Genomic DNA, 57671 nt, shown 5'->3' with positions numbered 1-57671 from the left:
ACGTTGCTACTGCCGAAGGGATCATTTGCGCAGAGAAAATTGCAGGGCACAAAACAGAGGCACTTGACTACGGTAATATCCCGGGATGTACGTATTGCCAGCCAGAAATCGCTTCCGTAGGTTTTACCGAAAAGAAAGCGCGTGAAGCCGGTTACGATATCAAAGTTGGTAAGTTTCCATTCAAAGCTTCCGGAAAAGCAACCGCTGCCGGAGCAACTGATGGTTTTGTAAAAGTCATTTTCGACGCGAAATACGGCGAATTCCTGGGCGCTCACATGATCGGGACCAATGTAACTGAAATGATCGCCGAGGTAGTAGTTGCCCGTCAGCTGGAAACTACTTCCCACGAAATACTGAAATCGGTTCACCCGCACCCAACTATGTCGGAGGCAGTTAAAGGTGCGACTGAGGCGGCTTACGGCGAAGCGATAGACTTGTAACGGAAAGTATTTTCTGATAAAAATCATAGGGTATTCATTTAGTTGAGTGCCCTATTTTTTTTAATGATTTACGTAAATTTGAAATGTAGTCAGGCAGGAGCTTTTACTGTCATATGTACCCAACGTTTAAAAATTTGATTCTTGAATAGTGCTAATTACACAGTTGATTTCAACAACTTGTGGAAAGGGGAAAGAGAAATAAAGTCAAGATATGGTAATCTGACATTTTGTTTCGCTTACCTGCTTGGTTATCCGGCAACAGCGCTTCTCTATTTTCTGAGAAATGATCCTGCGGCGCCGGTTGTCCTGAAAGCGGAGCTCCTTTTCAGTGCGATCAGCCTGGTATTTCTTTTCCTGCATTATCGTGGATATATCACCTCTCAGCGGGCATCTTTTCTCGTTTACTTTGCCTTGATTCCGGTTCACGCCTACATTTTGGCGACTGTGCCGCATACTTCATATGATCGGGCGACGATCAATATGACACTCGGCCTTATCTTTTCGTTCATCGTGCTGAGGTGGCCTGGCGGGGAAGCATTACTCGCAACAGTGTTGGTGTTCCTGCTTTTTCCGGCTGCTCTGTACATTGGACATCCTGAATATTTCTATCAGTTTATGGCCCAGGGAGGGTTATTTTTCTTTTTAGGCCAATTGCTGTTTCCCTTCGTCATGTACTTTACCGAAAAGAGGAATAAACGTGAATTTTATTACCGCTATACCTTAGTCGAGCAAAACGAAAAACTGGAAAGGCAGAAGGAAATAGCGGAGAACGCGACGCTCGCCAAGTCGGAATTCCTGTCGACGATGAGCCACGAGATACGAACGCCCCTGAACGGGATTGTGGGAATTGTGCATTTATTGCAGGAAAATAAGTCGAGTAGCGAAGAAGAAAAGGAGTTGATCGAAACACTGAAGTTTTCGTCAACGCATTTGATGGCAGTGGTGAATGATATTCTCGACTTCAACAAAATTAATTCCAATCATGTGAAATTGAATCCCATCAATTTCGATCTGGTAGAGCTGTTCAAAAATGTATATAACAGCTTTTTGCCGAGGGCTAGGGAGAAGAATCTGGAACTGCTTTTTGAACATTCCAGCCCGCTTCCGCTGGTGTGTACAGACCAGGTAAGGCTTAATCAGATCATCACAAATCTGGTGCACAATGCCGTTAAATTTACGGATGAGGGTTTTGTGAAATTTACTGTCGCCGAATTGGGCAGAACTGACGAATTAATCCGTCTAGAATTTGCTGTTTCCGACAGTGGGATAGGCATTTCGGAGGAACAGCAGAAACGTGTTTTTGAAATATTTACCCAGGTAAGAAGCCATGTCAAACGACAGGACGGAGGTACCGGGTTAGGGCTGGCCATATCCAGGGAACTGGTGCGGCTGTTTGGAGGCGAGCTGAAACTGACCAGCGAAATAGGGAAAGGATCTGTTTTCTCTTTTCAAATTGAGCTGCCCTACTCACTAATCGCAGCTTCACCGCAAAAACCGGCCGAAAAGAATACGGTACCCACATTTTCGTCTAATGCAAGGATATTGCTGGTTGACGACAACGCAACCAACCTGATGCTCGCTACCCGGCTGCTTGAGAGAAAAGGTATACCTTTCGATATTGCTTCAAACGGCGAAGAGGCTGTTGAAATGTATCTCGCCACGACTTACAACCTGATCTTTATGGACCTGAGAATGCCGGTAATGGGCGGCTTTGAGGCGACCAGACTGATCCGCGAGCGCAACGCAAATATTCCGATTGTGGCGCTCACAGCCTCCGCATTTGAAGATGAGCGCGAACGTGCGCTGGCAAATGGTTTTAGCGATTACCTGGTAAAACCGTTTCTTCCGGAAGATTTCTACAAAATAGTTTATGCGGAAATAGAGATTGCCAGTTAAAAAATGGCCAATCTCTATTTCACTTTCTGCCGACGCTGCATAGCCTCCCGCCAGGTAGTGAGGATAATCCCTTCTTTTTCAATATACTTTTTCAGGTCGGGATCGATCATGGCAAGGAAGTCACCTTCTCTGGTCGGCCAGGAATCCGATATCTTGGGGAATACTTCAGTGTGAATGGTACAATGCATAATTACCATCGTTAGTCCCGGCTTTAATTTGCCAAAAGCCTCGATGTACTTAGCTGTTTTATATTGCTGCATGGCTTTATCAGATTTATCGCCGTTTGCCGGCCCTTTCCAACCATAGCTGCTGTTTTCAAGGTCATCGAGCACTGGTAAGCCTGCATTCCAGAGTTGCTTTCCAATTTTCTGTGTCATTTCAAATTGATCGGCGATCATTTTCTCCTCGGCTTTAATGGCGGTATTATGGCCGCCTGGAAACATAACCGGTATCTTTTCCTGCATTCCCACTTTCAGATACCTTTCCATAAACTCCGGCGTAGCGAACAAGGTACCCATATGTGAATCCAAATGCGTAGGTTCAAAACCCATTGCGCGCGCGCGATCGAGCTGGGCGCGGATTTCCTGCTCTACTTCATCGGGAGAGGCATTTTTCACGACATCGGCAACGCTGGGCCACAATGCGCCCTGGGAGTCTGTCAAACCCTTCACCTGTTGTTTTCCGGCCAAAGGTCCCCAGCGATAGTCTTTCCATTCAGAAGTGAGTGTCAGGTGCAGCCCCGCGTCGAGGTCCTTATTTTCTTTCCAATAATTAACAAAACCAGGTACCCAGCCGCAAGGCATCATCACGCTCAGTGAATTGGCAACCCCCTCCCGGATGGCACGAATAGCGCCCTGATTGGATTCGTACGACATTCCCACATCATCCACGTGAATGATCAATACCTTTTTCCCTTTGGGATAACCCAGTTTCTCCGCAAAAGTCTGCCCGCTTTCCTGCGAATAGGCCACGGTAGATATACAGATCATTAGCAAAAGCAGTGTCACGTTCATCATGTATTTTGGTTATGTTAGGACTAACAACCTTACATGTCATGAAGAATTATGTACTATCGATTCTACTGATTTTTTGTTACCTGCGTGAGCTGCTACTTATAAAGTAATACCGCCTCGCCATAATAAGAGTCACCGCCTCGGTTGATGTTTGAGAAAACGATGGCTATATCCTCGGAACTAGTTTTATAGGTTATCATAAGTGAGTTTTGCGGAATTTGATCGGAATAGATTCCATACTCGGATTTGAGCTTGCGGATCATACTAGCTAAATCGAGTGTAGTGACCTTTTTTTCATCTTTATAAATATCGATGAAACGTCCGTGACCCGAGGTCTTCAGAGCGTAGGGGGCCGCATTCACCTGAGTGGTTAGATTAATCTGGATAAATTTCATATGATTGAAATTCTGAACTGGTACAGACGAACTGTCTTTTATGATTGCCCGGGACGAATAATTGACGTAATTGTTATTTATCCCTAATTCTGAAGGTTTATTGATAATGTGATCGCCCAATATTTGCTCCATCTGATTGTAATGGGCAAATGTATCCTGTTTCCTGGCTGGAAGCCCGGCAAAGTATGGTTCGAGGCCTGTCATCTTTCGCGATCGAAAAAACTGAATGATTGATTCCAGCTGCCTGTAATCCTGGGAGCGAACCGACACCTTTCCTGAAATTTGTCCCTTTGCATCGAGCAGCTTGTTCCCGGTCAGGATTTGTTCGAAAGTACGGATCTGGCTATTTCTGGCGACCACAAAAATGTTCCACGGGCCAATTGCCAGCAACAAAGCAATCGCAGAAAGTGACACAGGAATCCACCTGATATCTGCCAGCTTGCTGGTTAGAAAATAAAGGGTAGTAACCGCAAGCCAGACCGCCAGCACTGCGATTATATATCTGTTTTCGGTAATGCCATAGTCATTTATCCTCCTGAAAATACCTATGAAAAGCAGCGCGATAAGCGGCAGTAATGCGAGGTAGAACCTTTTGCTGAACAGCCGGACCCATTTTTCTTTGGCATATTCCCTCAAAGGATGTAACAATAGCAATGCGAGAATGCCCGCAATAGAAAATGCCATGACGAGGTATGCTACACCACCGTCGGGCAGTTTCCATTGGAAAATGATCTTGAAGGTATAAGCATACAAAATCACCATGTACACCACTTCCAGCGGGAGTAGTACGTATTGCGTAAAGATTTTAAGACCCGCAGGATAGCTCGTTTCTTCGTCCAGCTCAACGAGCTTTGGCGGAATTTTGCTGAGAAAGAAAAGCGTATGAAATACTACCGCAATCAACACAAACAGATCGCCCTCGATTTTGATGAGGTATGTGATATTAAACAGATATTCAACCGTCTTTACCGCAATAAGGAGCCCGATATACAGCGTAACGGCATAGAGGGTTGCATTCAGGGATTGGAGAAAAAGTGTTTTATTGAACTGCCAGAAACCATTTATTTTACCCGAACCTAAAAATGGAGCAAATGCAACAAAAAGGTGCGACGCGACCATGAATAACATAAATCTGTAAAAATCACCCGAAGCAGGCTCGGTAGGGAGTGTGAAAAAGTAGAAGGTAAGGATCGCAAAAGCAAGCAGGTTTGTGCCAATTATAAAAGGCGCCCTCCATTGTTTTCGTTCTGAAATCAGCTGAATGGCCATCATGAGCGGCGTGGCAAGGAAAAGCGGGTAAGCGAGCCTGGTCATCAAATTCACTTCCTCCTCATTGCCCGCAGATTCAATATGTCTCCAAAGGACGGCGGCTTTACAAATGGCCACTGTCACTACCCACGGAAATCGTTTTACAGTGTGAGTAAGCTGGTCTGTTATGTGGTGAAGGGAAGGCAATTTCATCATGGCTTTTGCTGATATGTCGGTAGGTGAGACGCATTAGAAACCAGGACAAATTAGCCTGCTACAAGCTAAAACACAATACCCCATTTCACTTTCACGTTATCTGCCAGATTACCGCACCCCCTGATTTTTCCCTATGCTAAATCCCCGGAACCTTCTGGCCTGTATTTTATTCCTGATAATAAATGCTGCCAATGCGCAACATTTTGCCTTAAGCCGGCTATTTTATCCTAATCTTACTCTGAAGGCTGACTACAATGTGCCTTCCAGCCTGGACGGAACGCGGGATTACGGCTATTCACGTACTGGCTTTCTTGGAATCATTCCCCTCCAAAGCGAGGTGCAGCTCGGATTCAGCTTGCGTAAAAAGTTTGATTTAAGGGCCGTACACACCGTCGCGATTGCACAATACACGCAGATCCAGCCTAAAATTGACGGTGTAAATGATCCCGGAAATGGGTACAAAACGTTGTCGCTCGGCATAATCCGTTTGCAGGCGAGCATTAAGGACCGCCTTTGGGCTTATGGCGGCGGATTGGGGATGACCGAAACAAATGAAACGTTTTTCAGCCCGCAACCTTTTTTCTGGGGAGGCGCGGCGCGCATGCATATTCTGGGATTACGAACCCAGATCGCCTACGGTTCTGTAATTGCTTATAACCAAAAACTGCGTTTTGTGCCGGTTTTTGGGATAAATAAAGGTTTGGGTAAACACTGGCGCGCATCGGCGCTGCTGCCATTTGTTGCGAATGTAAACTATAAGGCCACCAAATGGTTCAATGTGGATATGTTCGCCGGGTTAAACGGTTACAGTGGTGGATTTCAGTTCCAGACGCCGGAAGAAAAGACTTTAAGAAGAGAGAATTACAGGCAAATCAAAATTGGTGTGTCGGCCAATGCCCACCTTTTTACTGCGATCAATATTTCCCTGGAAGCAGGCGTGACCACATTTCGCCAGCTCAGGACATTTAACAGTGCAAGGGAAAACCTGACATCCTATACGCCGGCCACCACTCCATATATTGGCGCAAGTGTACGCTACATTACGAGCCGGTCGAGCCTGTCCTCTAAGTTTATCAAGAAGATGGGGCTTGGGCAGGCTGGTATTAACTGGTAATTATTTAGTTAGCTATTTAGAGATGTAATTTTACAGCCTCGTTTTTCAGCAGGTTTTTGTCGATTGGTACAACTCCTACCATTTCACAAACCAGTCCGCCTCCCAGATTAGAAACGGCCGCGATCGTTTTGGCAGGCAAATTCAATGCAACACAACAAGCCGCAATGCTGATCACCGTGTCACCCGCGCCCGAAACATCTGCAATCTGCCGAATGTGTGCTGGCAAATGGTGGGTTTCTTCATTCAGATCAATAAAAACACCGCGTTCCGAAAGTGTAATCAAGGCACCTTTAACTTGAAGCGCTTCTTTCAATTGTTCCACTGCCGCGCGCAGTTCTTCAGGTTTGTCCACATTAAATTCAACTTTCAACCCTTCTCTGAGCTCCTTGAGGTTTGGTTTAAAAAGTGTGGTGTGCTGATACGAAAGGAAGTTCCGCTTTTTGGGGTCAACTACTGTTGGAATTTGATGAGAATTCGCAAATGCAGTGATCTCTGAGATCGATTCAGGGGTTAATACACCTTTATCATAATCTTCAAAAATCACAACCTGGCAGGACGGAACAAGCTCCTTTGCTTTCTCAACCAGCATTTTGGTTTCGTCTTTGGAAATAGGCTTATCCGTCTCAGTATCAATGCGGACAACCTGCTGAGAGCCGGCGATGATCCTTTCCTTGATCGTCGTGATCCGAGCCTCGCTGCGGATCAAACCTTCGCAATTCAGACCTTTTTCCTTTAAACTGTTTTCAAGCAAATCACCTGAACTGTCCGAACCGATCACAGAGCAAATAATAGCTTCTGCGCCTAGTGATTGTACATTAAGCAATACATTGCCAGCGCCGCCGAGGCGATATTCTCTTTTTTGAACCGTAACGACCGGGACCGGGGCTTCCGGGGATATTCTGTCTACTTTTCCCCAGACGTATGAGTCCAGCATAACATCGCCGATCACCAATACACGCAGGGAATCGAATGCTTCAAATATCTGATTAATGTTCATTGGTTAAATATTGTCCGCAGTTAATTGTCGGGATTGCTTTGCTTCAAAAATCAAACCTTGGCTACGAAATGAAGGCTGGTTACCTGAAATCTTTTATTGAGATAAAGCCTGTGCGCATCTGTTCTGGCTTCGTTGACGCCCGAGTCGAGATGTACCTGGTCGAATTTTTCTCTGACCGCCAAAGCTAAGATCCAGTCCAGCAAAATACCTGCATACCCTTTTCCGCGGTGTGCAGATAACGTCGACAGGTCATCAATGTAAATATACTTTCCTCTGAAGAGATTGTATCCGGTTTCGAAGACGGCAACAGCGGCCGCTTCATTCTCGGCTTCAATGAAGATCAGCTGACGATTATCCTGTAAGGTCAGCCTCATTGCTTCCGGGTAAAGCTCGTCCGTCAGCGAGGGGCGGAGCGCCTGGATGGCGCTCCTGCATAAGAGAATATCTTCTTCTGTTTCAGCAATCCTGACTATCATGCTTCGTCAACGGGCATTGTGAGGTTACTTAAATTATGCCCCATTTTATCTCTTTTGGTAAGCAGATATTTCTCATTGTAAGGATTGGAAGGTATTTCTACTGCTACTGAATCCACAATTTCAAGACCATAACCAATGAGGCCTGCGCGTTTTTTAGGGTTGTTCGTGATCAGACGGATCTTGGATACTTCTAAATCGCGCAGGATTTGTGCACCAACGCCGTAATCACGGTCGTCCATAGGAAAGCCCAGTTCGAGGTTTGCTTCCACCGTATCGCGGCCCATTTCCTGCAATTTGTAGGCCCTCAGTTTATTTAACAAGCCAATACCTCGACCTTCCTGGTTCATATATACGATAACACCCTTTCCGGCTTTATCGACCATATCCATTGCGGCGTGTAGTTGCGGGCCACAGTCGCAGCGGCACGAACCGAAAATATCACCGGTGACACAGGAGGAATGCACGCGTACCAAAACCGGCTCGTCTTTTTCCCAGGTACCTTTCACCAATGCCAGATGCAAATCGCCGGTATTGATCTGACGGAATGCAATCAGATCGAAATGTCCCCAATTCGTAGGCATATCAACACCGATTTCGCGTTTGATAAGTGACTCTTCGCGCAAACGGTATTCAATCAGATCTTTAATACTGACCAATTTCAGATTGAAGCGGTTTGCGATTTCCCGCAGCTGGGGAAGTCGCGCCATCGAACCATCTTCGTTCAATATCTCTACTAAAACTCCGGCTGGCGATAAGCCTGCCAAACGTGGAAAGTCGATCGCTGCCTCGGTATGCCCTGTTCTGCGCAGTACCCCGCCTTTTTTTGCTTTCAACGGAAAAATGTGGCCGGGGCGACCCAGGTCTTCCGGTTTGGTGTTGGGGTCAACAAGTGCCTGGATTGTTTTAGCGCGGTCACTTGCCGAGATTCCGGTCGTGCATCCATTGCCCAAAAGGTCGACTGAAACAGTGAATGCGGTTTCGTGAAGGGCGGTATTAGTGCCAACCATCATTTCCAGCTCAAGCTCGCCGCATCTTTCTTCTGTGATGGGCACGCAAATCAATCCGCGGCCTTCGCGGGCCATGAAATTGACGATTTCCGGGGTTACCAGCTCGGCAGCACATATAAAATCGCCCTCATTTTCACGGTCCTCATCATCCACTACAATGATCAGTTCTCCTCTTTTTATAGCCTCGATGGCATCTTCAATGGAATCCAGTTTAATCGGATTATTATTGCTATTCATTAATCGCGTTGCTGAAAAATAGTTTTTAACCAAAACTCGTTTTTACCTTGCAAAGGTATATTGTTAATATCGAAAGTTCTATTTTTGAACTTCTCCGAATGTTGAACAACGGATTTACCTTTACCGTTTCATAGAAATTAAATTGGAGAGGGGCTTATTCCGGGACATTTATACTCACTTATGAATTTCAGGCAATTGATCGTATTTGTGTTGGGCGCGGTATTACTTACCTCTCTGCATGTAACCGGTCAAAGCTTTTGCGGGAATACCGGTGGGTTTTTACTTACTCCAACTGCCGGTTGTGCACCGTTATCGGTAACTGTCAAGAATACGGTTCCGAAATCAGAAAATCTGACCTACGCCTACAATTTCGATCGCTCGCGGACTACCGTTCCCGATCCGTCGGAAACTACCCAGGATTCCAGCCATACTTACAATCTTCCGGGCACTTACACGATTTTACAATTCGGCAGTGCGAATGGGACCGGTTTTAGCCAATGCACCGACATTATCGTAAAAGAGACCCGCGCGCCCAATGCAGAATTGGTTGTTTGTCCGAGTGGAAAAGTCAGATTGACATTAATAAGTGATAGTATTTCAACGGCTTATGATGGCGTGATAATCAATTGGGGCGACGGATCGAATCAGAGCATCAATCCAAAAGGCAGCGCGCTGGTTGTAGACCACACCTATGCCGCTGGTACGAAGCCGGTAGTGAGCATCCGCGGCAGCTACCGGAATCTGGATTGTCAGCAGAAAACGATAGCTAAAACTTTGACGGGAACCAATGCACAGTCGCTGGCCGGTGTTGTTATCAAAAGCGTGGAAATGCTGCCGGCAGGCGAGGCGAAGGTGCTGTATGAGGGAATGGAAGGCATTGTCACTGAGTTGTTAATGGATAAGGGCGACGGTCAGTTCGTTTCAACTGGTAAGTCGGGACAGACGGGCGGCACACAATCGGTTACGGTCGCGGGACTGGATGCGAAGCAAAAATACCGTTTCAAATTATCGTCGCGGAATATTTGCGATAACCTGATCGAAAGCCCGGCGGTGGCCAGCATGCATGTCATGGAAGGGACCTATGCGCTGGATGAAATCATTTCGCTTTCGTGGGAGCATTTTCCAAATACCGATAATCTGATACAATATCAGTTGAAGAGGGACGGATCGGTCATTTTTTCTTCGGCCAATGCATTGTCTTACCTGGACACCGATGTGAAATGCGGCAATAGCTATAAGTATGAAATTGTCGCGATCATTGAAAACGATGTACGTTCTTACTCTGCGCCTGTTATTCTCGAACCAAAAACCTCAGCACCAGGGCTCATCACTCAGGCGAGTGTGACAGTCCAGGCCGAAAATACGGTCAGTACGCAGGTCCAGTTGTCGGGTGAAGGCTTGACCAGTAGTTATGATCTGATTATCGAGCGGGCAGTCGCCGGGAGTTCTGATTATCAGAAAGTATCTCCGACCGACAATCAGAGCTTACAGTTTTTGGATAACGCAGTCAGTTCAAATGAAAACTCGTATTGCTATCGGTTTCAATATGAAAACGCCTGTAACCTGAAATCGCCAGGGTATAGCCAGCCCGTGTGTACCATTTTACTGACGAGCCGGACGCCGGAACTAGTCTGGACAACCGAATCGCCCTTTACGGAACCTGTTGGTAACTATGATTTGCACCAGCTTGATGATCAGGGGAATACGGAACTGACTATTCCTAAACAATTGCAAATCGCACATGCACTGGATCTCGCGGCCCAATCTTCCTACTCTTTCCGCATAGAAGCAAAATCGGCGGATGGCGCGTTGGTAAGTTCTTCTAATGTACTTAATTTCAGAAGCGAGCCGATTGTACTGGTGCCGGACGCATTCACACCCAACGGGGATACATATAATGAGCGGTTTGAGGTAAAAGCTTATTTTATTTCAGAGTTTCAGATGTCGGTTTTTGATCGCTGGGGAGAAGTGGTTTATCACTCAAAAAACCTGGCGGATACCTGGGACGGAAAAGTCGCCAGTGAGAACGCGGCGGGCGGCTACTATATATATCAGATCGAAGCAGTAGATACTTCCGGTCGCAAATTTTCCAAAAAAGGGAGTTTTTTGTTGATTAGATAGGACTTTTTGAATGCCTTCTAAATCCGGATAATAGTTTCCGGACTACGCCGTTAAATATTTGCGTAGCTTGCAGCTTTTTGGCATCCCGCTGCGTATAAATACCTGTAACTTAGAGCTTAGTGTTAATGATCGCTTTTTAGAAAAAGTCAAAGTTTAATATTGCACACTTATGAGATTACCGTTACTTCCCCCTTCACTTTTATTTGTTTTCTGTTGCTTAGTCACGATATCCGTCAATGGCCAGGGCTTGTGTGACCGTGGTGGAGGCGGATTTACACTTGATAAGACGCAAGGTTGTGCTCCACTCACAGTTACCGTGGCCAATACTGTTCCGAATCCGATTTTAGTGGCCTATGATGCCGCCTATGACGGGAAATCTCCAAAAACACAGAGCGGCCCGAATTTCACATATTCTCTTCCTGGTTTGTACACGATATTACAGCAGGGGGCAGTGTCTTCCGGGCAGTTTTATGCTTGCAAGACCGTTGAGGTGTTTGAAACCCGGGTAATCACGCCGCAGTATTCTTCATGTGGCGGTGGAAAGATTTTTTTGAGTCTTACTGATGATGCGATCCTGAAAGCATATGACGAGGTAAAAATAGAATGGGGAGACGGAAAGACTGACGTCTGGAAGAAAGGAAGCCTATTGGTGATAGAGCACAATTATACAGATGTGAGTAGTAATCCAACTGTTTTGGTAACGGGGCTATATGTGGGAAAGGGATGCAATGCGGGTCGCCCAACTTCTCTGCCCATTTCTTTTCAGCAGCCTCAGTTAAACGCGATTGCGATCAAATCTATCGAAATGAGGGGTGATGGTACGCTTAGGATCAACTACCTGGGCATAAGCGGGGTGTACACCGATATACGATACAGTACGAATAATTCGAATTATACGACAGCAGGAAGAAGATCATCGGGGGGGCTGCAACCCTTCGATGTGAAGAGTATGGTTACTAGCCAGGTGTATCAGTTAAAGCTTTCTTCGGAGGATCTTTGTTCAGGTAAAAATGACAGCAAGGTTTACAGTAGCATGACCCTTTCCGGTAAGTCCGAAGACGGGAAAAATATTCTTACATGGAGCAAGTATCCTGATGCGGCTGAGTTTACATCTTATGATCTTTTGCGCGATGGAACAGTTATTAAAAGTTTTACTTCCATAAACGATATTACTTACACGGATGAGGATGTGCAATGCGGCAGTTATTCGGAATATCAGGTTATTGCCAAACTTAAGGATGTAACTTCAACTTCGGCCCCGGTTGGTGTGAAAGCAGAAATCGCTTCTCCAAAGCCTATTGAAGGTGCAGCGGTTACCGTTGATGGTAATCATCTGGTGACAATTAAAGCGAATGTTCCTGGTGCTGGACCTAATAGCACTTATGACCTTACCATTGAGAAAGCTGAGGCAGGCGCAACATTGTTCAAGAAAATTATTACCCTTTTTAATGAAAGCGAATATTCGGATCCGGATGTCAAAACCAATGAACTTTCGTATTGCTACCGGATAAGTTACACCAATTCCTGCGGCCAGAAGGTTCCGGCTTCACAACCGATCTGTACCATTTTACTGACGAAAAATTTAACCACACTCAATTGGACTACGGAATTGCCGATCCTGGGAGGAATTTCGGGGTATGATGTCATACAAGCTGGTTCCAGCACAGCAGAAGAAGTGATTCCTGTTGCGATGAATTCAAAGTACACAGTCCAGCTCAATGCCCAAAGCGACCTGGAATATAATTTCCATATCCGCGCTACTTCCCCCGATGGAGATTTTGAAAGCCTTTCCAATATTATCAACTACCGCAGAGGCGCGGGCGTTTTTGTGCCTGATGCATTCAGCCCTAATGGCGATGGCTACAATGATATTCTCGAAGCAAAATCCACCCAGCTGCAAGCTTTTACTTTTTCCGTGATTAACCGCTGGGGACAGGTAGTTTTTCATTCGGAGGACATCAATAATGGCTGGGATGGTACTATTAAGGGTGAAAACGCACCGGTAGGATCCTACGTTTACAAAATGACTTTCGTTGACGATATCAACCAAACAGTTGAAAAAAGTGGTACTTTTATGCTTTTAAGGTAGAAGTCTTTAAAGAAATTTTTAGACGCTGGCACTTAACAGTATAAGATATGTTTGGAAATATGGCAGACATGATGGGTCTGATGGGGAAAATGAAAGATCTCCAGTCCCGCATGAAAGAAGCGCAGGATCAGTTGGGTACTATCACAGAAACTGCGGAGTCGGGTGGTGGATTGGTTAAAGCCACTGTAAATGGTCAGAAAGCTTTGGTCAGCCTCGATATTGACCAAGACCTTATCAAACCAGAGGATAAGGAAATGCTACAGGATTTGATCGTAGCAGCCGTGAACAGGGCATTTGATAATATTGAACCTAAAATCAAGGCGCATTTACAAAAAGCAACAGATGGCGTGCTACCCAATATCCCAGGGTTGGATTTGAGCGGATTTATGAAATAATAATTCCTCAATGGCCTCTTCGGTTGCGATCGTAATCCTGAATTACAACGGTAAACACTATCTCGAAAGATTCCTTCCTAATATATTAAAGTATTCAGAAGGCTATGACATTTGGATAGCGGACAATGCCTCAACCGATCATTCTCTTGATTGGGTAAAAGTGAATTTTCCTACCCTCAAGACATTGTCCATCGATGAGAACAGGGGTTACGCAGGGGGCTACAACGAGGCACTCAAGCATATCGAGGCGGATTATTACATTCTTTTGAATTCCGACATAGAGGTAACTCCGGACTGGATTGACCCTGTCATCGCATTCATGGATTCGGATCCCAATATTGCCGCCTGCCAGCCCAAAATCCGCGCTTTTGACCTTCCCACGCATTTTGAATATGCCGGAGCAGCCGGTGGATTTATGGACTATCTTGGTTACCCGTTTTGCAGGGGACGGATTTTCGATACCCGGGATGAAGATCTTGGCCAGTTTGATGATCAAGGCGACGTATTTTGGGCAACCGGCGCTTGTATGTTTTTGAGGGCTGATGCATTTCACAAAGCCAATGGGTTCGACGAGCGTTTTTTCGCCCATATGGAAGAGATTGACCTGTGCTGGCGGTTGCTGAATATGCAGTACCGGATTACTTACTGCGGAAAGTCAACAGTTTATCACGTTGGCGGTGGTACACTCCACAAGTCTAACCCGCGGAAAACTTTTCTCAATTACCGTAATAATCTGATCATGCTCTTCAAGAATCTCCCGAAGGGAAGACGCTGGAAAACAGTATTGATCCGCCTAATGCTGGACGGCGTGTCGAGCGTGCGATTTATGGCAACCGGTGCCTGGCCTGACGTACTTGCTATTGTGCGGGCGCATTTTGCATTTTACCGGATGATCCCTACGCTGATGAAACATACGCCGAGGAATACCAACCGTGCTCCTCTATATTACAAAAGTATTGTATGGGAATATTTCGTGCTCGGAAAACACCGGTTTGATCAGCTTTCGGGAATAAATCCGAAGAAAACCAGTGCTACAACTCCCAGATAGTAGGGCTATTGTGCTTTCTCCAGTGCTGACGGATCTCCATCCAAAATGCAAGAACCAGGTACAGAATAATCGGGGAGCCGAAGGTCATGAAAGTAGCATATATGAAGTATTTCCTGATGCTGCTCGCCGGAAAATTCAGCCGTTCTCCCAGTTTCGCACAAACTCCAAATATTTGATTTTCAACGTAGTATCGAAGCTTGTTCATGCCTTTTTAAGATTGATACTTCATAGTTACCAATTTTGACGGGTATAAACAATCATACAGATTATTTTTTATCAAATGGGCCGCTGAGAGCAAAATACCGCTAACTCGTAAATTTTCAAATTCTTTAAGCAAATAAATTGTTTTACAAACAATTTTTGTTTCTTTGTGGTTAAAGATTTTGTAAGTTGTTCATTATAATCAAGATGTCTTAACAAGAATTGCCAAAATTTCTTTTGCTAATGGGTTGAGCCTCCCTCAATTATTTGGTAGAGCCACTTCGAGTATTTATTGAAACGCTTACAATTCTCTTGTGTTTTCACCTTATTTCAATTTTTTTATTTCAACATTATGCCAACAGGTACTGTAAAATTTTTCAATGAAGCTAAGGGATACGGCTTCATCGTTGAAGACGACACAAACAGAGACATCTTTGTCCATGTGACAGGATTGGGAGGACTTACTATCCGTGAAAATGACCAAGTAGAATACGAAGTCGTTGAAGGGAAAAAAGGACTGAATGCTGTACAGGTAAAAAAAATATAACTGTATTTTTTTTGCGGGAAATTAAAAATGCCGTTCGTAAGAGCGGCATTTTTAGTTTTAGATCTATTCAACCCAGGACTTTACATCATCGAGCTGAGGCATTTTTTCGTCAATTTTCAACTTCTTGCGCATTCCTCCCAAATCATTGAAGATTTTATTCGCATTAGCTGCTTTCAGTTGCTCAATTGTCAGAATATTCATTTTTTGCAAAGCAGGCACCCACACTGCGGGCACTCCAGCATTGATATAATCGGATTCCTTCGCAATTTCCACTTTTTTCTCAGGACGCATCTGCGGGAAGAAAATCACTTCCTGAATGCTCGAATTGTCGGTCAGCAACATGGTCAGCCGGTCGATTCCGATACCAATGCCTGATGTTGGCGGCATCCCGTATTCCAGTGACCTGATGAAGTCATCATCCATTTCCATTGCCTCATCATCCCCACGCTCTTTCAATTTTAGCTGATCCTCAAAGCGCTCCTTTTGTTCGATCGGATCGTTCAGCTCTGAATATGCATTTGCAATTTCCCTTCCGTTTACAAAAAGTTCAAAACGCTCTACCATACCCTGTTTGGTCCGGTGCTTTTTAGTAAGCGGTGACATCTCAACAGGGTGATCAGTAATGAAAGTGGGCTGGATAATATGTTCTTCGACCTTTTCTCCAAAAATTTCGTCGATCAGTTTGCCTTTGCCCATGCTGTCGCTCACTTCCATTCCCCAGGTCCGGCACTGCTCGCGGATCGCAACTTCATCGAGTTCTTCTACATTCAAACCCGTATATTGACGGATCGCATCCGTGATGCTCAGCCTCGGGTAAGGTCCGGCGAAATCCAGCTCTACACCGCCGAATACAGCTTTGGTAGTTCCATTGACCGCAATTGCCACTTTTTCCAGCAGCTCTTCGGTCATTTTCATCATCCAGATATAATCTTTATAGGCTACGTAAAGTTCTACCGTTGTAAATTCCGGATTATGGGTACGGTCCATTCCTTCATTCCTGAATAGCTTGCCAAACTCATAAACCCCTTCAAAACCGCCGACGATCAACCTTTTGAGGTGTAGTTCTGTGGCAATGCGTAGATATAATCCCAAGTCCAGCGCATTATGGTGGGTGGTAAACGGGCGCGCTGCTGCACCACCGTGGATTGATTGCAATACGGGCGTTTCAACTTCCAGCCAATTATTTGAATCAAAAAACGAACGCATGGTAGTAATGATCCTGGCGCGTTTGATAAAAATGTCGCGGATATCAGGATTAACGATCAGATCGACGTAGCGCTGGCGGTACCTGAGTTCGGGATCCGTAAATCCGTCATAGATATTTCCTTCTTCATCCCGCTTCACAACCGGCAGCGGGCGCAGGGATTTGTTCAAAATTTTGAATTCCTGGACGTGAATTGAAATTTCGCCCGTCTGAGTAGTAAAAACAAAACCGGTAATTCCGATAATGTCACCGATATCCAGTAACTTTTTAAATACCGTATTATAAAGCGTTTTATCCTCTCCCGGGCAGAGATCGTCTCTGCGGAAATAAAGCTGAATGCGCCCTGAGCTATCCTGGAATTCGGCGAATGCGGCGCTTCCCATAATCCGGAAGCCCATCAACCTGCCCGCCATCGATACATGCTTGTAGTCAATCTTATTGTTCTCATAATTCTTAAGAATATCAGAGACATAAGTGTTGACTACGAATTCTTCAACCGGGTAGGGTTCAATACCCATTCGGATTAATTCCTCTCGCTTTTGGCGGCGCAATATTTCCTGTTCGCTAAGTAGCATTTTGCAGCAATGTAATTTGTCAGTGTATTTCCATCTCCAAAGAGTCCGCAAAACTACAATTTTTTGCCTTGAATAGCGAAGGTGAACCTTTAACATGCCCGGTTTGGTTTGACGGGATATAGCCTGGCACATTATTAATAAATGTATATTGAGGAACCAGCCTGTGAAGCTTCCTTATTGAAAAAGTTGCGTTAAAACCCCTCGTTCATGTTTGCAAGAGTTTTAAAAATCTTTGGAATTGTTGCCCTCTGCGCTGTTTTCATTTTTGCGGCTGTCGAAATCTGGGTTTACAGAAATCGCGAAAAAATATTCAGAAGTGTTCAGGAAATAGTCAATGAAAACCTTAATGGAAACCTTGAAATAGGCGATTTTAAATTTCGGCCATTTTACGGCGGGTTGGGATTGAACTTCACGCTTTCCAAAGTCAGGCTGACGGATAGTTTGTATTCGAGTCACAATAAACCGTTTCTGGAAGCCGAACTGGTACATGTCGCTCTGGATCTCAAAGGATTTTATAAGGGTAATGTCAAGGTGAAAAACCTGGTGTTACAGGATGGCTCACTGAACATGTTTACCATGCGCAACGGGTACTCCAACCTCACTATCTTTCAGTCCGGAGGGAAGAAAAAGAAAGATAAAAAGGCGGGAAGTAGCAACATTATTGAAAAGTTCGGAAACCTGCGGTTTGTAAATTTCGAGGTGGCGTTCGCAGATTCAGTGAAGAAAAAATACTATGGCGCGCTTTTCCATGATGCAACGAACATTGTAACGCCTACCGACACAACTACAAACGCCAGTTTCGCCGGATCAGTATTGTTCAAAGGGCTTACATTCAAACCGGAAAAAGGGGGCTTTTTAATCAATCAGGAAACTAATCTGGCACTGGCGCTCGCATTTGACGCGGATGCTAAGAAATTGAGAATATATCCTTCCGTACTGGAAAGCGCGACGCACGACAAAATCGGTATTACAGGCGATTTTGATTTCGCCGACACGGTTAGAAATTTCAGGATGAATTTTACTGCCGATAAAATTGAAGTAAAAAATGCATTGCCGCTGCTGACAGAAAGGCTGAGAAAACAGATCGATTCGCTGGGAATCAAGGCGAAGGTCGATACTGAAGTGAAAGTAATCGGTCAGCTGATGTCAAAGAACAAGGCAAGGGTAGATGTGAAATTTGAAACGGATACCTTTAATTATGAACTGCCCGTCGGCTTTTTACGACAAATGAAAGCGTTTGGAACATTTACAAACCAGGCCGACACATCGCATCTGCCTGACATCTGGAACTCGGCACTCGTCGCCCCTAAAGTCACTGGTCTTTTCGAAAAAATCCCGTTTACATTTAAATTTTCAGTGAAGGATTTCCGTAACCCCAGAGCCATACTGGATGGAAGAGTCGACGCCGATTCGACAAACCTGGGCGCGCTGCTCGATGAAAGCCGCTACAAATTCAAACGCGGTACTGCTAAAATCGATTTTCACTTTAACGGAAGTTTAAAAAATTTTTACAATTCGGAGCGTGACAGATTTGACGGGAAGATATTTGGGAAAGCCTCGATCAAGAATATCGAACTCGACTACTTACCGAGAAAGGTGCGATTGTCGAGGATAACGGGAGATTTCAACTTCAATGAAAAGGCAGTGGTTTTTCAGGATCTGCACTTTTACGACGGGCAGAATATGCTTTATATGCGCGGCCAGATACTCGATCTTATCCCTTATTTATTCGGATCGCCAAAGCCATTGCGTGCAAAAGTGAATGTCAATATTCCAAAGTGGAAGCTGAACTGGCTGGAAGGACTTTTTGCTGCCAGGCAGAACGAAAGTCAGCAAAGAAGAAAAAAACGCAAACTATCGGAATTGCTGGACAATGCTATTGATAAAATGGAAGTGACGGCCAAGCTGGACGCGAAAGAACTTCAGTACCGGCAATTTACGGCACGTGATGTAAAAGGCGAGTTCACCATTAAGGACAATGCAGTTGCCATAGAATATTTTATCATGAAGGCCTTTGGAAAGGGTAATTTCCGGGTTTCGGGCGTGATGGAAAACTCAGGAAAAGGGCAGCCGCGGGTGGCAGTTACCGGAAAAGTGTCGAACGCAGACGTCCATTCCGTATTTCGTTCTTTCGATAATTTTGGACAAAAAACGATTACCAGTGATAATCTGAAAGGTATTCTCAATACCGATTTCAAATTTGAAGCGAACCTGAACAACAATGTCAGGTTGATGCCGGCAACCATGAAAGGTGAGCTGAATTTTGATCTGACGAGAGGTTATATCATTAATTTTGAGCCGTTTATGAAAATAAAAAAGCTCATCTTTAAAAAACGTAACTTCGAAGAGGTGAGATTTGCTCCGATCCGGAATAACATCAGGTTAAGAGGGCAGGAGATTGAGATCGCGCCTATGGAAATCGAATCCAACGTGCTTACGTTGTATCTGGACGGCGTGTACAGTTTTGGTAATAAGACAGATATAAACATTCAAATCCCGCTCAGCAATCTCAAAAAGAGAGATTCTACCTACGTGCTGGACCCCAATAATGAAGAGAAAAAAGGCGGCTCAAAAATTTTCCTCCGGGCTATTGACGAAAACGGGGAGGTGAATATCAAGCTCGCTTTTCGTCGTAAGCGCGAGAAGAATAAGGAAAAAAACGAAGAGGTAAAGGTTGATCCGGCGGCTATTGAAAAATGATCAGCTGAGTTCGTTGCTAAACATATAACCTACGCCTTTCAGAGTTTTAATATATCTGTCGCCCAGTTTTTCGCGTAACTTTCTGATATGTACGTCGACAGTTCTTTCGAGCACATAAATATCTGCACCCCAGATTTTCTGCAGCAATTCGTCGCGACTGAAAACCTTATTGGGCGTTTGCGCCAGAAAGAACAGCAATTCAAACTCCTTTTTCGGGAGTACCGTCGCCTTCTCACCGGCCTGGGTCACAGTGTAATTTTTCCTGTTAATAGACAGGTCGAGAATATCGATCGTATCACCAGACTCCGCTTTTTGAGCTTCCCGGCGAAACAATGCATTGATCCGGCTCATTAAGGCCCTTGGCTTAATCGGCTTTGTGATGTAATCGTCGGCGCCCACATCAAATGCAGCTACTTCCGAGTATTCTTCGGAACGTGCAGTCAGAAACAGGATATAGGTGTTTTTAATATCGGGATTCTGGCGAAGAATTCGCCCGGTTTCGATACCGTCAAGCTGCGGCATCATAATGTCCAGAAGGATCAAGTCTGGTATAAATGTTTTGGCAGTTTCAATGGCTTTTTTTCCGTTTGAAGCTGTAAGTACCGAGTAGCCTTCCTTGGTTAAGTTATATTCTAGGAGTTCAACAATATCGGAATCATCATCCACTACTAGTACTTTCGGTGCTGAAACAGCGGATTTCGTGGTGCTCATTGTTTTTATGATTAAAACGCGATTCGAAATTAGAGGATGTGATGTTCACATTACATGTTTCCCGCAATTATTAACACAAACTTAATATCAGCGATAAGTAATCCGGTACATATCTCTTTGCTCATTTGTAACCAGCATATCGGTATTGTTCAAAAAAAGGATCGCTTCGTTTTGCTTTTTGACTAACCGGAAACAGCCCAGCGGCTTACTAAAATTAATGCCCTCACCGGATACTTCAAAAATAAGTACTTTCCCATACGTCAGCAGTGCAAACCTTTTACCGTCGGGACTGATATCTGCAGAAGTTACCTGTGTATTAATTGGAAGGCTATCGACTGCATTTACCACATAGTCACCAGCCTTGTCCGAAAGCTGGTACATTCTCACCACTGGATCATTCTTCCAATTTTTTGAAAATAGGTAAAGGTTTCCCTGATAATGAAAAAGAGCCTCGGAATCGAAAATGCGGTTCCTCCCGTTTTGCTGTTCCGCGTATTTAAATTTAATGAGCTGGGTAGTGGAGTCGAGGGTATTATGCTTATAAATTTCAAATGTTGAGCGACTGTTGGAGTTATTTCCAAAGTCCCCGATATAGATATTGCCGGCCTTGTCTTCTGCGAGGTCTTCCCAATCCACATTTCTTGCCTGTGAAATTGCTTTTATTGAGACAAGTTTGCCGGTCAGATCAAAACCATAGAGTTCCGCTTTTCCACCGCTATCGTTATGTGACCAGAATATGTTTTCATTGTGTGACCTGGCAAGCCCTGAACTTTCTGAAATAGAGCTGGGGAGCTTGCCTATTTTGCTAATTTTGTAATGAGACCGTACTTTCTCGAAATCGTTAATTTTATAATCCGACTGGCAGGTAGAAAACAGTGTCTTGACCGCAAACCATACGTACATTAATTTATCCATGAATTCAACATTACGCCCCCTGCCTGACAAAGATAGAGAAACCCCTATTTACTTAAAGCTGGCAAGCACACTTGTTGCCCTTATCGCGACAGTTTACATTCTTTATACACTGAGGGAAACAATTATACCACTCGCATTTTCTATCCTCCTCGCTATCCTGCTTTACCCGGTTTGTGCGTGGCTGGAACGGCACAAAGTACCCCGGATCGGCGCTATTTTACTGAGTATCCTGACCTTATTTGTTGTCATCGTTATTCTGGTCTACGTTGTCTCGATCCAGATCGGAAGCTTTGCCGAGGAGTTGCCGCGTATTACCGAAAAGGCTGAAATCATCATGGACCAAACTTTGGCGATGGGTGAGCGGTACTTAAATATCAGTCGTACGCAGCAAGTCAGCGAGGGGAAAAAATACCTTGTTAACGCGTTGACCGAAGGCCGCGCATTCCTGCTTAACACGCTTGTAACTACGACCGGCGCCATTTCGACCTTTGTATTAATCCCGCTGTATATTTTCTTTTTCATGCTTTACCGCGATTTTTTCAGAATGTTCGTGCACAAAGCTATCCGAAAAGTACCGAACGAGGATTTAAACCTTTTGTTAAGAAAAATATATGAAGTGATCCAGAGCTATCTCTCAGGATTATTTTTAGTGATTTTAATTGTGGGTGTTTTAAATAGTATCGGGCTTCTATTACTGGGAATCCCGCATGCTATATTCTTCGGTTTTCTGGCTGGTTTCCTGATTTTGATTCCTTACATCGGAATACTGATTGGCTCGGTTTTGCCTGCATTGCTGAGTATTGTCACGATGGATTCTCCCTGGTATGCTGTCGGTGTGATCGGCATTATGAGTTTCGTACAGTTCCTGGAAGGAAATTTCATTACGCCCAATATCGTTGGTTCCAAAGTGAGTGTGAACCCGCTGGCAGCGATTATCGCATTGTTTCTGGGCGGTCAGCTTTGGGGGCTTTCGGGCTTAATCCTTGCATTACCGGTTACGGCTATTCTGAAAGTGATTTTTGATACAGTCCCAAGTTTGGAACCTTACGGATTTTTGCTGGGTGAACCTGTGCACGAAGTCGCAGCTGAACAGGCGGAGATCCAGCGGGAGCAGACAGTCAACGAATTCAAGAAAAAGTCTTACAGAAGGTACCGAAACAAGCCAAGAAAAAAACCGGAGGGTTCTTCTTCTACGCTTCCAGGGAATGCTCCGAATGTATAGTCCTATTTGTTAACCTGTACTTTTTCGACGCTAATACCAACGCTCATCACAAAAGGAAGCGGATTTTGTCGCATGGATTGTGAAAGCGTGATGGTGTAAATACCGGATTTGGAGAAGCGATAGTTTTTCAGGAAAGGTATTTTATGGTCAAAAAGATCACCCAGTCCGTGACCATACGGCTTGCCGGTCATTTCATTGGACAAGTACACTTCTTCCAGCGTGTTTGAGATCAGTTGCTTGTCCGGGCCGGTGAAGTTGCGGGTGAGGTAAAGATTATAGTAAGGATATTGAAGTGTATTTCTCAACAAATAATAGAGGTTGTAAACCTGCGTGGTGTCGGTGATCTCTATTTTGAATGCCGGCTTATTTTTGATATACCAAAGTCCGTCGTCAATATCTTCATGCGCTTTATAAACAATACTATCATCACAGGAGACGAGGGACAGGCAAAGCAATAAAGCGGCAAAAATTCCGGAAAACTTCATGTGAGATTAGCTATTGGACTTCCAAAACTATCCATTTTTACTACAAATTGGTCTGCTGTGTGAAATAACGGTTCAGCCAGGAATTGGAAGCGGGAATTTTCCAACGGTTCATCCATTGCGCTTTAGTCGCTACCTGATTATCGAAAACAGTAGTCGAAGGAACAATGATTTCTTCCTGCACCGATGCTTTTATTTTGGCAACAGGTATTGTTTGAACTTCTCCATTATCATCAAAATAAGCGAGCGATCTGTCGAAAAAGTCAATCTGCATGCGATTCCCGATTTCCTGCAACCAATGCACAGACTTATCGATCGAACAGCCACTTGGCAGCTCGTCCCTTTCATCAACCGCAATCACAACAAAACGATGTTCGAACACCTTTCCGGATGCCGTTAAAGGTTTTCCGTGCGCCTCCCACGAGTCCAGCGACGCTTTTAAAGTTTCGGTAATAATGCCGGTCTCGGAATCACTCAGTTTGCGGTTCGCCTGATATACCCAGACTCTGGACTGAAAATCGATATCACTAAACGGGATGTACATATTTTAAAAAGTTAAGCTTTTATCACGGTATTTTGTATGCTGAATTTTCAACAACGGTGGGCGCGACTAAGTTCTTAAGGATTCTTTTGAATTAAAGTCCATTAGCCTTTGCTACGAGTTCAGCAATATCATAAATCCTGACCGAATCCTCCTTTTCTTTGTTTTTGAGCCCGTCGGTCATCATAATCATACAAAACGGACAGGCTACTGCAATAGTATCGGCGCCGGTTGCCAGCGCCTCTTCAATGCGTTCGATATTGATATCCTTGTTGCCCTTTTCAGGTTCTTTAAACATCTGGCCGCCACCCGCACCGCAGCAAAGTCCTTTCACTTTCGATCTTTTCATTTCAAAAAGATCTGCATCCAGGGCTTCCAGTACGTGTCTTGGCGCTTCATAAATATCGTTGGCGCGACCGAGATAGCACGAATCGTGGAAAGTTACCTTCTTACCTTTGAACGTTTCGCCATTCTCCGGTCTTACCCTTCCTTCGTCGATAAGCTGCTGTAAATACTCGGAGTGGTGGAGCACTTCATAGTTGCCGCCCAGCTCGGGATATTCATTTTTCAGGGTATTAAAACAATGCGGGCAAGCGGTCACGATTTTCTTAACTCCATACATATCGAGCACCTGAATGTTGGACATTGCGAGCATTTGGAAAGTGAATTCATTTCCTGCCCGCCGCGCTGGATCTCCCGTGCAGCTTTCTTCGGTACCCAGCACAGCGAATTTTACCTTTGCTTTATTTAATATTTTGACGAAAGCCACTGTCACTTTCTTGTAGCGGTCATCGAAAGAACCGGCGCAACCTACCCAGAACAAAACCTCGGGAGTTTCATTTTCCGCGGCCATTTCTGCCATTGTAGGGACCTTATATGAGTTTTCCTCCATTTTTCAGGAATAATTAATTCTTATTAATATGTTACTTAATTGCGTCAGCCCAATTAAAGCGGTCCCCAGGTGAAAATTTCCATGGCGCCTGATTGGTATCCAGGTTTTGAAACATCATATTCCAGGAGCCAGGTGCCTTCGCTTCATCCATTATTTTATAACGGCGCAACTGTAAAATGATATCGAGTGGATTGATTAGCACCGGGCATTCCTGCACACAGGCATTGCAGGAGGTACATGCTAATATTTCCTCTTCAAGAATGTAGTCGCCGATCAGGTTTTTATCGTCAGGAACAAAAATTCCGCCATTTGCCTGCATATTGCGACCCACATCTTCCAGTCGGTCGCGGGTATCCATCATGATTTTTCGCGGCGACAGTTTTTTCCCGGTAATATTGGCCGGACAAGCCTCCGTACACCTGCCGCATTCCGTGCAGGAATAAGCATCCATAAGATTCTTCCAGCTCAGGTCGCCGACATCTTTGGCACCAAAACGCTCGGGTACAACCGAATCTGCATTTTGATTTTCAAGCCCGATCATCACCTTCACCTCGCTGGTAATCTCTGGCATATTATTCATTTTACCTTTTGGGGACAGCCTCGCGAAATAAGTATTCGGAAATGCCAGCACAATATGCAGGTGTTTGGAATAAGTAAGATAAATGGCAAAGACGAAAATGCCTATAATGTGCAACCACCATGCAAAACGCTCGTAAATCACAAGCGCATCGGGTTCCCAACCTGTAAATAGCGGTTTCAGAAACTGGCTGAACAGAAAACTGCCTGTCTGCGTATAATGCGGATCGCCCATTTCCTGCAATACACTATCTGCGGCATTCATGGACAGAATGGCCAGCATTAGAACGATTTCGAAAATGAGGATCAATTTACCGTCAAGCTGCGGCCACCCGCTCATTTCCCGATGCTTTTCAGGCTGAAATCTGTCCACATGCACAATGCTTCTACGGATTAAAAAGATGACACAAGCCAGCAAAACGCCAAACGCCAATATTTCAAAAAAGCCGATCAGGTATACATAAAAGCTTCCCAGAGCAGGCGCGAAAATCCTGTGTGTTCCCAGAACACCGTCCAGGACGATTTCCAGAATTTCGATATTGATCAATATGAAACCAATGTAGACAGCAAAGTGAAGAACACCGATCAACGGGCGATCAAACATCTTTTTTTGTCCAAACGCAACACGCAGCATGGTCGATAGCCGTTTCCCGGGTTGGTCTGTCCTGTCCTCGCTTTTCCCGAGCAATATCGTACTCCGGATCAGGCTCGCGCGCCTGTAAACCAGCCAGAAAATGGTAGCCAGAAGCGCGATAAAGAAAACCTGTTGTAACACTGCCATATAAAAAATGTTCAATCTGCGCCATGAATTAGTATGCAAGCATACCATAGCAAATATGGCAAAAATGTGTTTTGAAGCAAATGGTTTTTGAATAAATAAAGGCGATATTATGTAACACGAAGATTTTCAGGGCTGTACTGGCGTTAGTGATAATATCGAAGAAATATTTTTGGAAATAATTTGTAAAGCAAAACCAAACTTCTAGTTTTGCAGTCCCAAAGGGAACCAATTGAGCCTGGTGATGTAGCTCAGTCGGTAGAGCAAAGGACTGAAAATCCTTGTGTCGGCGGTTCGATTCCGTCCATCACCACAGAATGCAAAGCTAACCGCTTGATAATCTTTGAATTATCGAGCGGTTTTTTGTTTGGTTTACATTCTGGTTTACAGTTGCGCCGAAATCGCATATCTGCGGCGGACAATCTCTTTAATCTTAGCAGCGCAAAATCTTCATTTGCCGCTCGACCTGGGAGCGAAATTTCTACTTCGCGACCAGCATCAATCCCAAAAACTGTCCAATCACTTTACGATTCTCTTAATTCCGAGCTGGAATTATCGCTTTCGCTACTTTATCGCGAGATAAGGCAAAATGTGCCTAAACAACTTCTGGATGCATTTAACACCAGTTGAAGCAAAGTTCATACTTTTTCATACTTGATTTTTCGCCTCCCTTCCCCCAACCTTTGACCAACATCAACCGAAAACAAACGTGTCATGTCAAAACTGGTTTTAATCGAATTCGACGAGTTCAAGAGCTTCACCCGAGAGGTGATTCAAGAGGAGTTTAGAAATGTGTTCAGCCCGAATCAAGGTCTGAAAGGCTCGAAGGAAGAGCCGCTGCTTTCGCGGGCTGAAATGGCGCGTGAGCTGAACGTTTCGCTGGTCACGCTGCACCAATGGCAAAGATCGGGCTTGCCCTATCGGAGGCTACATCGGAGGATTTACTTCATCAAGTCCGAGGTGCTGGATTACATGTACACAAATCAGAAAACAAAGAAAAAGGGATAATGCCTAGCCCGCATTACCCCTTAAAAACTTAAAAGTCTTAGTATGACAAATTTAGCAGCCCTGAATGGTTTCTCCAACCATTCGGAAGGAAAGATTTTACATAAATCTTCACTAAACAAGATGGAAAACCTCGCGGTCAAAGGTAGAACGCTGGCTCCGCTGCGGCGTTTACTCGGAAATTATGTCCTGGAAAACTCCGCGGTGATCTTCGCGGCGGAGCGTGGGACCGGCAAAACGCTCTTAGGCCTCCAAGCCTGTATTGCCATTTCTGCGGAATGGCCGTCAATCTGGAATGAGCCTATTGAATACCACGGGAACACCTTATTCATCAATTGTGAGCTCAGTGAAGATACGATCAGTCGACGGCTGGCCAAGCTGTTTGACGCACCACCTGAGGAAATCAGATTTTCGGAGTATCACAGCTATGTCTATACAACCAAGAAGGGCTTAGACGAAGAAGCGCAAGCGATCATTGAAATGTCGAAGCTGCACAAGCCAGTCTTGATCGTTCTGGACAATTTCAGGGTTGCCTTCCTGAATTCCGATACAAACAATGGGAAGGAAGTCGCCAAGGCAATGCACCTAATCTTAACGTTGCGTGATTTACTGGATACAACAATCATCATCACTGACCATACGCGGAAGCATACCCGGAATCTGCTGACCGATAGTGACCTTCAAAGCGGCTCCGGCGTGAAATCTGATTTGACGGATAGCGACATGTTTCTTCGGAAGAGCAAGCAGGACATTCAGTATCGGATTTTCAAACGCTCCAAATCAAGGCATTGCGAAGAGACCGACGGTGCCAAGCTCATCCGCCTGAATCCGGATTCGCTATGGTTTGAATTTGTCCAGGACAACATCGACGAAGCGCAGCACATTGGTGCCGAAGTGATGCCTGTCAAGGAGGAGCAGAAGGATTTAGCACGCGAGCTTCGTGATCAGGGAAAGACTATTGAACAGATCGCGAAGATTTTGAATAGGGGCAAAGGCACTATTCATCGCTGGCTAAACGAGTAATGAGCTCGAATGGGCCCACATTTTTCTCACAACCCCTCCTAATTTTTGAGAGGGGATTGCGAGAAAAATGTTCGAAGAAAATGGCAACATCTAGCATTGAACTTGGCTAGTCTGGCCATGTTCCATTTGTTCCAGAAGTTCCATTTGTTCCAAAATTCCATTTCGTTCCATCCGTTCCGCTGGTTCCATTTTGGTCTGGGACGTTCCATCTCGTTCCACTTGTTCCAAAAATTCCATTTGTTCCAAAGTTCCGTTTCGTTCCATTCGTTCCACTAATTCCAATTGGCGTCGGGTATTCCATCTTGTTCCATTTGTTCCACTCGTTCCATTCCGTTCCAGTTGTTCCAAAAGTTCCAAAATTCCATTTGTTCCACTTTTTTCGCTCAAAAAATCGACTAAAAATGGAACGTTTTGATATTCAATTAGATAGCGAGTTTTTTGAGCAAAATGGAACAAGTGGAACGCGTGGAAAATGGAACGGAACGGAACACCGGCGGGTGAAAAAAGAAAAGCTATGAATGCAAAACAGATCAATCAATCGTACGAAATCGTGGCCTTTTTGGCCCAGAATGGCTTCCGGCCAGCGTCCGTAAAGGGTAGTAACTATTGGTATATCAGCATGATACGAGAGCCGGAGAGCCGGGCATCATTCAAAGTTGATACTCGAAAAAATCTCTGGTATGATCATGCACTTGGTGTGGGAGGCAACCTGATCGACCTGGCTTGCCGGTTGTTCCAAAATTCAGATGTGAAGGAGGTCATGAGGCTGATCACTGACGGTCTTTCTTCTTTTCACCCGCAAAAACCAGAAGTGAGGTTGCGGCAGGATGTGAGCTCCGGGCTGCGTATAACGTCCGAAGGTATCCTTGGACATGGCTATCTGCTGCGGTATTTGAGCAGTCGAGGTATATCAGATGAAGTAGTAAGAAGGTATTGCATTCAGGTCAACTATGAGAACGGCGGGCGCGAGTACAATGCTATTGGTTTCAGGAATAGGGCGGGAGGTATTGAGATCCGGAGCGTGAGTTTCAAATCATGCATTGCTCCGAAGGATGTTTCCTATATCGATAATTCCGGCAATAAGCTGCTGATCTTCGAAGGGTTTATGGATTTTCTCTCGTACTGGATGCTTCCCGAGTTCCAAATATCCGATGCGAATTTCCTGATCCTGAATTCCACCTCGCAGTTAAAACGAGCCCACGAATTTCTCGCAGCACCTGGTCCGAAGTACCTGTTTCTCGATAACGATAAAGCCGGATTCGAAACAGCGGCTTATATCAAGCACAATTATCCGAAGGTGATCGACATGGCAGTAATGTATGCTGGCTGCAAGGACTTGAATGATTTTCTCACTCAAAACCAATACCTCAATGACCAAAGACCTGCTGTTGCGCCTGTACGCAAGAAAAGACCGGAAGCGCCGGAAAATGCTTTTCGCACTTTTTAGGGACAAGATAAAGCTCAATGTCTCGATCGATGCGGTAGTCGAAATGATCAATCAGGAATTGGGAAAGCAGGGGATTATCAATGCGGCAGATATCAAATACTGTCGCCACTATTTTGGGAAACGGCACACCGAGAACGAGAGACAAAAACTGATCGCAGACATGTACCCTGGGAATAACTCGAATTCGCTAATCATGAGCAAGGAGGTCAAAACCATCCAACCTGATCTTGAAGAAGTTGATTGGACGGACGTGGATGAAATAAGTGTGGCAATGGAAGGTATTAAATCAAAATTCACAAAAAGATGAAACAGCTAAATTTTATCCTTCAAGCGAAGGGAGGAGTGGGTAAAAGCCTGCTATCATATCTGCTCGCGGTTGCTGAGCAAAATTCTGAAAAGTCTCTGTTCGTCGATCTGGACAGCTCGACCGGTACCTCGACTCGCCAGCTTAAATTTTTGGGCGATTTGCGGACGGAGGCAGTTTCGCTTCTCAATGAGAAACAAGTACTGGTAAGGGACAGCCTTATCTCGTATCTCGAAAGTCTCGCCGAGACGCCTTTTGACCGTATCTATTTTGATTTCGGTGCGCCCGAATCGGAGCAGCTTCCTGCATTGATTGAACGGGATATCCCATTTAAGGATTTCGTCGACGAACTGGGTTGCAAGGCAAACTTTCACATTGTTATTGGCGGTGGCGGTATGTATAAATCGAGCGTCGATTATTTGCACAAGCTTCTCAGGGCTTTGCAAAATGAGTTTGAAGTGACCGTCTGGCAAAGCATTACGACGTTCAACAATTTTGCGCAGCTCGGCGAAGAGTTGGAAAGGAATTGCAAAGCATTGGGACTACGATTCCGGAAGTTCGCCGATTTTGATCCCGGTTCCAATTTGGGCAGCCATATACTCGACGGCATAAGGAAAGGTTATAGCATCGGCGAGTATCAGACCGGTGCAAAGCTGAGATTGAAGAAAGAACTTAACGACCATTTCAAAGATGAACTCAACAATCAGTAAAGACGCAATCACAAGAATGAGGGGCGCGTATCAGGCCAAGTATGGTTTTGAAATGGACGAGTGGACTGCGGTAATGTTGACCGAGCTGCATGAGCACTTTCAGGATTTCGGCAAAAACGTTGCTCAGTCAAATAGCGAAATTGGAAAGGCAGCCCAATTAATCAAAGGGCAAATCAACCTGGTTCATTTCAAAAGCGACCGACAAGCATTTTGGTTTGGTATCTCTCGGCTTTTGCCTCCGTCGTTGGTCACGTTGGTGGGAATATTATTGATCGCCTATTTCGTGAACCAGGGGAACAAGTATCAGGAGATAGCCAGATTCGAGGACAGTTATCCAAACTTCGAGCACTTCCGTCAGCTGATCCGTAATGGAGCACTCCACGAGGAGAAAAATACTACTTACCTGGTACTTCGTCCGGCGTCCAACATCTCTTCAATGAAGATAGGCGAGGAATACCAGTACCTCAAAAAGCAAAATGTAGTCCTGGTTCCATTAGTCACTGATAGTCAGTGATAAACTCCTTGGTTTCGACTTTTTTCGACCAAATTCGACCGTGTTCGGCCGGTTTCTAACTTATTAATTGGCTTTCGTTAAGCAAGCCATGTGTTTGTAACTACAATTTCTGCGCTTCGCTCCGAATTGCAGTTACAAACACACCGGTCGTTCCTCCCTTGTCTTGTCGGGGTGCCACCCCGAACCCCAAAATCCATCAACTTATCGACAACTATGAAAGAGCATTTCGACAATGCGGCTGATCGGCCGCGTCAACCCAAAAAGACAAATAAAGACCGAACAATCCCTCTGCGCGTAACGCAGCAACAATACTCGACGATCAAATCGAAAGCAATGCTTGCGGGGTATTCTGTGTCCGAATATTTACGAAGGCTGGGCATCGGCCATCCCGTCGAAGCCAGGTTCGACAAAGACGAGAAACGGAACTTAGTGGGTATCGGCAGAAACCTAAACCAGCTGGCCGCAAAAGCCAACAATGGTTTCTTCTATCATAAGCCGATTATGGAAGTGTTGGAGCAGCTTAAACGGATCTTGGTGAAATGATAGCGAAAACGACGATAGGGGCGGACTTCCTGGGAGCGATCTGCTACGGCGCTGGCTTGCGTGTAAATGGTAAAGAGATAGAAGGAAAGTCGGAGCTGCTTTTGACTCATAACCTGGTTTCGGGTGATCCGAAGGGAATGGCGCTGGAGATGCAGCGGGAGGCGGAGTTTAGTCGATGCAAGAAACCGGTTTGGCATACTTCGCTTAGCTGGAAGCCGGGGGAGAATCCGAGTAAGGAGCAAATGATTGAGGCGGCTAATCGGTATTGTGAGAAGATGGGTGCAAATCCGGAGGATCATCAGATAGTGGTGTTTCAGCATCACGACCGGCCGTATAGGCATATTCATGTGTATTTTAACCGTGCGCCTGTTGGAGGGGGGAAGGCTCTTGAGACGTCACACAATTATGCTCGGAATGTTCGGGTATGCAAGGGGATTTCTCAGGAGCTCGGTTTTGCGACGTTAAATAAGCGCGAAATAGGGAATTTGAGACATGTTGCAGATCACAGACGAGAAGCTCAGAGAGTTATAAATCTAGCTGTTAAAGATGCCTTGAAGCATAAATGTGTCACCCCATTTGATGTTGAGCGATTGTTGGAGGAAAAAGGCATCCAGTGTAAATTCACGGTGTACGATGGAGAATTAAAATATTCCAGTTACATCTTTCAGGGAGTGCCACTAAGCGGCCAAGACGTCGGATTCACGGCGAAACAGCTGCAGAAACAGTTAGATCGAAACGCGTTGGTGCTGATGGCACCAAATGCGTCGAATCATTCTAAGGCCATGAAGATTCGAAACTCGAGAGGTCACGGATTGGAGTAAAAAAAGGGTAGTTTTGTGTTAAGTTTTGTAGTCGTCATGTCAATGCCAGCTGCGTTGGAAGTGACATTCGCCTGCATAATCATTTAGGTGCCGGAAGTGGTCAACGGTCAAAATGACCGTTTAATAATTTGCCCGTACTAAATTGGTTGATCGACGAAAATTTTAACTATTTACTGACACAAAACAGCAAAAGGACAGTGATGCGTACGGCAGCTGCTGCTTTGGAATAGTGAAGTGAAATATAACTCGCTTAATAACAATTGTTTAGTGTAAATTTTTATTCAAGTAATTATGCCCGACTTTATTAGTGAAAACATTGAGAAGTACAAGGAAATAACAGAGGTGTACAAAGCGACAGTGACCGATACACTGGAAGCTCCGTTAACCAAACTTAAATCTGTTTTTGCCCAGCTACTCAATGAGAAGGCGCAGGACTATTCATTACAGAAGGTAAACTCGGTTTACAAGTCTAAATATTATTCGATAAAAGGTCGGATAAAGGAAGAAACGAGCTTTTATGAAAAACTTATTAGAAAGAATATTGGGTTAAGTATCGTTGCAGGCCATAACCTGATCAATGAAGATGTTAACACTAAAAAGGCTGGAATAATCTCAGATATCCAAAAACTTGATGACATAATCGGTGTTAGGATAGTTACTGAGTTAAAAAAGGACTGTATTCAAGTATATAAGCTTTTAGAAAACAGCAAGGACTTTTTTATAAGAAACGAAATTTCCTTTCAAGATCTGGAGGATCAACCACAACGAATGAAAAATGGCCTTGATATTTATCGGATTAAAGGCATTTTCCAAGGGTTATACGGATTCGAGTTGCAAATCAAGAGTAAAATAGATGAGGCTTGGGGTGATTTAGATCATACACTGTTTTATAAAGATTACAGTGTAACGCCGATTAAGGATACGGTTCAGGTCACAATGAACAACGTAGGTGAACTTCTAGATAGAATAGAGCACCTATTATATGATCTTCGTGAATCCGGTGCGAACTATGTGGAAAATTCCGAACACATAAAATTTCAGGAAAAAATTGAAAATGAGTTATCAGTTTTATTGAAGGAGAAATTTGATGCCCCATACCAATTAAAGGAGATTTCTCACTTCCTGAAACACTTTCATGAACTGATATCGCCTGAAGTTTTAATAACTCTGGATTACGATCATTTACGGTGGCCGGTTCAGACACCTCTTGTGGATTCATATCTGAAGATACGAGATTCGAACTTTCATTTGATAGTTATAGAGACAATTTACATAAATTGGTGGAATAGCAGAGATGGTGTCGATAAGATTATTGAAGACAATTACGACAATCAAATTCAGCAGTATCTCTTCGATTTTTCAAGATATTATGCAGAAATTTTAAGCGAAGATTCTGATGATTTTTTCGAAGGGATAAAAAATTTGATGAATCATAGTAGTTCTTCAGAAATTCTTTTATCAGCTGCAAGGCATAAGGAATTTCAAGAAATATCAGCAAGAATAATGTCGATGGCTGCGGAAGACGAGGATATTGATAATAATCATCGTGAGATAATTAAGATGATTCAAATACTTATATTTAACGGAGATGTTACTCCCTTTTTGGACCAGGCGCTTGATGCTAATGTTGGTGATGGATTAATAAAAATTAAAGACATTGTAAAAAACAAAAAGAATAACCTCGATAAAAAAATATTTTTATTAGCTACTGAATTGCTAGAATCCCTAAGAAATATATGAACAAAACTAATTCATTTCCGATTATTCGCTATAAGCAGCAAAATCAAGAATACATTAGCTTAATAATTCCGTTTCAAATTTTGTACAAAATTAGCAAAGTCCTGATTTATGGAATCGACGATGACGGATATCAAAGAAAGCCAAATAAAGTCCATTTAAATAGAATTAAAAACGATGCGCTAAAAAGTAATAATTTTCGACTTCCAACTTCTATTATTTTGGGGGTGGATGAAGATGTAGTTGAGGAGATGCTTAAAAATAGTGCCGATCCTAGTAGACTTATAGATATTGATGTAACGAAACAAGTTTTTAGAATAGTTGATGGTCAACATAGGATATATGGTTTATGGGAGGCTTCCAAGGAAAAGTCTGAATTGCTTGACTTCCCATTAAACGTGATAATAATTATATCTCAGGAAAAAAAGAGATCGGTCGAGTTAGAAGTTTTTACAGATATTAATTCTAAAAGTAAAAGAATAAATACAGATTTAGCGGAGTTGGCGAAGCATGATTACCAAATTAAGGAAGAAGTAATTGAGAATAATGAAGTGTCACGCCATATTGCAATAAAAACTGCCTTTTTTCTAAAAAGTGAGGGCGAGGAAAATATTTGGAGGAATGCAATAAAATTTGATATCCACTCGGAAATTTCATTGGGAATTATTGGTGTTACCATTTTTAGCGAATCAATTAAGTCGATTATCGATAAATATATTCTAGATGTTCCGTATTCCAATAATGGGAAAGATTTGGAAGGTCAGCCTTTAATTGAATATTGTAATAATTCCGCGAAAGTTATCGGCGCCTTTTTGTCAAAAGTTTGGAATGATGTTGTCAAAATAAAATGGGGTAAGGCATTTAGAGAGGATATAGTTAAAAATGATGAAGGCGAAATAGTAAAGATATTTTACAGTAAAGATTTCTATATTCAAAAGGGCCTCGGTGCCAAAGCCATCAATTTCATAATTGGGGAGAGCGTTAAGGAACATGGCTTAAATGAAAAAGCCGAAGAAAGTATTCAAAAAATAATATTTGATAGTAAAGTAAAAATTGATGACTGGCGTAATGGTGGTCCATTTTCTGGTTATAATTCTGAGTCAGGGTTTAGAAAGATTCGTGAAGTTATTAAAAATATGCAGCCGGTACCATAAGTAAAAATTTGTGTTTCATAATACTATTGAATGAAATATTGGTTTCTAATTTAGCAGCTGTGATAATAAATGAAACGCGTGCGTTGTAAGTGTTTTTAGGTTTATTTTATAAGATCAATAATGGCATTTAATAAACAATACCTAATTAAGGAAATTCAAGAGCAGTTCTTGGAAGATGATGGACGGCGACCATGGATTGTTGCTTTTAGTGGTGGTAAAGATTCGACTACGTTGTTAATGTTGGTTTGGGAGGCAATATCTGGCCTCAATGAGATTGAAAGAAAGGTCCGCCCAATATATGTGATTTGCAATAACACTTTAGTTGAGAATCCCCAGGTCCTCAAATTTGTTAACGCGCAACTTAGAATCATTCAGCAAAGGGCAACGGAGCAAGGTTTCCCAATTGTTGTTGAGCACACTACTCCCCGTTTGGATGATAGCTTTTGGGTGAATCTGATTGGCCGCGGATACCCTGCTCCAAACAATATTTTTCGGTGGTGTACGGAAAGGTTAAAAATCTCGCCCACCACTCAATATATCAAGGAGAAAGTTGCGCAGTATGGAGAAGCAATCATTTTGATTGGAACCCGCACCGATGAAAGCTCATCTCGGTCAGCCTCGATACGGAAACACTCCATTAAGGGTGAGAGGTTAAGTAAACATCCATTGCCGAACGCTATGGCTTATGCTCCGATCAAAGATATGACAACCAAGGAGGTGTGGTCATTTTTGGAGTTTACCAAGAATCCATGGACAGGAGATAAAAATAACGAACTCAGAACCCTCTATCTAAATGGTAGTGGCGGCGACTGTCCTATTGTAATGGACGTTCAAACCCCTTCATGCGGAAATTCGCGGTTCGGTTGTTGGGTTTGTACAGTGGTTAAACGGGATAGATCGATGGAGGCGCTGATAGATAATGGAGAGGACTGGATGGTTACTTTGATGCAGGTAAGAGATTTTCTTTACGAAACAATAGATCGTTCAAACGAAGGGTATGATGCAGATAAGTATAGAATGCCCATCAGGAGAAATAAGGCAGAAGGAGTGGGTCCTTATTGGCCAAAATATCGTTACGAGATCCTGGTTATGGTTCTGAAAGCCCAGAAGGCGGCGACGATTCAAGACCCAACTAACCAGCTCATCTCTCTTCAGGAGCTGTCGGCTATCCAAATCGTTTGGAACCGCGATCACATTTATGAGTATAGTGTTGGTGATGCATACAGGGCTGTGTTTGGAGATACCGTGGAATTTGAAGACCGATCTCTTGAAGTAGATAATGAGAGGAAGTTACTGAGGGACATTTGTAACGATAATCCCAATGATGAGTTATTGATACAAAGGTTGCTTAGTGCGCAAAAAAATAAGGGTTTGCTACTTAGAAAGCATGGTCTTCAAAACGATATTGAGAACATTTTGCAAGAGCACGTAAGGCCGACTTTTACAAAATTTGAGAATTATTAAGATGCTGATTAAAAAGATAAAGCTCTACAACTTCCGGATTTATAAGGGTGTTAATGAAGTGTGTTTCGATGCGGATGATGAGAAGAATATCCATATTATTAGCGGCTATAATGGATACGGCAAAACCACTTTTCTGACATCTTTGGTTTGGTGCCTCTATGGTGGACAGATGCAGGATGTTGAAGATAGTTTCAGGCGGCGAATTAGAGAAGTGGGAGGGTACTCAAAGTTTTTAGAAGGGTGCTTGAATCGTGCCGCCGCGTCGGAACTAGACGATACATATTCTGTTTCAATTCTATTTTCTAGCTTGCGGATATCGGGTTTAATTGCTAATGAGGTAGAAGTTAAGAGATCTTTTACAGTTGGTGATAAATCAGATCAATTGGAAATATACATTGACGGGCAAAAAAATGAGCTAGTGCAGGATATTGGCAATGACATTTTTGTCCAAGACTTTATCTTACCCAAGGAAATAGCAAAATTTTTCTTTTTCGATGCGGAAAAGATTACTTCTTTAGCTGACAATCAGTCTGCTGATGAGAGACGCCAGCTCGGTAAGGCATATGCTGAGGTATTGGGGATAAAGAAGTACGTAGATTTGCGAAACAACTTGGCAGAGTTGCGGCTGAAATATAAAAAGGAATCGGCGTCTTCTATAGATACTGAAAGATACATTCAATTAGAGAAGTTAGTATCGGTTATTGAGCAGGATTTAGATTTGTGCGAGAAAAGTAGAAGTGAGAAGAAATTGAGACTGACGGAAATTGAAGATCAAATTGTGGTTTTGCAAACAAGGCTGTGGCGACTTGGAACAAGCTTGGATTATGATGATATGATCAAGCTAAAAAGCAAAAAGGAAGATCTGCAGAAGGTATCGGAGGTGCTCAAAGAGACTTTTAAAATGCTACTCGAATTTGCCCCTTTCGCAATGGCAGGGCGGCTTTTCTTTGAGACCTTGAAGAGTTCAGGGAGTAAGTTAGAAGGCAGTGAGCTGCACGAGCTTACTTCTGCAACTTTAAATGATCTACGAAATGATTTTGCAAAATTTATTGAAAGTCTACCTCAAACCATTGAAAAATCAATCGTCAACCCAGAATTTGTAGCCTTCTTAGATAGGCTAGATACTCTTCGTGCTGTAGATCTCGTGAGAAACGGGCGACGTAACCTTAGCGAAAGCGCTTACAGCGAAATGGCGGCCATTGGAAGACAACTGAGATTTACCTATCGAGACGAGTTTAAAAGGCTAAATACGGAGCTCAAGAGGAATCGGTACGAATTAAACGAGGTGAGTAAGAAGCTTTCTCAGGCGGAGTCGAAGGAGAATGACAGTTCAGTTAAGCATCTTCAGCTGAAACTCGGCAGCGTGCAGAATTTGAAAAAGTTACTGCAACATGAAATCGATGAAGAGACAGTTAAGATTGTTAACTTAACTAATGACCTGAATGTGCAAAGAAAAGTTTTGTCGGAGTTTCAGAGGAAAATTTCGGTCAAGGATGACCTGAGGGATAAAGATGATACTGCCGTTAGATTAATTCGTAGATTGGATAAATTCATAGTTAGTATCCAAAACGAGAAACAACATTTGCTTGAAAAGACTATTGCTGACTGTCTAAATAGACTTATGCACAAGCAACGGTTTGTCAAGCTCGTTTCAATAAGAATTGAAGGTGAAATTATTGATATCGATTTGTTGAGTGAAAGGGGAGATAAGATTAATAAAGAAGAATTATCAATGGGCGAGAAACAACTTTATGCTACTGCTATTTTTCAAGCTTTGGTTAAAGAATCTAAGATTGAATTTCCTGTATTTATAGATAGCCCAATGCAGAAATTAGATATGTCACATGCGCAAAATATTTTGCGAGAATTTTACCCTCGTGTATCAAAGCAGGTAGTGATTTTGCCATTGTTAAATAAGGAATTTTCCAAATCTGAATTTGAAATAATAGAAGATAATGTGAAGAGCTGTCACCTCATTATTCATGACAGAAGTGAAGAATCTTCTACTATCCGAAGAACTTCGAACGAGAATCTATTTTCCATTATGTCTCCAAGTAAAATGATTAAGTCAGATGTTTAATTCCATAACAACATCAGAAGCCAATAGGGAAAGGATTGCTAGCCTAACAAACAAATTAGCGTTAGGGCCAGAAAATATTATTGCTCGCCTAGCATTCGCTTATTCGCTTTCCCGAGCTGTCAGATTGGATTTGAAAGATATTAAGGATTCGAAAGGAAAGATATACTCGGCGAAGGTACTCTTTGGCAATTATGTCGAAATTTATCTGGCGATGATTTGCCATTTTTATGACATAGAGGACAATGATAAGGATATTCCGAAATATGTAAAACTCCATATTGATCATGGATTGCAAGAAATGGAGCCTTATGCAAATAGTGACGGTATAGATTTTCTAGCACGCTGCATCGAAGAAGGACTTCTCGAGTTAGTTTTTTAGCGAAAGTTCGCGATTTCTGTCAAGGCCAACTCAAATGCCTTTGCAACGGTATCGTCTGCTGCATGTGGGGTGAAGCGCCCGATACTTAGCCGAAGAGAACAATATGCCGTGTCTTCGCTGTGGTGCATCGCCATGATAACATGCGAAGGTTCTACTTTATGCGAGGTGCATGCAGAACCATTTGAGATGGCAATATTGTCCCTAAGATGAATTATTAAGGCTTCAGCGTCGATACCATCGAAATGAAAATTAACGATGTGAGGGGCCCGAGGAGCATTTATTCCGTTTATATGGCAGTCTGGGAGGGATAATAACTTAGCTTCGATAGAGTTTCGAAGTGCAAATAAATGCGCCAATTCCGAGTGATAGCTTTCTTTGCACAGGGCAGCAGCCTCACCGAAGCCGACAATTCCAGGAGTGTTTAAAGTTCCTGATCTTAGGCCAAATTCATGTCCCCCACCATGTATTTGAGTCGTAATCTTAATGCGTGGGTAGGTGCTCTTTACATAAAGCGCTCCGATACCGTTAGGGCCATATATTTTGTGGGCGGAAAAGGTAAGCAGATCAATGTTTTCTTTGTGGACATTTAACGGGATTCTACCCACGGCTTGAGTTGCGTCAGTCATGAACAAAATATCTCGCTGCCTGGCTATAGCTGAGATTTCCGAGATCGGCTGTATCACACCCGTCTCGTTATTGACATATTGTACCGAGATCAGGACTGTTTCTGGCGTGATTGCGGATTCTAGTTCCTCCAAATTTATTAGGCCACTCTGATTAACCCCTAGCAAGGTTACTCTGGCACCTTGCGTTTCCAAATACAAACAAGTGTCTAGAACTGCTTTGTGTTCAACTATGGTAGTGATGATATGATTACCCTTGTGCCGGTAATTTTCATATACCCCCTTTACTGCCAAATTTATTGCCTCCGTGGCACCTGATGTAAATATGATCTCTTCATCCTTTTTAGCCCCAATTAGATCGGCTAATTGAGCTCTTGCTCGTTGTACTGCATTTTTGCTCTCAACTCCGAAGTCATGTGTTCTACTTGCAGGATTTCCAAATTTTTGACCGAAATAGGGCAGCATTGCATCTAGCACCCTGGGATCTGTTGGGGTCGTGGACGCATAGTCAAGATACAGGCAATTTTCATTCATAGTCAAAAGCATTTAGACTTTCAGGAAGAACCCTATTGTCCGTTTCAAAGTGCCCAAATGCAGAATTTTTGTTTAGATGGATCTCACTCTATATCCTAGGGGTACAATTACATGTTGTCATAGACAATATTTATGCATTTCTGGCATGCCTTCGGTTTGAACTGACAAGTATTCCTTGACAATTGCAAGCATACTGGTCCGAAGCGCCTTAGATAGATTCTATTACAACTCTTAGACAATGATAATTTTATTTGAATGCTTTTTGTCTAAGAGTAATGTCTAGTAAATGAGACAGTTAAGCCTATTTTCAGTACAAAAATCCGAGTAATTCCGAGTGATAGCTAAGAGTTTGCTACTTTTTGTCGAAGACTTGATGCCAATTTCGTCGGACAATAAATTGACGTGCATACCATCAACTATCGTTATTGTAAAATTTCTGGCACAAGCGACTCTCTCTTTCTCTTGCTACGAGCACTATTTTAAACTTGGTCCTCATGAAATCAATGGGTAATGTGCAAAATTTGCACATTACTGGTGAAGATCTGACTACGATTTATTTGTCAAGAATTTTTTCAGTTCAATAATCAGAGATTCAGGTAGATGGTCAGCTGCATTATTCTCAGTTACCTTCTTCGCAATGTAACTACGTTTCATTTTTTTGAAAGGCGTAAAGTTTCTAAGAAGGGCAACAAGATCATCTTGTGTCGCCTCGAAAGGTTTGTCCCCATTGGTACTGTAGAAAATCGTCTTGAATAACGCGATAACCTTTCCCTGAGGCAAGTAGGTGTAAATGTCTACTTCTTCCTCGCACTTCGGAATGACTGTGTTTTCCTCCAGCTGTCGATTGACTTCCGCCAGCAGGCCTTCTAAAATGGTTTTTTCTTGTGCAGAGTAAGGCTGTGTTAGTCGAATGGGAATTTCATTTACGAAGAAATCCAGAAACTCGACCTTGTCCGGGTAAGCTTCATAATGATACCGGAAGCATCGGAGAGATTGGCTGAAAGTAGCGAGCCTTACCAGTTTCGAGAAGATTGTGTTTTCATACAAGGTTGTACTTGGTTCCGACGGGAAAACCAGATGAAATTCATTAAGCTGGTCAACGACATCGTACTTAAAATATGAAACAAGGGGTATGTCGTCTCCTTTGATTCCCAAAAACGTTTCTCCTAGTCTCTTTACTGTCGAATATTTCCCGACTGGTTTCTTACTGTCCTCCATAATCACTCATCTTTAAAACGCTCCTTCCAGATTTCTGAAAGCTGTCGCGCGTACTGTTTTTTGGTTACCTTGATGTATGTCAAAAATGCCTTTTCGGTCCGGTGACCGGTGATTGCCATGATGGCGTAGGAGGGTGTGCCGGCAAGATACTCATTGGTTGCAAATGATCGCCTGGCTGTGTGAGACGTAATTAACGAAAACTTACTTACCTTTTTCTGCGTCCGGACTTTTCCTTTCTTTTCGAATAAAGCCACATCATCGCTTAAATTGGCCTTCTCGCCGATCTCTTTGAGATATTCATTCATCTTCTGATTTGATATCACGGGCGGTAAGTGGTTCGGCGTCTTACCCTTATACTTCTCCATTACTTTCCTGACGATCGGGTGGATCGGAATTTCCAGAAATTCATCTGTCTTGATCGTCTTAGTTTTCAGGTATTTGAAGTCCGGCGATATGTTTTCGGCTTGTATGGCCGTGAGATCAGAGAAGCGTAGGCCGGTGAAACAGCCAACAATGAAGAGATCCCGTACTTTTTCCAGCCTGGGTTCAGCTGATAGGTCCAGCTTCATCAGGAGCTTGATTTCGTCTTCATTTAGATAGATCGAATCTACTTCTTTACGGGGCGTCGAGAACCGCCGACTCTTAAACTCTATGTTGTCATTCTCCTTTCGCTCTGTCGCCTCGTTCAAGAAGAATTTTAAAAGGCCGGTGTGCTTATTCTGTGTGTTTTCATTGTATTTCTTGATCTCGACCATAAACCGTTTAAAATCGTGGTAGAAATCCAGTGTGATGTCGTTGAAGGCAATGGTTTTCTTCTTCGTATCGGTCTGATACGCTGTCAACATCTTCAAATGCGAGCGGTAGGTCTTGATCGTGTTGGCATTCTTGAATCCCTCGACGGACTTGATGTATTTGTTGACGAACTCGATCAGGCCGGGCTTACCTTTCTCAGGAGCCGCTTCATATTTATCAGTCCTTATCTCGCGCTCAAATAGCGGTTTCAGATCGGCGGGAGTGATCGACAGTTTCTGGTAAAGTCGCTGCTGATATATCTTCTGAACCTCATTTCGCCACCGATCCAGGTTGGCGTTGAGCTCCAAATAAGCCTCGTGGCTGGCTTTTGCCTTCTGGTTTTTTGCGTCCCAGGACTTGGGCTTTATGAACTGATTTGTAGAAACCACAACCTGCTCCGTTCCATAGCGGAAATACAAGGATATCAGGCAATTGCCATTTGGTTTTGGCTTTTTGAGATAGTATTTTGTAGTAGCCATGCAGCCGACGACTTGATTTCCACAAATCTATCTTAACTGATCTGGTTTACAAAATGGTTTACGAGAAAATTACTTTTTAAGGTTGCATGTTACTTGGTTCAATTTTATATATTTGCCATTAGTAGCTCAGAATCAGAATATTTTAACGAAAAGCTCATGAAAGTAGAAATCAAAGGTTCGATTCCGTCCATCACCACAACTTAAAGCCGCTACGAGCAATCGCAGCGGCTTTTTTGTTTGAAATTTTAACTAAAATTTCCCGCCGATTATACGATCGTTAAGCGCGGCGAATTTGCCTTTAATTTTTGGTAAATGCTTCGGCCGCTCACTGGTACCTGAGGTGTCCGTGAGTGTGTGTATGAACGAAATTAGGTCCTTTTTTTCTGTGACGTTGAGGTTTAATGAATCCGGCAGAATGGTTATGAAGAGGCCTCGAAATCCAAATTTATTGCCTGCTCCATGATTGTAAAAGTCAACCACCTGATCCAGCGTCTGGTAAATACCATTATGCATATACGGTGCGGTGAGGGCCGCATTCCTGACAGTCGGGACTTTAAATGAAGACTTGAACAAAGGATTCCGAGTAGAATGTTGCAAACCAACGTCCGCATCAAGCTCGTATTTGCTCATCGTATCTTTAACTGGCACGCCTAAACTACGATGGTCGGAAATTGCAAAGTATGGCGGCACTGTGCCATTAAACAGAGGCGCATAATGACAGCTTCCGCAACGACCTTTTCCCATAAAGACATTAAATCCATTTATTTCCTGGGAGGTCAAAGCTGATTTATCCCCTCTCATATATTTGTCAAAACGAGAATTTAGACCAACTAATGTCCTTTCGTAAGTCGCAATAGCACTTTTAATGTGCTTTCTGGCTATTCCATGTTTGATCGTTTCAGGGAATGCTTTGTTGAAAAGCTTGATATAGTCTTCGCTGGCAGTAATACGCTCTGTCACGATCTCAAAGGATGTTCCGTGCATTTCATTGGGATTCATGATCACAGAATCCGCCTGATCTTCGAGCGAATTAACACGGGAATCCCAAAACTGTGACGGCTGGAAAACCGAATTGATAACCGTAGGTGCATTCCGGAGCAGCTGATCGAGCGTGAAGCTCATACTTTTTCCCAAACCATCGGTAAATGCCATTTCAGGTTTGTGACACGACGCACAGGAGCGCTCGTTATTGTCGGAGAGAATCGGGTCGAAAAACAGGACTTTGCCTAATTCCGCGCGCTCCTTGAAAAGCGTAACGCTACTGTCGGGCGTGAAGAAAGACAGGTTGAAAATATCGGCTTCAAACAGTCCACTAGTCTCGGGGTTAAGGGCTGCAAAGCGGTGTTCGGCGTGGATATTCAGCATTTTTCTGACTGTAACCAAATGTTTGGAGAGTGGATTCAGATAGCTGGTCAACAATTCCATTCTATCAAATGTGTCAAAATCAGTATTTAACACTAGGTATTTTTCAGTCTCGTTGAGCAAATGTTCAATCTGGGTTTTGAGGTTTTTGGAAGAGCTGGGAAGCTGCGCCAGATATAATCTCAGGACCTTACTCCAAACCTCTATTTCAGCCTGAACGCACGGCAAATTGACCGGATTGAGTTGAAAATCGCCATTGCCGAGCCCGACGCTGGTGATATTGAACATTTGCAGTTTCATGGCTTCCATGACCTGTGCATCTGTCATCAGTGGAATGTTTTTCTCGTATTGTAATCCCGCCAACGTCGCCCGGAAGTTATTGGCAGCACGCGTAATGAACATTTTTTCAAAATCGCGATTCGCCTTACTTGATTTGGCGACGACTGAATCCGCATCGATACCGAAAGGCCCGGCTATCAAGAAATTGTCTGGTAATGCTGGCCCGACCGGCTGCTTTGTAGCCTGGATCGGCTGCCACATCGTTGTGTATGCTTTTTCAGGATAAAAATAGAGGAAGAAAAGCTCCACACGCTTGAACTGCCGCGCGAGATCGGTGTAAACTCGAACCCTTGCGGCATAGTTGCTATCCAAAAAATAGGTAGGGTACGCAACGAGCATAGAGTCCAGCCGCTTCATTTCATTCAGATAGATTTCCCTTGCCTTTTGGGCGGCGCTGGTCTTCGTCCCACTATTATTGCGGAAAATAGCGGCGCAAAACAAAATAACTACGGCAAGGCACAGCGCCGAAAAAAGTCTGTTTTTCATCTTGAAGAAGCAAAAAGATTCCGTAACGAGACGTAGTGGGCAGGCTATCGAATGTACTCGAAAAACCAAATGAAGACAAATCGTTTGAGTTAGCGGTAAATAGGGACCCGATGACGATATGGATATGCGATATAGCTCGCTCCACCCGCCATTGTTTTTCAATTAATATCAGAAAAGCTTTTGGTGTTCACCTTGCGCTATTTCTACATAAGCCGCGATGGATGTTTGTCGGAATTGATCGTATTTATTAACCTTTTTCTTCTAAATATAGCTTTTTGAGGGAAGATGAGGATTGGGTAAAATTTTTCTTGACTTCTGCATTTTTCATTGTGTAACTTCCTGTAAACAGGTTACTCAATCACTTCTCTATCAAAATGTTATGAAAATTTTTTCTACATTGACCTACAATGTGTCATCGCTAAAATTTTATCGATACGCGCTAATTAGTTCTATCACTTTGCTTTGGCTTGGGCAACAGTCAGTTGCGCAGGGTTCCAGGACGAGACTGACCATTCCCGATGAATTTTTGTCGGCTAACTTTATTGGGAATGGTAATTTTAACGCCATCATTTTCGGGGATTTTCAAACCAATTCAGGTGACGTGGAAGGTAGGCTGGCCGTTGCCGGGAATATGAATATCAATACCGGAGGTTACAGCGTTGGAACCGGGGGAGTGGGAGTTAATGCGCCGGATTTCACGGATAATCTGGTTGTTAATGGTCAGTTTAATAATGCTGGCGGCGGTAACTGGGGACTTCGGGGAAATCTGATTTACAACACCGCTCCGACAGGCAACGTGCTTCCGAGCTTGCTGGCGCCCGGCTCCACAATAACAGGCGGAGTATTGGATCACATCAAATTTTCAGATAATAAGCTGCTTGGTTATTACCGGACACTCAGTGGGCTATTGAACACACTTGAAAATACCGGGACGGTCACCTTCGATGGTTACCACCAATATGTGCTGAAAGGTACGAGCGATGGTTTGAATGTCTTTAACATCACGTTACCAGACAATATGAGTAGCGACGAAATCAGGGTGGAAATACCGACTGGCGCGTCGGCGATCATCAATATCCTAAACCAGACGCTTTCCATCAATGGCGGCAGCATGAAAATGAATGGTGCGGACGAAGCGAATGTCAGGGTGCTGTTCAACTTCCCTAATGCAACTGCAATTTCCCTCGCACATTATAAATTTTTGGGAAGCTTCCTGGCGCCGAAGGCTGGTTTGAGTGGTAATGGTGGCTCTATTAACGGACAGTCGATTATCGGTGGACATTTTAATCAACTAAATGGATTTGAGTTTCATAATTTCTACTTTTCCGAAAATACCATTACGTTGCCGGTCAGTCTGGCGAAATTTACGGCTTCAAAGGAAGGTCAATCAGTAAATCTTAATTGGACAACCACTTCTGAAACCAACAGCAGCCATTTTGATATCGAGCACAGCGTTAACGGGAAATCCTGGAACCGGATTGGAACGGTGTCGTCGCATCAGGAAAGCAGTCAGTCGAGACATTATTCGTTTACTGATCAATCTCCTGTCGACGGTGAAAATTTGTACCGTCTTAAAATGGTAGACCTCGACGAAACATTTGCTTACAGCAATATCGAAAGTATAAAGATTAAAACAGGATCAGCTATTACGCTATTTCCAAATCCGACAGCCGACCGGATATTAGTTAGTAATAGCGCTGACATTAAGCAAGTTACGATTGTCGATTTTTTTGGGCGTAATGTATACAAAGCCGTGAAAATCACATCAGAAGGTATAGATTGCAAAAATCTGGCATCAGGAATGTACGTTGTGACAACCACGCATTTTGATGGTGCCATGAATTCTCAAAAGGTTTTGATTCGTAAGTAGGTATTGTATCGGAGCCCTGATTATATCAGGGCTCCGAAATGTGATGGCACAGTCAATCGGGGAGTCCCTTGACATAACCGGTATACTTTCCGTATTTATCCACTTGTAAAGAATTCAGTCCGTAGCAAAAGGAGACTTCCGGGACACTGTACCCCTTAGGATATGCATAAGCTCGTTTGACAAAAATGGTCATACAGTCTCGTTCCCATATAAAACACGGATTTCCATATTCTTCAACGTATCGGTAGTTGCCTGGATACAGCTTCTGGATCTCTTCGACGATCTCCTGACTGGTTTTACAACTATCGTCATGAAGTTCAAATGCAACTCCGTAGACTAGTTTTTCTTTAAAAGTTTCAGTGATTGGATCTTGCTTGCTCCATTGGGAATCCCATTCAAAGAACCATTTTCCGCTAATATTTTTGCCGCCGATAGAGTCAGTCTGTAACCACGTATAATGCCTTGAAAAGTCACCCATTGGAGCCCGCAGCGCGCCGCGTACTTTGATCGGAAATTGAAAGTGAATTCCTCGGAAGCTCACCTTTTCTAGTTGATAGCAGGTTCCTTCGGTATCCCAGGGAGTTACTAAGATGAGCGCGAGGATTCCGAAAGCAACGGGATACAGAAACTTATTCATAAGTGATAACTGTAATCGTTAGGGCGTTTGCATTCTTCATTCTATTGTAATGCTCAGCTAGTCTGGATCGCTATTAAAATAGCCCGTGTAGGTTGCATATGTTGACACTTGTGACGAAGTAAGTCCGTAACAAAAGGATACCTCAGGTATGGAGTACCCTTTCTGGTATGGATAGATTCTTTTTACAAAGATGGTCATACAATCCCGCTCCCATATAAACGAGCCATTTCCGTAATTTTCGAAATATCTGAAGTTGCCAGGGTACATATTCTGGACCTCTTCGACGATTTCGTGATTACTTTTACAACTGTCTTCATAAAGCTCGAATGCGACTCCGTGGATTAACTGTTCTCTCACAGTATCTGTAATTTCTTTTGGTCTCGAAAGTCCATAGTCCCATTCAAAAAACCATTTGCCGGAGATATTTTTCCCTCCAATGGAGTCTGTTTGTAGCTGAGTATGATAGCGTGAAAATCCAGTCATTGGCGTTTTCAATACTCCTCGTACTTTAATAGGAAATTGAAAATGTATCCCTCGGAAGCTTACCTTTTCCACCACATCGCAAGTTCCATCGGTTCTCCAGTCGATGGTTATTAAGATAAGAACTAGCATAGCAAGTCCGAGGGCGAGCAAAAACTTTTTTGTTAGGGAAAGCAAAAACTTTACCATAGGTGGTGATGGTTTTTTGTGGCCGATTTAGCTCATATTTTAGTTTGGGCAAGTTGGGTCAATTTCCTTGGAACTGACCAAAGCCCCATTTTTTTTAAAAACTAATCCATGTTGCCCTAAGGTCGTAGCCGCCTTAACCCGATCAGAATTGGTCGTAGCTGATCATTTTGTTTTCTGATCCGCCAGTTTGGCTTACCTGACTTTCTTCGGGAGATGTCTTACTGTCAAGGTCGTCACGGCATGACTGGTTTACAAAGAAGAAGACAAAATGAGGAGGAATGAAAAATACGGCGTAATGCGCCTCCGAAGGGGTAATTTTCTCATAATAATAGTTTGTAAAAGATGAAATAATTAAATCGATCCGTGAGATTACGATTTAAGATTCAGTCATTTACAAACCCGCCGAGGACAATGAACAAGCGGCAAGTCGCCAGTTATTAGGCGGTTAATTTCAAAAACGAATCAATGTTGGGGCATGCCTTTTTGCATCTGCAAAAGAAAGTGTTTCCCTTATATAGCTTTACAGAAGCAGCAACGATAAAGTGTAAACGTCTAATGTACCTTATGGGTATCTATCGAAATAGGTCTAGGTAATCCTTAAATACATAAAGCTTGTTCCGTAGCCCGCCTGATACCTCTTGCAGTATTTCCAACCTTTCAAAGTCCGCCAATAATTTGTAGTTAGTAGCCTTCGATTTTCCTGTGATTGCCTCAATTCGGGCCACGTCAATAACCGGCTGCTCGTATAGGTACTCCACGATTTTTTTTGCCTCTGCGGCGCGTGTGCCGAAAGATTGGAGTTTGACTTCAAGATTTCGTTGTAGCTGCAAAATGCCATCAAAGGTCTTCACGCCTGTTTTAGAGATTTCAATAACACCGACCAGAAAGAATTTTAACCATTGATTGATATCATTGTGTGTCCGGGCGCGCATCAAATTGTCGTAATACAAAGCCCTGTTTCTCTCAAAATAATCCGATAAATAAAGGATTGGCTGTTTAAGTATTCCTTTATTGACCAGATAAAGTGTAATCAATAACCGCCCAACTCGCCCGTTTCCATCGAGAAACGGGTGGATTGTTTCAAATTGATAGTGGATCAGCCCGATTTTCAATAAGTCGGGCAAAGGGTTGATTTCGTCATTTGCGAATTTTTCAATGTCCGACATCAGGTCCGCAATCGAACTATGCACCGGCGGTACAAATACGGCGTCATTGATACTTGCTCCGCCAATCCAATTTTGGCTCGTGCGGTACTCGCCGGGCTGCTTATGCCTGCCACGCACTCCCTGAAGTAATATCTTATGCGTCTGTCGTATGAGCCGGGACGAAAATGGGAGCGTATGCAGTTGTTTCACAGCCTCATTCATTGCGCTGATGTAGTTTTGCACTTCCTCCCAGTCATCGCGTTTTTCCATCGAAATTTCATCTTTTTCCAGAAAAGCCTCCTCCATGTTGGTTCGGGTGCCTTCAATTTTGGATGATTGGGTAGCTTCTTTTGCGATATGCATGCGAATGTACAGGTCAATATGTACATATTCCGAATACATGTCCAATCGGCCAAGGTCCCTGTCGGCTTTGCTTAGTAAGCCAAGTAGCTGCATATCATCTACATGCCAGTCCCGATTTATGTTTTCGGGTTGAAAGCTTTTATAATACCCCTGGTTGGTGACCGCGCCTGCTTTAAAGTTCTTCATCGCATCAAAAGTTAAACTAACAAATCGCTTAGTTTAGAAAATTGATGTAAATCTAAACTAAAAATTTCCTTAGTTTAGATTTTGGGCTGAAAACTAAAATAAGAAATTCGTTAGTTTAGTTTTTGGGGATAAAACTAAACTATACTACTCGTCAGATGCTAAGTTTTGACAATACAATAGATCTGTTGTGCAAAGTCTTATTTGGCGGGCATACCTTCGTGAGCAGTAATTATGTATTAATACAGCAGACAAAACTATACATTCACATGAACTTCAAAATCATCATCCTTCCGGAAACACAAACCGAAATCTGCCTCCACCGTGATTGTAATGAAGCTGGCGAGGAGATTGTCTGCATCAAAACATTCGTAATCAATTCCGAAGGAACGGAGTTGATGTTGGGGGCGAAGGCAAAATTTGATAATGCAAAGTCTGCTCAATGTTTTGTGAGCGACTATTCAGAAATGTCTGCCAAAAACTTTTTACAGTATTGTTTGAAAGAGGAAAAAATTTGGGTTGACTAACCGCCAAAAATCCGGCGATCAGTAATTTCCGTCCGGTGCATTTCCAGAAAATCACAAAACGATTTAATCTGCGCTTCCTGCGCCGAAAGGTCAATCGAATGGTCGTATTCCTCCTGGTAAACCTGATCGAAATCGGTGATAATGTACCGCAGGCTGCGCACACCTTTCGAACGTAACGCAGGAAGGTAAAAATTCTGGTGATTTTGTGCGTAATGGTCTGGCTTATAATTGCTTGTAGTCTTAATGTCTGCTGCGAACATTTTGCCCAAAACATCTACATAACCATAGAGCAATACGTTTTCAAGCTGATATTCGCAATAAAACTGGGTGCGTAACATCGGTCGCGGCAGCAGCGCCCGGACCTGGGCCAATATTTGCGGATCAAACATTTCCTCGTCAATTCCTTTAATAACTGCATCCTCAAATATAACACCCTTTCGTTGTGCCTCGGTTTGCGGCATTGGTACCCGGTTAACCCTGTTAATCAGCTCCTGTTCGCTCAGAAAGCCTTTTTCAAAACGATCATAGCAGTTGAGTAAAGAAGGATAAAATTTGTAGCTAACGGTGTGAATTGCCATTTTTAACGATGATAACTTCCATTTAATTTCGTTTTCCGAAATGGTAAGTTAAGAAGAAAGAGAGGAAACTGAACTTGTCGTTGGGTGTATTACTGTAAGAATCGGCTTCTTCAGGATTGACGAGCCTTCTGCCGGATGTGGCATCCATTTTGTCGGTACGTACAAAGTAAAACCGGTACTCTGCGCCCACTTTCACCGCTGGTAACAGCAGATATTCAAGAGAGGTGCCGACGGGCAAAATTCCTTCTCTTGTTTTTCTAATTCCCAAAGGCCCGGTTGCAGGTCCCCAGCGAAGAAAAAGCGGATTCCGCGCGCTTAACTGGCTATTGGTAAATCTCACAAGGTCGTTGTTATCGAGATCAAATGCATTTGCACTAAAATAGATCTGCCCGATTCCACCGTAGACAGTCACATGCAGCGGGCCGGGCTCAAATGCATTAAACTGCTCGGTAATGTCCCATTTGGCCAGTAGTTCGACTGAGTTGTATTCATTTACAAAATAGGAGTTGAAGAATTCCATTTTCTCGCCGCCAACTTTTCCTGCTGTAAAATCGATTTGAACAGAAAATTCTTTGGTAAACGATTTACCAATATTTACTCCCAGCATTGTGTGCATATCTTGTCCGTTCAATTCACCGAAAAACTGCGTGAGGCCAGTTCGAATTCCCGCCGAAAATTCGCGCTGCTGCCTGCGGTTATAGCTCTTTTTCCCGCTGATCCCGTTTGAAGAATAGCGGTTTATGGGTTTTTGAGCAAAAACAAAGGCAGCAGAAATGCTGAAAATCATGATAAGGTACAGCTTGCGCATAAAACCCGCGTTTAGGTGAGGAAAAGGGTTGCATTGCTGTTTAGACGTTCGTTTACGTTTTTCGTCAACCTGATACCGTAATAACCTTTGCCCTGTCAACTTTAAACCGTAATTATCTGTTAGATTTGTTCGTAGTTGAATTTATCAGGCAAGAAAATGAGTGTAGTACCCTATAAAGACAAAGAAGGCAGTAAACGGGAGCAGGTAGCGGAAATGTTCGATAATATTTCGCCAAAATATGACCTCCTGAACCACCTGCTCAGCGCGGGCGTGGATATTTACTGGCGGAAACGGGCGATCAAATTGCTGAAAAAACAGCAGCCAAAGATTATTCTGGATATCGCCACTGGTACCGGTGATTTCGCCATTGAAGCGCTGGCGCTAAATCCGGAGAAAATTATCGGCGTAGACATTTCGGAGGGAATGCTGGCTGTGGGCAGGGAAAAAGTCGCGAAAATAGGCAAGCAGGACATTATATCACTTCAAACAGGCGATTCGGAAAGTTTGGCTTTTGCAGACAATTATTTTGACGCGATTATCGTTTCGTTTGGAGTACGCAATTTTCAGAATTTACTGGCCGGATTGACAGAGATGAACCGCGTGATGAAGCCAGGAGGGAATTGTGTGGTAGTAGAGTTTTCCAAGCCGCGCAGCTTTCCTTTCAAGCAGTTTTACAATTTTTATTTCAAATATATATTACCAATCATAGGAAAGACCGTCTCAAAGGATAGTTCAGCTTATACCTATTTACCAGAGTCGGTCCAGGCATTTCCGGACGGGGCCGCCTTCCTTGAAATTTATAAGAAAGCAGGTTTTATTAATACCAAATGCATATCACTTACCTTCGGGATCTGCTCCATTTACATCGGGCAAAAATAGTTTTCGGAATGCTGCTGCTACTCTTCGCAGTGCAGGATATCAGGGCGCAGGGTACAGGTTATAGGCGAAAGCACCTTGAGTATTACGACGACAAGCCGATCCACTACGGAATTCTTTTCGCGGTGCCCTTTACCAGATTTAATGTCAGGCACAATAGCGATTTCCTGCAGAAGGATTCGGCATATGTGATCCAATCGCCTACCCAGGCTTCGTTCCGCATGGGCTTTACCGTTAATGCTTTCCTTACCGAACATTTTGACCTTCGTACCACGCCATCGGTATCTTTATATGAACGGCAGGTCAAGTTCAGTTATCCAAATGGTGCTGACAGGATTGAAAAGCGCGAATCTACCTGGATAGAAGTTCCTTTGCTGCTTAAATACAAATCGCTTCGGCGGGTCAATTCGCGGATGTATATGGTTGCAGGCGTGACGCTGGGCATTGAAACGAATGTAAAACGCGCACGGGGAGGCAGTACCTCGCGGCTGGACACAAAATCGAGCGATTTTTCAATAGACTATGGCGTGGGTTATGAGCAGTTTTTCGAGTTTTTCAAATTCGCGCCAGAGCTGCGCTTTTCTCACGGGTTGACAAATATGCTTCAGCCATCAAAAAATTCCGTCGGTTCAGGGATCAACAGACTTTCCACGCATACGGTGACATTGTATTTGAACTTTGAGTAATGGTATTTGATTCTCAGTTCTTTGTAAATTTTTTTATTTTTTTTGTCAAAAATATTTGCAGAGGAAAATTTAGTCGCACATATTTGCACTCCCAAACGACGGGGAAGAAAGGGAGTTTAGCTCAGTTGGTTCAGAGCATCTGCCTTACAAGCAGAGGGTCGGGGGTTCGAATCCCTCAACTCCCACGAATACAAAAAGGCGCTAGAAATAGCGCCTTTTGTTGTTTAGACCCTCTGCCCGCGTGGCGTCCGCTTACAAGCCTTCAATCAAACTCATACTTCATTTCCAACTTCACGTCACCTTGGATTTTTGGTACTAGGGAAGTGAAACCAAACCATTCGCCACCGCCCTCGGCCCCTCCCTGGCGGCCTGCAACAGTTACTTTTAGCAAATAATCGCCGTTCTCAACCTGTGATAAGTTCTGCACCATTTTTCGAATGTTAACAGGGGAATTGACCGGCTTTCCCAAATCGGCTTTCATACCGATCAACAGCGAGTTTTTTGAAAAATCTATGGATTGTGGAACAATACCCTGCTTACAGCTGAAAAATGAATTGTAGGCGGCCGCATCGTTGATAACACGGAAAACGATCGGATTTTCCTCATCATAAGTTCTAGTATACCAATGATCCAGCAGGCATTGGATCTCATTCTCCTGAAAATTGATATTGACCTGATTGAAGTAAGGCATCTCAAAAGGCTCAGGGGCGGGAGGAGCAGGCGACCGACAGCTATTCACGAATATCAGACCGAAAAGCAGGAGGTGAATAATGATTTTCATAAAGGCAAGGTTTTGATTGAGAGGAACATAATCAGTCAACGACGGTTACAAATATTCATTATGTGCAAATAAATATTTTTAATGAATAATGGCTATCTATTCATAACGTCAGCGACTTTCTATTCGCGATAACTAGTTTAAACCCACTTCGTCGCCCAATCCAGCAGTACCTTTTTCAAGCCTATACACCTATTGCTTCACGAAAACCTGACTTGAAGCACCCTCTCTGAGGATGTACATTCCCGGTGATAAATCCTTGATGTCAATATATGTCCTGGGCTTGACCATGCGCTTTTCAAAAACAACCCGCCCGAGCATGTCCGTGATCTGTATACGTCCACCAGCACGCGCTGTTTCGATAAAAAGATCACCCATCGTAGGGTTCGGATAGACGGACATGCGGGAAGCCTTGCCGAAATTAACATTAACGATCTTACTGTAAGCAAACTTGCCGTCATGGTCCAGTTGTTTCAGACGGTAGTAGTTTGACCCTGCCAAAGGATTTGTGTCCAGATACTGATAATTGCGAATGGTGTCTGATCCGTAACTGTGCGGGTCAACAAAGCCAATCTTTTCGAAATGCTTCCCATCCCCACTGCGTTCGATTTCAAAACCTTTATTATTTGTTTCCTGAGTCGTAGTCCATGTTAAAACGGCATTGTCATTTTCCTTACGGGCCTCAAAGGAGACCAGGGTTACGGGAAGCGAGCCATCTTTGTTGAGGCGAGATGCAAAGATGCTGGCATCAGACAACCAGACGACAACAAAACCTCCGTTATCGTCGGTGGTGATGGCTACAGGACCCTGACTTCTTTCTCCAATGGCAACCGGGGCGCCATTATTCTCCCAAAGTAAAGCTCCTGCGCCATTCAGGCGCTGGGCATATACATCCCTATCGTCGTTAAAAGCGTCGGCACTCCGAGCGTCACTCCAAGTCAACACAGCCCCACCCTCACCGTCAGGGGTTATTTGGGGACCATATTGACTGGAAGGTTGCGCACACACAGGTATTCCGTCGGCTGTCCATTGAGCAAGGCCGCTTGCATTGATCCGTTGAGTATAAATGTCATGATTGGAAGGGCCATTTCTCGCATCTTCCCAAGCGATGATTGCCCCTCCTTGCGTATCACTGATGATGCGGGGATTAATCTGATCCTCAGTCGCAGTACAAACGGGTAGTCCTCCAAGTGTCCATTGAGGTTGCCCGTCCGCATTGATTCTTTGCGCATACAGATTTCCGGAAGAATTACGAACGTCATACCAAACTGTTATTATTCCACCATTGCCATCAGTAACGGATTTTGGTTGATCTATGTCGGCAATAATAATACCCATAGACACCCCATCAGCGTTCCAAAGTACATTGCCATTGTGATCGATACGTTGTGCAAGCATTGGACCAGGACCATACGGCGAAACCGAGTTTTGCTTCCAGGTTATAATTGCGCCGCCGTTTCCATCACTAACCATGTTTAAAAAGTCATTACCATACTCTGCGTTATGAGTGACTTTAATAACGTCATTTTGCCATACGCCTACACCGCTACTATTGATTCGCTTAATATATACTTCTGATGGTTGATTAAAATCCTCCTTAACGCCACTCCAAGCGATAATAGCTCCACCATTTCCGTCACTTACAATTTTAACTCTTCCCCCATGGCAATCAGTGCATATGTTAATTCCCCTATATTGCCACTGTGTCTGACCAGTTCCATTAATCTTTTGAACATAAACATGGGAGCCATCCCGTGTATCTGACCATGCAATGATGGCATTGCCATTTCCATCACTTATCGATCCAATTTCATCGATAGTTGCAATCAGTTCATCGTTCCCTTGCATGGCACGCACGATGTGGCCCTCCTTTTCATCCCATTTAGGTAACCCGTCCGTGGTAATGCGTTGTGCGTAGATATTCGGCCCAAACGTTCGCCAATCTTCCCAGACAAGGAATGTTCCGCCATTGTTATCTGTGTGAATCGTAAATTCCCTTATTACCTCGTTTCCCTGACGTATTAGATTCTCTTGTGTCGGGTCTGTGCTCCATTGCGAATAGGCAGTCAGGTTTGCACAAATAAGTGCCAGTATTAGTAGTATTGTTTTCATAGCTTAAAGGGTGTTATTTTAAAATTTATTTGAAATGTCGTGTTCCACTTACTCAGAAATAAACGTTTTATTCGGATTTAGTCGCTTGATTAGCAAACAATACAGCTATTGCTTCACAAAAGCCTGACTTGAAGCACCCTCCCTAAGGATGTACATTCCAGGTGATAAATCCTTGACGTCAATATATGTCCTGGGGTTGACCATACGCCTTTCAAAAACAATCCGGCCAAGCATGTCTGTGATCTGTATACGTCCACCAGCGTGCATTGTTTCGATAAAAAGGTCACCCACAGTAGGATTTGGATAAACGGATATGCGGGAAGCCTTGCCGAAATTAACATTAACGATCTTACTGTAAGCAAACTTGCCGTCATGGTCCAGCTGTTTCAGGCGGTAGTAGTTTGACCCTGCCGAAGGATTTGTGTCCAGATACTGATAGTTGCGAATGGTGTCTGATCCGTAACTGTATGGGTCAACAAAGCCAATTTTTTCGAATTGCTTCCCATCCTCACTGCGTTCGATTTCAAAGCCTTTGTTATTAGTTTCCTGGCTGGTTTTCCAGGTTAAAACTGCGTTGTCATTTTCCTTACGGCCCTCAAAGGAGACCAGGGTTACGGGAAGCGAGCCATCTTTGTTGAGGCGGGATGCAAAGATGCTGGCATCAGTCCGCGAGACGATAACAAAACCTCCATTATCGTCAGTGGTGATGGCGACAGGGCCCTGACTTCTTTCTCCAATTGCAACCGGGGCGCCATTGTTTTCCCAAAGTAAAGCTCCTGCGCCATTCAGGCGTTGGGCGTATACATCTCTATCGCCGTAAAAAACGTCTGCATTTCGGGTGTCACTCCAAGTCAAAACAGCCCCACCATCCTCGTCAGGGGTCATTAGTGGACCACCTTGATTGGAGGACTGCGCACACACAGGTATCCCGTAGGCTGTCCATTGAGCCTGGCCGCTTGCATTGATCCGTTGCGCATAAATGTCATGGTTAGAAGGACCATTTCTAGCATCTTCCCAAGCGATGATTGCCCCGCCCTGCGCATCACTGATGATCCTGGGATTAGTCTGCTCCTCAGTCGCAGTACAAACGGGTATTCCTCCAAGTGTCCATTGAGGTTGTCCGTCCGCATTGATCCTTTGGGCATACAGATTTCCGGAAGAATTACGGACGTCATACCAGACTGTTATTATTCCGGCATTGCCATCAGTAATGGAACTAGGTTGATGTACGTCGGCAATAATAATACCCATTGGAACCCCATCAGCGTCCCAAAGTGCATTGCCATTCTGATCGATTCGTTGTGCGAGCATTGGATTAGGGCCATACGGCGAATCCGAGTTTTGCTTCCAGGTTATTATTGCGCCGCCATTTCCATCACTAACTATATC

The 57671-nt window shown here is 43.7% G+C and carries 53 protein-coding genes and 2 tRNA genes (2 of these 55 cut by a window edge); 29 read left to right on the top strand and 26 right to left on the bottom strand.

Annotation, left to right across the window (positions count from 1 at the left end; all coding sequences use genetic code 11):
• Both lpdA and FXO21_RS09850 read left to right on the top strand, forming a co-directional pair.
• A protein-coding gene (gene lpdA, locus FXO21_RS09855) for a dihydrolipoyl dehydrogenase (protein WP_149639926.1) crosses the window boundary here: on the top strand, nt 1-440 show its 3' portion. 958 nt of this gene lie to the left of the window's left edge; only the last 440 of its 1398 coding nucleotides appear in the window; its start codon lies beyond the left edge, outside the window; its stop codon occupies nt 438-440.
• 141 nt (nt 441-581) lie between these two features.
• Nucleotides 582-2336, top strand: coding sequence for an ATP-binding protein (locus FXO21_RS09850; protein ID WP_149639925.1), 1755 nt, complete (start codon nt 582-584; stop codon nt 2334-2336).
• Between the two features lie 14 nt (nt 2337-2350).
• Here the strand turns inward: FXO21_RS09850 and FXO21_RS09845 are convergent, their stop codons facing one another.
• Both FXO21_RS09845 and FXO21_RS09840 read right to left on the bottom strand, forming a co-directional pair.
• Entirely contained in the window at nt 2351-3349 is a 999-nt protein-coding gene (locus FXO21_RS09845; protein ID WP_149643439.1) for a polysaccharide deacetylase family protein, read from the bottom strand.
• A gap of 95 nt (nt 3350-3444) precedes the next feature.
• Nucleotides 3445-5208 carry a DUF4153 domain-containing protein gene (locus FXO21_RS09840; RefSeq protein ID WP_149639924.1) on the bottom strand — a complete coding sequence of 588 codons (1764 nt, stop codon included), beginning with the start codon at nt 5206-5208 and terminating at the stop codon, nt 3445-3447.
• Nucleotides 5209-5341: 133 nt separating this feature from the next.
• Here FXO21_RS09840 and FXO21_RS09835 point away from each other — a divergent pair, with 133 nt between their 5' ends.
• Nucleotides 5342-6322 carry a hypothetical protein gene (locus FXO21_RS09835; protein ID WP_149639923.1) on the top strand — a complete coding sequence of 327 codons (981 nt, stop codon included), beginning with the start codon at nt 5342-5344 and terminating at the stop codon, nt 6320-6322.
• A gap of 16 nt (nt 6323-6338) precedes the next feature.
• On the opposite strand, the gene FXO21_RS09830 is transcribed toward FXO21_RS09835, so the two are convergent.
• The 3 genes from FXO21_RS09830 to FXO21_RS09820 are packed head-to-tail and all read right to left on the bottom strand — an operon-like array spanning nt 6339 to nt 9039.
• Nucleotides 6339-7319, bottom strand: a complete 981-nt coding sequence (locus FXO21_RS09830) for a bifunctional heptose 7-phosphate kinase/heptose 1-phosphate adenyltransferase (protein WP_149639922.1) — start codon at nt 7317-7319, stop codon at nt 6339-6341.
• Nucleotides 7320-7369: 50 nt separating this feature from the next.
• Nucleotides 7370-7795: a GNAT family N-acetyltransferase gene (locus FXO21_RS09825; RefSeq protein ID WP_149639921.1), complete on the bottom strand. Its 426-nt coding sequence runs from the start codon at nt 7793-7795 to the stop codon at nt 7370-7372.
• Nucleotides 7792-9039, bottom strand: coding sequence for a bifunctional 3,4-dihydroxy-2-butanone-4-phosphate synthase/GTP cyclohydrolase II (locus tag FXO21_RS09820; RefSeq protein ID WP_149639920.1), 1248 nt, complete (start codon nt 9037-9039; stop codon nt 7792-7794). Before FXO21_RS09820 ends, FXO21_RS09825 begins: the two co-directional genes overlap by 4 nt.
• Nucleotides 9040-9219: 180 nt before the next feature.
• Between FXO21_RS09820 and FXO21_RS09815 the strand changes: the two genes are divergently transcribed.
• The 4 genes from FXO21_RS09815 to FXO21_RS09800 all read left to right on the top strand — a co-directional run bounded on the left by FXO21_RS09815 (nt 9220) and on the right by FXO21_RS09800 (nt 14692).
• Nucleotides 9220-11160, top strand: coding sequence for a T9SS type B sorting domain-containing protein (locus tag FXO21_RS09815; RefSeq protein ID WP_149639919.1), 1941 nt, complete (start codon nt 9220-9222; stop codon nt 11158-11160).
• Nucleotides 11161-11329: 169 nt separating this feature from the next.
• Nucleotides 11330-13249 carry a T9SS type B sorting domain-containing protein gene (locus tag FXO21_RS09810; RefSeq protein ID WP_149639918.1) on the top strand — a complete coding sequence of 640 codons (1920 nt, stop codon included), beginning with the start codon at nt 11330-11332 and terminating at the stop codon, nt 13247-13249.
• A gap of 47 nt (nt 13250-13296) precedes the next feature.
• The gene (locus tag FXO21_RS09805; RefSeq protein WP_149639917.1) at nt 13297-13644 is read left to right on the top strand and encodes a YbaB/EbfC family nucleoid-associated protein; all 348 of its coding nucleotides are present in this window, start codon (nt 13297-13299) and stop codon (nt 13642-13644) included.
• A 10-nt stretch (nt 13645-13654) separates the two neighbouring features.
• The gene (locus FXO21_RS09800) at nt 13655-14692 is read left to right on the top strand and encodes a glycosyltransferase family 2 protein (RefSeq protein ID WP_149639916.1); all 1038 of its coding nucleotides are present in this window, start codon (nt 13655-13657) and stop codon (nt 14690-14692) included.
• Here FXO21_RS09800 and FXO21_RS09795 read toward each other — a convergent pair.
• Complete coding sequence (locus FXO21_RS09795) at nt 14676-14897, bottom strand: PspC domain-containing protein (protein WP_149639915.1); 222 nt, start codon at nt 14895-14897, stop codon at nt 14676-14678. The genes FXO21_RS09800 and FXO21_RS09795 overlap by 17 nt on opposite strands.
• A gap of 348 nt (nt 14898-15245) precedes the next feature.
• Between FXO21_RS09795 and FXO21_RS09790 the strand changes: the two genes are divergently transcribed.
• Entirely contained in the window at nt 15246-15440 is a 195-nt protein-coding gene (locus FXO21_RS09790; protein WP_026629450.1) for a cold-shock protein, read from the top strand.
• Nucleotides 15441-15503: 63 nt separating this feature from the next.
• Here FXO21_RS09790 and lysS read toward each other — a convergent pair whose 3' ends face one another.
• Nucleotides 15504-17219, bottom strand: coding sequence for a lysine--tRNA ligase (gene lysS / locus FXO21_RS09785; RefSeq protein ID WP_149639914.1), 1716 nt, complete (start codon nt 17217-17219; stop codon nt 15504-15506).
• Nucleotides 17220-17426: 207 nt separating this feature from the next.
• On the opposite strand from lysS, the gene FXO21_RS09780 reads away from it, so the two are divergent.
• A complete protein-coding gene (locus FXO21_RS09780; RefSeq protein WP_149639913.1) occupies nt 17427-19919 on the top strand; it encodes an AsmA family protein in 2493 nt (830 codons plus the stop codon).
• Here FXO21_RS09780 and FXO21_RS09775 read toward each other — a convergent pair whose 3' ends face one another.
• Both FXO21_RS09775 and FXO21_RS09770 read right to left on the bottom strand, forming a co-directional pair.
• On the bottom strand, nt 19920-20630 hold the full coding sequence (locus tag FXO21_RS09775; protein ID WP_149639912.1) for a response regulator transcription factor: 711 nt from the start codon (nt 20628-20630) through the stop codon (nt 19920-19922).
• A gap of 87 nt (nt 20631-20717) precedes the next feature.
• Nucleotides 20718-21545 (bottom strand): hypothetical protein, encoded by an 828-nt coding sequence (locus FXO21_RS09770; protein ID WP_149639911.1) that lies wholly within the window; start codon nt 21543-21545, stop codon nt 20718-20720.
• On the opposite strand from FXO21_RS09770, the gene FXO21_RS09765 reads away from it, so the two are divergent.
• Nucleotides 21544-22767 carry an AI-2E family transporter gene (locus FXO21_RS09765; RefSeq protein ID WP_225865637.1) on the top strand — a complete coding sequence of 408 codons (1224 nt, stop codon included), beginning with the start codon at nt 21544-21546 and terminating at the stop codon, nt 22765-22767. The two genes, FXO21_RS09770 and FXO21_RS09765, sit on opposite strands and share 2 nt — an antisense overlap.
• A gap of 2 nt (nt 22768-22769) precedes the next feature.
• On the opposite strand, the gene FXO21_RS09760 is transcribed toward FXO21_RS09765, so the two are convergent.
• The 4 genes from FXO21_RS09760 to FXO21_RS09745 all read right to left on the bottom strand — a co-directional run bounded on the left by FXO21_RS09760 (nt 22770) and on the right by FXO21_RS09745 (nt 26039).
• Nucleotides 22770-23252 (bottom strand): gliding motility lipoprotein GldH, encoded by a 483-nt coding sequence (locus tag FXO21_RS09760; protein WP_149639910.1) that lies wholly within the window; start codon nt 23250-23252, stop codon nt 22770-22772.
• Nucleotides 23253-23292: 40 nt separating this feature from the next.
• Nucleotides 23293-23793: a hypothetical protein gene (locus FXO21_RS09755; RefSeq protein ID WP_149639909.1), complete on the bottom strand. Its 501-nt coding sequence runs from the start codon at nt 23791-23793 to the stop codon at nt 23293-23295.
• Between the two features lie 91 nt (nt 23794-23884).
• Nucleotides 23885-24682, bottom strand: coding sequence for a (Fe-S)-binding protein (locus tag FXO21_RS09750; protein ID WP_149639908.1), 798 nt, complete (start codon nt 24680-24682; stop codon nt 23885-23887).
• 31 nt (nt 24683-24713) lie between these two features.
• Nucleotides 24714-26039, bottom strand: coding sequence for a (Fe-S)-binding protein (locus FXO21_RS09745; RefSeq protein WP_149639907.1), 1326 nt, complete (start codon nt 26037-26039; stop codon nt 24714-24716).
• Between the two features lie 237 nt (nt 26040-26276).
• Here FXO21_RS09745 and FXO21_RS09740 point away from each other — a divergent pair.
• From FXO21_RS09740 to FXO21_RS09730, 3 genes are all read left to right on the top strand, one after another.
• Nucleotides 26277-26349, top strand: a tRNA-Phe gene (locus FXO21_RS09740).
• A gap of 401 nt (nt 26350-26750) precedes the next feature.
• Entirely contained in the window at nt 26751-27044 is a 294-nt protein-coding gene (locus tag FXO21_RS09735) for a helix-turn-helix domain-containing protein (RefSeq protein ID WP_149639906.1), read from the top strand.
• Nucleotides 27045-27086: 42 nt separating this feature from the next.
• A complete protein-coding gene (locus FXO21_RS09730; RefSeq protein WP_149639905.1) occupies nt 27087-28064 on the top strand; it encodes an AAA family ATPase in 978 nt (325 codons plus the stop codon).
• 90 nt (nt 28065-28154) lie between these two features.
• Here FXO21_RS09730 and FXO21_RS09725 read toward each other — a convergent pair whose 3' ends face one another.
• Nucleotides 28155-28520 (bottom strand): hypothetical protein, encoded by a 366-nt coding sequence (locus FXO21_RS09725; protein WP_149639904.1) that lies wholly within the window; start codon nt 28518-28520, stop codon nt 28155-28157.
• A gap of 16 nt (nt 28521-28536) precedes the next feature.
• Here FXO21_RS09725 and FXO21_RS09720 point away from each other — a divergent pair, with 16 nt between their 5' ends.
• The 11 genes from FXO21_RS09720 to FXO21_RS09670 all read left to right on the top strand — a co-directional run bounded on the left by FXO21_RS09720 (nt 28537) and on the right by FXO21_RS09670 (nt 39217).
• Nucleotides 28537-29511, top strand: a complete 975-nt coding sequence (locus FXO21_RS09720) for a toprim domain-containing protein (RefSeq protein ID WP_149639903.1) — start codon at nt 28537-28539, stop codon at nt 29509-29511.
• The gene (locus tag FXO21_RS09715) at nt 29435-29818 is read left to right on the top strand and encodes a hypothetical protein (protein ID WP_149639902.1); all 384 of its coding nucleotides are present in this window, start codon (nt 29435-29437) and stop codon (nt 29816-29818) included. Before FXO21_RS09720 ends, FXO21_RS09715 begins: the two co-directional genes overlap by 77 nt.
• Complete coding sequence (locus tag FXO21_RS09710) at nt 29815-30525, top strand: P-loop NTPase family protein (RefSeq protein ID WP_149639901.1); 711 nt, start codon at nt 29815-29817, stop codon at nt 30523-30525. The genes FXO21_RS09715 and FXO21_RS09710 overlap by 4 nt, the downstream gene beginning before the upstream one ends.
• Complete coding sequence (locus tag FXO21_RS09705; protein ID WP_149639900.1) at nt 30506-31039, top strand: hypothetical protein; 534 nt, start codon at nt 30506-30508, stop codon at nt 31037-31039. Before FXO21_RS09710 ends, FXO21_RS09705 begins: the two co-directional genes overlap by 20 nt.
• A gap of 213 nt (nt 31040-31252) precedes the next feature.
• Nucleotides 31253-31582 (top strand): plasmid mobilization protein, encoded by a 330-nt coding sequence (locus FXO21_RS09700; protein WP_149639899.1) that lies wholly within the window; start codon nt 31253-31255, stop codon nt 31580-31582.
• Nucleotides 31579-32403, top strand: a complete 825-nt coding sequence (locus FXO21_RS09695; RefSeq protein ID WP_149639898.1) for a relaxase/mobilization nuclease domain-containing protein — start codon at nt 31579-31581, stop codon at nt 32401-32403. Before FXO21_RS09700 ends, FXO21_RS09695 begins: the two co-directional genes overlap by 4 nt.
• Before the next feature lie 291 nt (nt 32404-32694).
• Nucleotides 32695-34143 (top strand): nucleotidyltransferase family protein, encoded by a 1449-nt coding sequence (locus tag FXO21_RS09690; RefSeq protein WP_149639897.1) that lies wholly within the window; start codon nt 32695-32697, stop codon nt 34141-34143.
• Nucleotides 34140-35294 (top strand): DGQHR domain-containing protein, encoded by a 1155-nt coding sequence (locus FXO21_RS09685; RefSeq protein ID WP_149639896.1) that lies wholly within the window; start codon nt 34140-34142, stop codon nt 35292-35294. Before FXO21_RS09690 ends, FXO21_RS09685 begins: the two co-directional genes overlap by 4 nt.
• Nucleotides 35295-35414: 120 nt before the next feature.
• Nucleotides 35415-36758 (top strand): DNA phosphorothioation system sulfurtransferase DndC, encoded by a 1344-nt coding sequence (gene dndC, locus FXO21_RS09680; protein ID WP_149639895.1) that lies wholly within the window; start codon nt 35415-35417, stop codon nt 36756-36758.
• Nucleotides 36745-38838, top strand: coding sequence for a DNA sulfur modification protein DndD (dndD, locus tag FXO21_RS09675; protein WP_149639894.1), 2094 nt, complete (start codon nt 36745-36747; stop codon nt 38836-38838). Before dndC ends, dndD begins: the two co-directional genes overlap by 14 nt.
• Nucleotides 38831-39217 (top strand): DndE family protein, encoded by a 387-nt coding sequence (locus tag FXO21_RS09670; protein WP_149639893.1) that lies wholly within the window; start codon nt 38831-38833, stop codon nt 39215-39217. The genes dndD and FXO21_RS09670 overlap by 8 nt, the downstream gene beginning before the upstream one ends.
• Here the strand turns inward: FXO21_RS09670 and FXO21_RS09665 are convergent.
• The 4 genes from FXO21_RS09665 to FXO21_RS09650 all read right to left on the bottom strand — a co-directional run bounded on the left by FXO21_RS09665 (nt 39214) and on the right by FXO21_RS09650 (nt 45050).
• Nucleotides 39214-40374, bottom strand: a complete 1161-nt coding sequence (locus FXO21_RS09665; RefSeq protein WP_225865636.1) for a cysteine desulfurase family protein — start codon at nt 40372-40374, stop codon at nt 39214-39216. The genes FXO21_RS09670 and FXO21_RS09665 overlap by 4 nt on opposite strands.
• Before the next feature lie 546 nt (nt 40375-40920).
• Nucleotides 40921-41592, bottom strand: coding sequence for a hypothetical protein (locus tag FXO21_RS09660; protein WP_149639891.1), 672 nt, complete (start codon nt 41590-41592; stop codon nt 40921-40923).
• A 2-nt stretch (nt 41593-41594) separates the two neighbouring features.
• The gene (locus FXO21_RS09655; RefSeq protein ID WP_149639890.1) at nt 41595-42863 is read right to left on the bottom strand and encodes a site-specific integrase; all 1269 of its coding nucleotides are present in this window, start codon (nt 42861-42863) and stop codon (nt 41595-41597) included.
• A gap of 249 nt (nt 42864-43112) precedes the next feature.
• Nucleotides 43113-45050: a cytochrome-c peroxidase gene (locus tag FXO21_RS09650; RefSeq protein WP_149639889.1), complete on the bottom strand. Its 1938-nt coding sequence runs from the start codon at nt 45048-45050 to the stop codon at nt 43113-43115.
• A gap of 379 nt (nt 45051-45429) precedes the next feature.
• Here FXO21_RS09650 and FXO21_RS09645 point away from each other — a divergent pair, with 379 nt between their 5' ends.
• The gene (locus FXO21_RS09645) at nt 45430-46920 is read left to right on the top strand and encodes a choice-of-anchor A family protein (RefSeq protein WP_149639888.1); all 1491 of its coding nucleotides are present in this window, start codon (nt 45430-45432) and stop codon (nt 46918-46920) included.
• A gap of 52 nt (nt 46921-46972) precedes the next feature.
• Here FXO21_RS09645 and FXO21_RS09640 read toward each other — a convergent pair whose 3' ends face one another.
• The 3 genes from FXO21_RS09640 to FXO21_RS09630 all read right to left on the bottom strand — a co-directional run bounded on the left by FXO21_RS09640 (nt 46973) and on the right by FXO21_RS09630 (nt 49920).
• Entirely contained in the window at nt 46973-47557 is a 585-nt protein-coding gene (locus FXO21_RS09640) for a hypothetical protein (RefSeq protein WP_149639887.1), read from the bottom strand.
• 57 nt (nt 47558-47614) lie between these two features.
• Nucleotides 47615-48040, bottom strand: coding sequence for a hypothetical protein (locus FXO21_RS09635; protein WP_149639886.1), 426 nt, complete (start codon nt 48038-48040; stop codon nt 47615-47617).
• 758 nt (nt 48041-48798) lie between these two features.
• The gene (locus tag FXO21_RS09630) at nt 48799-49920 is read right to left on the bottom strand and encodes a Fic family protein (RefSeq protein WP_149639885.1); all 1122 of its coding nucleotides are present in this window, start codon (nt 49918-49920) and stop codon (nt 48799-48801) included.
• Between the two features lie 266 nt (nt 49921-50186).
• On the opposite strand from FXO21_RS09630, the gene FXO21_RS09625 reads away from it, so the two are divergent.
• On the top strand, nt 50187-50444 hold the full coding sequence (locus tag FXO21_RS09625) for a hypothetical protein (RefSeq protein WP_149639884.1): 258 nt from the start codon (nt 50187-50189) through the stop codon (nt 50442-50444).
• Here FXO21_RS09625 and FXO21_RS09620 read toward each other — a convergent pair.
• Together FXO21_RS09620 and FXO21_RS09615 are read right to left on the bottom strand one after the other, a co-directional pair.
• Nucleotides 50441-51022: a hypothetical protein gene (locus FXO21_RS09620; protein ID WP_149639883.1), complete on the bottom strand. Its 582-nt coding sequence runs from the start codon at nt 51020-51022 to the stop codon at nt 50441-50443. The genes FXO21_RS09625 and FXO21_RS09620 overlap by 4 nt on opposite strands.
• A 22-nt stretch (nt 51023-51044) precedes the next feature.
• The gene (locus tag FXO21_RS09615; RefSeq protein WP_149639882.1) at nt 51045-51830 is read right to left on the bottom strand and encodes a hypothetical protein; all 786 of its coding nucleotides are present in this window, start codon (nt 51828-51830) and stop codon (nt 51045-51047) included.
• A 156-nt stretch (nt 51831-51986) separates the two neighbouring features.
• On the opposite strand from FXO21_RS09615, the gene ubiE reads away from it, so the two are divergent.
• From ubiE to FXO21_RS09600, 3 genes are all read left to right on the top strand, one after another.
• Nucleotides 51987-52709, top strand: coding sequence for a bifunctional demethylmenaquinone methyltransferase/2-methoxy-6-polyprenyl-1,4-benzoquinol methylase UbiE (gene ubiE, locus FXO21_RS09610; RefSeq protein ID WP_149639881.1), 723 nt, complete (start codon nt 51987-51989; stop codon nt 52707-52709).
• Between the two features lie 8 nt (nt 52710-52717).
• A complete protein-coding gene (porT, locus tag FXO21_RS09605; protein WP_149639880.1) occupies nt 52718-53392 on the top strand; it encodes a type IX secretion/gliding motility protein PorT/SprT in 675 nt (224 codons plus the stop codon).
• 110 nt (nt 53393-53502) lie between these two features.
• Nucleotides 53503-53577: transfer RNA gene (locus FXO21_RS09600), tRNA-Val, on the top strand.
• A 77-nt stretch (nt 53578-53654) separates the two neighbouring features.
• Here FXO21_RS09600 and FXO21_RS09595 read toward each other — a convergent pair.
• The 3 genes from FXO21_RS09595 to FXO21_RS09585 all read right to left on the bottom strand — a co-directional run.
• Nucleotides 53655-54173: a hypothetical protein gene (locus FXO21_RS09595; protein ID WP_149639879.1), complete on the bottom strand. Its 519-nt coding sequence runs from the start codon at nt 54171-54173 to the stop codon at nt 53655-53657.
• 189 nt (nt 54174-54362) lie between these two features.
• On the bottom strand, nt 54363-54572 hold the full coding sequence (locus tag FXO21_RS29185; RefSeq protein WP_409014836.1) for a T9SS type A sorting domain-containing protein: 210 nt from the start codon (nt 54570-54572) through the stop codon (nt 54363-54365).
• A 1815-nt stretch (nt 54573-56387) separates the two neighbouring features.
• Nucleotides 56388-57671, bottom strand: the 3' portion of a protein-coding gene (locus FXO21_RS09585) for a T9SS type A sorting domain-containing protein (protein ID WP_149639877.1). It continues 639 nt past the right edge of the window; 1284 of the gene's 1923 nt are visible here — the last part of the coding sequence; its start codon lies off the right edge, out of view — the gene reads right to left on this strand; it ends in the stop codon at nt 56388-56390.

Source organism: Dyadobacter sp. UC 10 (genome assembly GCF_008369915.1).
Lineage (GTDB): Bacteria > Bacteroidota > Bacteroidia > Cytophagales > Spirosomataceae > Dyadobacter.
Note: the sequence above shows the minus strand (reverse complement) of the source record. Positions and strands in the feature narration are given on the sequence as shown.

Coding starts and splice junctions, on each gene's coding strand:
- lysS (WP_149639914.1), bottom strand. CDS start 17,219: ATGCTACTTAGCGAACAGGAAATATTGCGCCGCCAAAAGCGAGAGGAA.
- FXO21_RS09730 (WP_149639905.1), top strand. CDS start 27,087: ATGACAAATTTAGCAGCCCTGAATGGTTTCTCCAACCATTCGGAAGGA.
- FXO21_RS09700 (WP_149639899.1), top strand. CDS start 31,253: ATGAAAGAGCATTTCGACAATGCGGCTGATCGGCCGCGTCAACCCAAA.
- FXO21_RS09760 (WP_149639910.1), bottom strand. CDS start 23,252: ATGAAGTTTTCCGGAATTTTTGCCGCTTTATTGCTTTGCCTGTCCCTC.
- FXO21_RS09635 (WP_149639886.1), bottom strand. CDS start 48,040: ATGACTGGATTTTCACGCTATCATACTCAGCTACAAACAGACTCCATT.
- FXO21_RS09665 (WP_225865636.1), bottom strand. CDS start 40,374: ATGAATGAAAATTGCCTGTATCTTGACTATGCGTCCACGACCCCAACA.
- FXO21_RS09800 (WP_149639916.1), top strand. CDS start 13,655: ATGGCCTCTTCGGTTGCGATCGTAATCCTGAATTACAACGGTAAACAC.
- FXO21_RS09795 (WP_149639915.1), bottom strand. CDS start 14,897: ATGAACAAGCTTCGATACTACGTTGAAAATCAAATATTTGGAGTTTGT.
- FXO21_RS09745 (WP_149639907.1), bottom strand. CDS start 26,039: ATGGCAGTGTTACAACAGGTTTTCTTTATCGCGCTTCTGGCTACCATT.
- ubiE (WP_149639881.1), top strand. CDS start 51,987: ATGAGTGTAGTACCCTATAAAGACAAAGAAGGCAGTAAACGGGAGCAG.
- FXO21_RS29185 (WP_409014836.1), bottom strand. CDS start 54,572: ATGTCCGTCTATCCGAACCCTACGATGGGTGATCTTTTTATCGAAACA.
- FXO21_RS09645 (WP_149639888.1), top strand. CDS start 45,430: ATGAAAATTTTTTCTACATTGACCTACAATGTGTCATCGCTAAAATTT.
- FXO21_RS09755 (WP_149639909.1), bottom strand. CDS start 23,793: ATGTACATCCCGTTTAGTGATATCGATTTTCAGTCCAGAGTCTGGGTA.
- FXO21_RS09830 (WP_149639922.1), bottom strand. CDS start 7,319: ATGAACATTAATCAGATATTTGAAGCATTCGATTCCCTGCGTGTATTG.
- FXO21_RS09775 (WP_149639912.1), bottom strand. CDS start 20,630: ATGAGCACCACGAAATCCGCTGTTTCAGCACCGAAAGTACTAGTAGTG.
- FXO21_RS09815 (WP_149639919.1), top strand. CDS start 9,220: ATGAATTTCAGGCAATTGATCGTATTTGTGTTGGGCGCGGTATTACTT.
- FXO21_RS09690 (WP_149639897.1), top strand. CDS start 32,695: ATGCCCGACTTTATTAGTGAAAACATTGAGAAGTACAAGGAAATAACA.
- FXO21_RS09715 (WP_149639902.1), top strand. CDS start 29,435: ATGACCAAAGACCTGCTGTTGCGCCTGTACGCAAGAAAAGACCGGAAG.
- FXO21_RS09640 (WP_149639887.1), bottom strand. CDS start 47,557: ATGAATAAGTTTCTGTATCCCGTTGCTTTCGGAATCCTCGCGCTCATC.
- FXO21_RS09630 (WP_149639885.1), bottom strand. CDS start 49,920: ATGAAGAACTTTAAAGCAGGCGCGGTCACCAACCAGGGGTATTATAAA.
- porT (WP_149639880.1), top strand. CDS start 52,718: ATGCTGCTGCTACTCTTCGCAGTGCAGGATATCAGGGCGCAGGGTACA.
- FXO21_RS09845 (WP_149643439.1), bottom strand. CDS start 3,349: ATGAACGTGACACTGCTTTTGCTAATGATCTGTATATCTACCGTGGCC.
- FXO21_RS09695 (WP_149639898.1), top strand. CDS start 31,579: ATGATAGCGAAAACGACGATAGGGGCGGACTTCCTGGGAGCGATCTGC.
- FXO21_RS09625 (WP_149639884.1), top strand. CDS start 50,187: ATGAACTTCAAAATCATCATCCTTCCGGAAACACAAACCGAAATCTGC.
- FXO21_RS09720 (WP_149639903.1), top strand. CDS start 28,537: ATGGAACGGAACGGAACACCGGCGGGTGAAAAAAGAAAAGCTATGAAT.
- FXO21_RS09595 (WP_149639879.1), bottom strand. CDS start 54,173: ATGAAAATCATTATTCACCTCCTGCTTTTCGGTCTGATATTCGTGAAT.
- FXO21_RS09790 (WP_026629450.1), top strand. CDS start 15,246: ATGCCAACAGGTACTGTAAAATTTTTCAATGAAGCTAAGGGATACGGC.
- FXO21_RS09805 (WP_149639917.1), top strand. CDS start 13,297: ATGTTTGGAAATATGGCAGACATGATGGGTCTGATGGGGAAAATGAAA.
- FXO21_RS09810 (WP_149639918.1), top strand. CDS start 11,330: ATGAGATTACCGTTACTTCCCCCTTCACTTTTATTTGTTTTCTGTTGC.
- FXO21_RS09780 (WP_149639913.1), top strand. CDS start 17,427: ATGTTTGCAAGAGTTTTAAAAATCTTTGGAATTGTTGCCCTCTGCGCT.
- FXO21_RS09820 (WP_149639920.1), bottom strand. CDS start 9,039: ATGAATAGCAATAATAATCCGATTAAACTGGATTCCATTGAAGATGCC.
- FXO21_RS09650 (WP_149639889.1), bottom strand. CDS start 45,050: ATGAAAAACAGACTTTTTTCGGCGCTGTGCCTTGCCGTAGTTATTTTG.
- FXO21_RS09670 (WP_149639893.1), top strand. CDS start 38,831: ATGTTTAATTCCATAACAACATCAGAAGCCAATAGGGAAAGGATTGCT.
- FXO21_RS09705 (WP_149639900.1), top strand. CDS start 30,506: ATGAACTCAACAATCAGTAAAGACGCAATCACAAGAATGAGGGGCGCG.
- FXO21_RS09685 (WP_149639896.1), top strand. CDS start 34,140: ATGAACAAAACTAATTCATTTCCGATTATTCGCTATAAGCAGCAAAAT.
- FXO21_RS09660 (WP_149639891.1), bottom strand. CDS start 41,592: ATGGAGGACAGTAAGAAACCAGTCGGGAAATATTCGACAGTAAAGAGA.
- FXO21_RS09765 (WP_225865637.1), top strand. CDS start 21,544: ATGAATTCAACATTACGCCCCCTGCCTGACAAAGATAGAGAAACCCCT.
- FXO21_RS09750 (WP_149639908.1), bottom strand. CDS start 24,682: ATGGAGGAAAACTCATATAAGGTCCCTACAATGGCAGAAATGGCCGCG.
- FXO21_RS09825 (WP_149639921.1), bottom strand. CDS start 7,795: ATGATAGTCAGGATTGCTGAAACAGAAGAAGATATTCTCTTATGCAGG.
- FXO21_RS09710 (WP_149639901.1), top strand. CDS start 29,815: ATGAAACAGCTAAATTTTATCCTTCAAGCGAAGGGAGGAGTGGGTAAA.
- FXO21_RS09840 (WP_149639924.1), bottom strand. CDS start 5,208: ATGATGAAATTGCCTTCCCTTCACCACATAACAGACCAGCTTACTCAC.
- dndC (WP_149639895.1), top strand. CDS start 35,415: ATGGCATTTAATAAACAATACCTAATTAAGGAAATTCAAGAGCAGTTC.
- FXO21_RS09770 (WP_149639911.1), bottom strand. CDS start 21,545: ATGGATAAATTAATGTACGTATGGTTTGCGGTCAAGACACTGTTTTCT.
- FXO21_RS09620 (WP_149639883.1), bottom strand. CDS start 51,022: ATGGCAATTCACACCGTTAGCTACAAATTTTATCCTTCTTTACTCAAC.
- FXO21_RS09735 (WP_149639906.1), top strand. CDS start 26,751: ATGTCAAAACTGGTTTTAATCGAATTCGACGAGTTCAAGAGCTTCACC.
- FXO21_RS09655 (WP_149639890.1), bottom strand. CDS start 42,863: ATGGCTACTACAAAATACTATCTCAAAAAGCCAAAACCAAATGGCAAT.
- FXO21_RS09615 (WP_149639882.1), bottom strand. CDS start 51,830: ATGCGCAAGCTGTACCTTATCATGATTTTCAGCATTTCTGCTGCCTTT.
- FXO21_RS09835 (WP_149639923.1), top strand. CDS start 5,342: ATGCTAAATCCCCGGAACCTTCTGGCCTGTATTTTATTCCTGATAATA.